Source organism: Nonomuraea dietziae (genome assembly GCF_014195505.1).
Lineage (GTDB): Bacteria > Actinomycetota > Actinomycetes > Streptosporangiales > Streptosporangiaceae > Nonomuraea > Nonomuraea roseola.
Genome location: NZ_JACIBV010000001.1, coordinates 5,042,824 through 5,100,494 on the forward strand (window position 1 = coordinate 5,042,824; position 57,671 = coordinate 5,100,494).

General features: G+C 69.8%; 49 protein-coding genes and 3 pseudogenes (1 of these 52 running past the window's edge). 19 read left to right on the forward strand and 33 right to left on the reverse strand.

The window, feature by feature from the left end; all coding sequences use genetic code 11:
* On the reverse strand, positions 1-236 hold the 5' portion of the coding sequence (locus FHR33_RS23985; protein WP_183651792.1) for a hypothetical protein. Its footprint begins 1,249 nt before the window's first position; 236 of the gene's 1,485 nt are visible here — the first part of the coding sequence; its start codon is at positions 234-236; its stop codon lies beyond the left edge, outside the window.
* Between the two features lie 74 nt (positions 237-310).
* Here FHR33_RS23985 and FHR33_RS23990 point away from each other — a divergent pair, with 74 nt between their 5' ends.
* The 4 genes from FHR33_RS23990 to FHR33_RS24005 all read left to right on the forward strand — a co-directional run bounded on the left by FHR33_RS23990 (position 311) and on the right by FHR33_RS24005 (position 3,521).
* The gene (locus FHR33_RS23990; protein ID WP_183651796.1) at positions 311-886 is read left to right on the forward strand and encodes a pyridoxamine 5'-phosphate oxidase family protein; all 576 of its coding nucleotides are present in this window, start codon (positions 311-313) and stop codon (positions 884-886) included.
* Between the two features lie 114 nt (positions 887-1,000).
* The gene (locus tag FHR33_RS23995) at positions 1,001-1,489 is read left to right on the forward strand and encodes a SigE family RNA polymerase sigma factor (protein ID WP_183651799.1); all 489 of its coding nucleotides are present in this window, start codon (positions 1,001-1,003) and stop codon (positions 1,487-1,489) included.
* Entirely contained in the window at positions 1,486-2,574 is a 1,089-nt protein-coding gene (locus FHR33_RS24000) for a hypothetical protein (RefSeq protein ID WP_183651802.1), read from the forward strand. Before FHR33_RS23995 ends, FHR33_RS24000 begins: the two co-directional genes overlap by 4 nt.
* Before the next feature lie 14 nt (positions 2,575-2,588).
* Positions 2,589-3,521, forward strand: a complete 933-nt coding sequence (locus FHR33_RS24005; RefSeq protein ID WP_183651805.1) for a hypothetical protein — start codon at positions 2,589-2,591, stop codon at positions 3,519-3,521.
* Positions 3,522-3,582: 61 nt separating this feature from the next.
* Here FHR33_RS24005 and htpX read toward each other — a convergent pair whose 3' ends face one another.
* From htpX to FHR33_RS24040, 7 genes and pseudogenes are all read right to left on the reverse strand, one after another.
* A complete protein-coding gene (htpX, locus tag FHR33_RS24010) occupies positions 3,583-4,434 on the reverse strand; it encodes a zinc metalloprotease HtpX (protein WP_183660258.1) in 852 nt (283 codons plus the stop codon).
* Positions 4,435-5,484: 1,050 nt separating this feature from the next.
* Positions 5,485-6,441, reverse strand: a pseudogene (locus FHR33_RS50520) (NADH-quinone oxidoreductase subunit N); the annotation flags it as partial.
* Positions 6,442-6,764: 323 nt separating this feature from the next.
* On the reverse strand, positions 6,765-8,390 hold the full coding sequence (locus tag FHR33_RS24020; protein WP_183651808.1) for a complex I subunit 4 family protein: 1,626 nt from the start codon (positions 8,388-8,390) through the stop codon (positions 6,765-6,767).
* Complete coding sequence (locus FHR33_RS24025; protein WP_183651812.1) at positions 8,387-10,402, reverse strand: NADH-quinone oxidoreductase subunit 5 family protein; 2,016 nt, start codon at positions 10,400-10,402, stop codon at positions 8,387-8,389. The genes FHR33_RS24020 and FHR33_RS24025 overlap by 4 nt, the downstream gene beginning before the upstream one ends.
* 164 nt (positions 10,403-10,566) lie before the next feature.
* Positions 10,567-10,869: pseudogene (nuoK, locus tag FHR33_RS52760) on the reverse strand (NADH-quinone oxidoreductase subunit NuoK); the annotation flags it as partial.
* Positions 10,869-11,435, reverse strand: coding sequence for an NADH-quinone oxidoreductase subunit J (locus FHR33_RS24035; RefSeq protein WP_183651815.1), 567 nt, complete (start codon positions 11,433-11,435; stop codon positions 10,869-10,871). The pseudogene nuoK and the gene FHR33_RS24035, both read right to left, overlap by 1 nt.
* Positions 11,435-12,532, reverse strand: a complete 1,098-nt coding sequence (locus FHR33_RS24040) for a 4Fe-4S binding protein (protein WP_246452063.1) — start codon at positions 12,530-12,532, stop codon at positions 11,435-11,437. The genes FHR33_RS24035 and FHR33_RS24040 overlap by 1 nt, the downstream gene beginning before the upstream one ends.
* 208 nt (positions 12,533-12,740) lie before the next feature.
* Here FHR33_RS24040 and FHR33_RS24045 point away from each other — a divergent pair, with 208 nt between their 5' ends.
* Complete coding sequence (locus FHR33_RS24045) at positions 12,741-14,000, forward strand: serine/threonine-protein kinase (protein ID WP_183651820.1); 1,260 nt, start codon at positions 12,741-12,743, stop codon at positions 13,998-14,000.
* A 137-nt stretch (positions 14,001-14,137) separates the two neighbouring features.
* On the opposite strand, the gene nuoH is transcribed toward FHR33_RS24045, so the two are convergent.
* From nuoH to FHR33_RS24070, 5 genes are all read right to left on the reverse strand, one after another.
* Positions 14,138-15,091: an NADH-quinone oxidoreductase subunit NuoH gene (nuoH, locus tag FHR33_RS24050; RefSeq protein WP_183651822.1), complete on the reverse strand. Its 954-nt coding sequence runs from the start codon at positions 15,089-15,091 to the stop codon at positions 14,138-14,140.
* A complete protein-coding gene (locus FHR33_RS50525) occupies positions 15,084-15,941 on the reverse strand; it encodes an NADH-quinone oxidoreductase subunit C (protein WP_312895696.1) in 858 nt (285 codons plus the stop codon). The genes nuoH and FHR33_RS50525 overlap by 8 nt, the downstream gene beginning before the upstream one ends.
* Positions 15,938-16,462 carry an NADH-quinone oxidoreductase subunit B gene (locus FHR33_RS24060; RefSeq protein WP_183651825.1) on the reverse strand — a complete coding sequence of 175 codons (525 nt, stop codon included), beginning with the start codon at positions 16,460-16,462 and terminating at the stop codon, positions 15,938-15,940. Before FHR33_RS24060 ends, FHR33_RS50525 begins: the two co-directional genes overlap by 4 nt.
* 113 nt (positions 16,463-16,575) lie before the next feature.
* A complete protein-coding gene (locus FHR33_RS53665; RefSeq protein ID WP_183651828.1) occupies positions 16,576-18,159 on the reverse strand; it encodes an alpha/beta fold hydrolase in 1,584 nt (527 codons plus the stop codon).
* Positions 18,160-18,668: 509 nt separating this feature from the next.
* Positions 18,669-19,040 (reverse strand): NADH-quinone oxidoreductase subunit A, encoded by a 372-nt coding sequence (locus FHR33_RS24070; RefSeq protein WP_183651830.1) that lies wholly within the window; start codon positions 19,038-19,040, stop codon positions 18,669-18,671.
* 87 nt (positions 19,041-19,127) lie between these two features.
* On the opposite strand from FHR33_RS24070, the gene FHR33_RS24075 reads away from it, so the two are divergent.
* The 3 genes from FHR33_RS24075 (at position 19,128) to FHR33_RS24085 (ending at position 23,675) form a co-directional block, all read left to right on the forward strand.
* Positions 19,128-20,567 carry a polysaccharide deacetylase family protein gene (locus FHR33_RS24075; protein WP_183651833.1) on the forward strand — a complete coding sequence of 480 codons (1,440 nt, stop codon included), beginning with the start codon at positions 19,128-19,130 and terminating at the stop codon, positions 20,565-20,567.
* Between the two features lie 236 nt (positions 20,568-20,803).
* Entirely contained in the window at positions 20,804-22,639 is a 1,836-nt protein-coding gene (locus FHR33_RS24080) for a 2-oxoacid:acceptor oxidoreductase subunit alpha (RefSeq protein WP_183651834.1), read from the forward strand.
* Positions 22,632-23,675 (forward strand): 2-oxoacid:ferredoxin oxidoreductase subunit beta, encoded by a 1,044-nt coding sequence (locus FHR33_RS24085; protein ID WP_183651836.1) that lies wholly within the window; start codon positions 22,632-22,634, stop codon positions 23,673-23,675. Before FHR33_RS24080 ends, FHR33_RS24085 begins: the two co-directional genes overlap by 8 nt.
* A 46-nt stretch (positions 23,676-23,721) precedes the next feature.
* Here the strand turns inward: FHR33_RS24085 and rfbC are convergent, their stop codons facing one another.
* The 4 genes from rfbC to FHR33_RS24105 form a co-directional block, all read right to left on the reverse strand.
* Positions 23,722-24,324 (reverse strand): dTDP-4-dehydrorhamnose 3,5-epimerase, encoded by a 603-nt coding sequence (gene rfbC / locus FHR33_RS24090; protein WP_183651838.1) that lies wholly within the window; start codon positions 24,322-24,324, stop codon positions 23,722-23,724.
* An 80-nt stretch (positions 24,325-24,404) separates the two neighbouring features.
* Positions 24,405-28,589 (reverse strand): LamG-like jellyroll fold domain-containing protein, encoded by a 4,185-nt coding sequence (locus FHR33_RS52765; RefSeq protein WP_221241219.1) that lies wholly within the window; start codon positions 28,587-28,589, stop codon positions 24,405-24,407.
* A gap of 205 nt (positions 28,590-28,794) precedes the next feature.
* Complete coding sequence (locus FHR33_RS24100) at positions 28,795-30,390, reverse strand: PQQ-binding-like beta-propeller repeat protein (RefSeq protein WP_183651840.1); 1,596 nt, start codon at positions 30,388-30,390, stop codon at positions 28,795-28,797.
* Positions 30,391-30,513: 123 nt separating this feature from the next.
* On the reverse strand, positions 30,514-31,728 hold the full coding sequence (locus FHR33_RS24105) for an O-antigen ligase family protein (RefSeq protein WP_183651842.1): 1,215 nt from the start codon (positions 31,726-31,728) through the stop codon (positions 30,514-30,516).
* A gap of 149 nt (positions 31,729-31,877) precedes the next feature.
* Between FHR33_RS24105 and FHR33_RS24110 the strand changes: the two genes are divergently transcribed.
* On the forward strand, positions 31,878-32,786 hold the full coding sequence (locus tag FHR33_RS24110; RefSeq protein ID WP_183651845.1) for a sulfotransferase: 909 nt from the start codon (positions 31,878-31,880) through the stop codon (positions 32,784-32,786).
* An 80-nt stretch (positions 32,787-32,866) separates the two neighbouring features.
* Here FHR33_RS24110 and FHR33_RS24115 read toward each other — a convergent pair whose 3' ends face one another.
* Together FHR33_RS24115 and FHR33_RS24120 are read right to left on the reverse strand one after the other, a co-directional pair.
* Positions 32,867-33,742: a phosphotransferase gene (locus FHR33_RS24115; RefSeq protein ID WP_183651848.1), complete on the reverse strand. Its 876-nt coding sequence runs from the start codon at positions 33,740-33,742 to the stop codon at positions 32,867-32,869.
* Positions 33,739-34,824 (reverse strand): DUF1972 domain-containing protein, encoded by a 1,086-nt coding sequence (locus FHR33_RS24120; protein WP_221241220.1) that lies wholly within the window; start codon positions 34,822-34,824, stop codon positions 33,739-33,741. Before FHR33_RS24120 ends, FHR33_RS24115 begins: the two co-directional genes overlap by 4 nt.
* A gap of 94 nt (positions 34,825-34,918) precedes the next feature.
* On the opposite strand from FHR33_RS24120, the gene FHR33_RS24125 reads away from it, so the two are divergent.
* The 6 genes from FHR33_RS24125 (at position 34,919) to FHR33_RS24150 (ending at position 42,223) form a co-directional block, all read left to right on the forward strand.
* On the forward strand, positions 34,919-36,028 hold the full coding sequence (locus FHR33_RS24125; protein WP_183651855.1) for a glycosyltransferase family 4 protein: 1,110 nt from the start codon (positions 34,919-34,921) through the stop codon (positions 36,026-36,028).
* A gap of 59 nt (positions 36,029-36,087) precedes the next feature.
* The gene (locus FHR33_RS24130) at positions 36,088-37,101 is read left to right on the forward strand and encodes a GumC domain-containing protein (RefSeq protein ID WP_183651859.1); all 1,014 of its coding nucleotides are present in this window, start codon (positions 36,088-36,090) and stop codon (positions 37,099-37,101) included.
* A 2-nt stretch (positions 37,102-37,103) separates the two neighbouring features.
* Positions 37,104-38,393, forward strand: coding sequence for an MATE family efflux transporter (locus tag FHR33_RS24135; RefSeq protein ID WP_183651862.1), 1,290 nt, complete (start codon positions 37,104-37,106; stop codon positions 38,391-38,393).
* A 149-nt stretch (positions 38,394-38,542) separates the two neighbouring features.
* Positions 38,543-39,466, forward strand: a complete 924-nt coding sequence (locus tag FHR33_RS24140) for a hypothetical protein (RefSeq protein WP_183651865.1) — start codon at positions 38,543-38,545, stop codon at positions 39,464-39,466.
* Between the two features lie 217 nt (positions 39,467-39,683).
* Complete coding sequence (locus FHR33_RS24145; protein WP_183651868.1) at positions 39,684-41,159, forward strand: outer membrane protein assembly factor BamB family protein; 1,476 nt, start codon at positions 39,684-39,686, stop codon at positions 41,157-41,159.
* Positions 41,160-41,380: 221 nt separating this feature from the next.
* On the forward strand, positions 41,381-42,223 hold the full coding sequence (locus tag FHR33_RS24150) for an FkbM family methyltransferase (RefSeq protein ID WP_183651871.1): 843 nt from the start codon (positions 41,381-41,383) through the stop codon (positions 42,221-42,223).
* A gap of 63 nt (positions 42,224-42,286) precedes the next feature.
* On the opposite strand, the gene rfbD is transcribed toward FHR33_RS24150, so the two are convergent.
* The 5 genes and pseudogenes from rfbD to FHR33_RS24175 all read right to left on the reverse strand — a co-directional run bounded on the left by rfbD (position 42,287) and on the right by FHR33_RS24175 (position 47,315).
* On the reverse strand, positions 42,287-43,144 hold the full coding sequence (gene rfbD / locus FHR33_RS24155) for a dTDP-4-dehydrorhamnose reductase (RefSeq protein WP_183651872.1): 858 nt from the start codon (positions 43,142-43,144) through the stop codon (positions 42,287-42,289).
* Positions 43,141-44,109 (reverse strand): dTDP-glucose 4,6-dehydratase, encoded by a 969-nt coding sequence (gene rfbB, locus FHR33_RS24160; protein WP_183651875.1) that lies wholly within the window; start codon positions 44,107-44,109, stop codon positions 43,141-43,143. Before rfbB ends, rfbD begins: the two co-directional genes overlap by 4 nt.
* Positions 44,106-45,173, reverse strand: a complete 1,068-nt coding sequence (locus FHR33_RS24165; RefSeq protein WP_183651878.1) for a glucose-1-phosphate thymidylyltransferase — start codon at positions 45,171-45,173, stop codon at positions 44,106-44,108. The genes rfbB and FHR33_RS24165 overlap by 4 nt, the downstream gene beginning before the upstream one ends.
* Positions 45,173-46,622, reverse strand: a pseudogene (locus tag FHR33_RS24170) (sugar transferase). Before FHR33_RS24170 ends, FHR33_RS24165 begins: the two are co-directional and overlap by 1 nt.
* A 342-nt stretch (positions 46,623-46,964) precedes the next feature.
* Positions 46,965-47,315: a hypothetical protein gene (locus FHR33_RS24175; protein WP_183651881.1), complete on the reverse strand. Its 351-nt coding sequence runs from the start codon at positions 47,313-47,315 to the stop codon at positions 46,965-46,967.
* 261 nt (positions 47,316-47,576) lie between these two features.
* Here FHR33_RS24175 and FHR33_RS24180 point away from each other — a divergent pair, with 261 nt between their 5' ends.
* Entirely contained in the window at positions 47,577-49,742 is a 2,166-nt protein-coding gene (locus FHR33_RS24180) for a right-handed parallel beta-helix repeat-containing protein (RefSeq protein WP_183651884.1), read from the forward strand.
* On the opposite strand, the gene FHR33_RS24185 is transcribed toward FHR33_RS24180, so the two are convergent.
* Positions 49,739-50,341 carry a GntR family transcriptional regulator gene (locus tag FHR33_RS24185; RefSeq protein ID WP_312895697.1) on the reverse strand — a complete coding sequence of 201 codons (603 nt, stop codon included), beginning with the start codon at positions 50,339-50,341 and terminating at the stop codon, positions 49,739-49,741. The two genes, FHR33_RS24180 and FHR33_RS24185, sit on opposite strands and share 4 nt — an antisense overlap.
* Positions 50,316-51,167: an EamA family transporter gene (locus FHR33_RS24190; RefSeq protein ID WP_183651890.1), complete on the reverse strand. Its 852-nt coding sequence runs from the start codon at positions 51,165-51,167 to the stop codon at positions 50,316-50,318. The genes FHR33_RS24185 and FHR33_RS24190 overlap by 26 nt, the downstream gene beginning before the upstream one ends.
* Before the next feature lie 63 nt (positions 51,168-51,230).
* Between FHR33_RS24190 and FHR33_RS24195 the strand changes: the two genes are divergently transcribed.
* Together FHR33_RS24195 and FHR33_RS24200 are read left to right on the forward strand one after the other, a co-directional pair.
* Positions 51,231-51,599: a guanyl-specific ribonuclease gene (locus FHR33_RS24195; RefSeq protein ID WP_312895698.1), complete on the forward strand. Its 369-nt coding sequence runs from the start codon at positions 51,231-51,233 to the stop codon at positions 51,597-51,599.
* A complete protein-coding gene (locus FHR33_RS24200; RefSeq protein WP_183651894.1) occupies positions 51,596-51,898 on the forward strand; it encodes a barstar family protein in 303 nt (100 codons plus the stop codon). The genes FHR33_RS24195 and FHR33_RS24200 overlap by 4 nt, the downstream gene beginning before the upstream one ends.
* On the opposite strand, the gene FHR33_RS24205 is transcribed toward FHR33_RS24200, so the two are convergent.
* Positions 51,868-52,164, reverse strand: a complete 297-nt coding sequence (locus FHR33_RS24205) for an SWIM zinc finger family protein (protein ID WP_183651898.1) — start codon at positions 52,162-52,164, stop codon at positions 51,868-51,870. The two genes, FHR33_RS24200 and FHR33_RS24205, sit on opposite strands and share 31 nt — an antisense overlap.
* 93 nt (positions 52,165-52,257) lie before the next feature.
* Here FHR33_RS24205 and FHR33_RS24210 point away from each other — a divergent pair, with 93 nt between their 5' ends.
* On the forward strand, positions 52,258-52,584 hold the full coding sequence (locus tag FHR33_RS24210) for a DUF742 domain-containing protein (RefSeq protein ID WP_183651901.1): 327 nt from the start codon (positions 52,258-52,260) through the stop codon (positions 52,582-52,584).
* Here the strand turns inward: FHR33_RS24210 and FHR33_RS24215 are convergent.
* From FHR33_RS24215 to FHR33_RS24240, 6 genes are all read right to left on the reverse strand, one after another.
* Positions 52,571-52,951, reverse strand: a complete 381-nt coding sequence (locus FHR33_RS24215; protein WP_183651904.1) for a hypothetical protein — start codon at positions 52,949-52,951, stop codon at positions 52,571-52,573. The genes FHR33_RS24210 and FHR33_RS24215 overlap by 14 nt on opposite strands.
* Positions 52,906-53,451 carry a GNAT family N-acetyltransferase gene (locus FHR33_RS24220; protein WP_312895699.1) on the reverse strand — a complete coding sequence of 182 codons (546 nt, stop codon included), beginning with the start codon at positions 53,449-53,451 and terminating at the stop codon, positions 52,906-52,908. Before FHR33_RS24220 ends, FHR33_RS24215 begins: the two co-directional genes overlap by 46 nt.
* Positions 53,448-54,308, reverse strand: coding sequence for a phosphotransferase (locus FHR33_RS24225; protein ID WP_183651907.1), 861 nt, complete (start codon positions 54,306-54,308; stop codon positions 53,448-53,450). The genes FHR33_RS24220 and FHR33_RS24225 overlap by 4 nt, the downstream gene beginning before the upstream one ends.
* Before the next feature lie 73 nt (positions 54,309-54,381).
* Positions 54,382-55,128, reverse strand: coding sequence for a phosphotransferase (locus FHR33_RS24230; protein WP_183660261.1), 747 nt, complete (start codon positions 55,126-55,128; stop codon positions 54,382-54,384).
* Positions 55,129-55,239: 111 nt separating this feature from the next.
* Complete coding sequence (locus tag FHR33_RS24235) at positions 55,240-55,575, reverse strand: MmcQ/YjbR family DNA-binding protein (RefSeq protein WP_183651910.1); 336 nt, start codon at positions 55,573-55,575, stop codon at positions 55,240-55,242.
* Between the two features lie 32 nt (positions 55,576-55,607).
* On the reverse strand, positions 55,608-57,662 hold the full coding sequence (locus FHR33_RS24240; protein WP_183651913.1) for an ATP-binding protein: 2,055 nt from the start codon (positions 57,660-57,662) through the stop codon (positions 55,608-55,610).
* Positions 57,663-57,671: the final 9 nt, after the last annotated feature.

A 57,671-nucleotide genomic window follows, 5' to 3' on the forward strand; every position in this document is an offset into this window, starting at 1 on the left:
GGGACCGCGCCCACGCCCGGCTCGCGCGCGCCCAGCAGGAGCGCCACGATCACCTGCGCCCTGACGGTGCGCTCGGGCCCCCACGTCGCGCCGTCGGCGGGCGCGTTCTGCCCTGGCGTACGGCCGACGCCGATCGGATTGTCCCCGAGCTGGACCAGCGTGCCCGAGTGGAAGGCCCGCCACAGGCGGCGCTCTGCCTGGGTCAGGCGCAGGCGTAATCCGTTCTGAACGACCATGGCCTGATTGTTCCGCACCGTTGCGGTCGCGAGGCGCGTCTCCCCGTCACGTCCGATCGCGGTTATCGTGACTCATGGGGAAAATCTACGAAAAGCTCACAGACCGGCTGCGCGAGTTCATTTCCGCTCAACCGGTCTATTTCGTGGCCACCGCTCCCGAATCCGGCGGGCATGTGAACGTCTCACCCAAGGGCTACGCCGACACCTTCGCCATCCTCGACGACCACACCGTCGCCTACCTCGACCTCGACGGCAGCGGTGTCGAGACCATCGCCCACCTGCGGGAGAACGGCCGCATCACGATGATGTTCTGCGCGTTCCACGGCCCTCCCACCATCGTCCGCCTGTACGGCACCGGCCGCGTCGTCACCCAGAACGACCCCGACTTCGCCGAATTGCTCACGCGCTTCGGCCCGCATCCCGGCGTGCGGTCGATCATCGTGGTCCACTGCGACCGCATCTCCGACTCATGCGGCTATGCCGTACCTTTCATGGCTTTCGAGGAGGACAGAGGGCTGCTCGACCAGTGGGCTGAGCGCAAGGACGTGCGGCAGAAGCGCGCCTACCGCGCCAAGAACAACAGGGAGAGCATCGACGGGCTGCCGGGACTGAGCGCGTCGGAGACCGACCCCGTGGCGACCCACTCCTGACCGCCCCGCTCGAGCTCGGCAGATCGACACCCCCTGCGACCTGATCGCGCGACATCGGCAGGGAAGTAGGCCACCTTTCCAACCCCGGAGCCCTGAGCGGAGTTATTAGAGGGCATGGACCGCTACGAAGGGTTCCGGGAGTTCGTCGATGCGCGGCAGCAGTCGCTGATGCGCACCGCCTATCTGCTCACCGGGGACTCCCATCTCGCCGAGGACCTTGTGCAGACGGTTCTGACCAGGGTCGCCTCCCACTGGAGCAGGCTCGCGGGGACCGGCAACCCCGAGGCCTACACCCGCAAGGCGCTGGTGAACCAGCACCTGTCGTGGCGGCGGCGGCGCTCGTTCTCCGAGATCGCGGGGCTCGAGGTGCCCGATCGGGGCGAGGCGCACGACGACGCCACGCTGCGCCGTCTGGCCCTCCGGCAGTCGCTCGCGAAGCTCTCCCCCAAACAGCGCGCCGTGATCGTCCTGCGATTCTACGAAGACCGCTCGGAGCAGGAGACCGCGCAGCTCATGGGGTGCTCGGTCGGCACGGTGAAGAGCCAGACGCGCTACGCGCTGTCCAAGCTGCGCGCGCTCGCCCCCGAGGAGGCGTACCGATGAACGCTCTGCGTGACGACCTGCACGAACTGGCGCTCGAAGCGCCTTCGGTGGATCTGGCCTCTCGGGCACTGGCAGCTGCGCGGCGACGGCGTGCCGTACGACTCACCGTCAGCGTGGCCGCCACGGTGGCCGTCGTGACGGGAGGCGTCGCCGTCGCGGTGGGGGCGCCGGAGCGGGCCACGGTGGTCACTCCGCAGGTGAGCCCGCTGCCGTCCGACGTGATCACCCAGGAGGCGCGCCCGCTGCCGGGCAACGGGGTGGGCGCGCTCCTGGAGGCCTACCAGCAGCAGGGACGCTGGTATCTGCGCACGCGTGAAGGACAGTCCTACGACGCGGGCGAGGTCATCCAGGGCGACGGCCCGCTGAGCATCACTGCCGACGGGCGGCGGATCGCCTACTTCGACAGGAAACTGCGCACCATCGTGGTGCGCGACCTGGCCAGCGGACAGATCTGGGGAGCGCCCCTGCAGCTTCCCGCCAGGACGTTCGACGCGGAGTACGCGCTCCGGCTGTCGCCCAGCGGGATGCGCATGATCGTCGCGGGCTGGGGAGCGGGCCGAGGACGCAACGTGCTCGTCGATCTCGTCAAGGGGTCGGTGAAGGAGCTCGACAGGGCCTGGTTCCCCGTCAGCGTGAGCGACACAGGAGCGGCCGTGCTGATCAGGCCCTTCGATGACCATACGAGCTTGCGAGTCCTCGGCCACGACCAGATCACCCTGCCCGACTTCGCCTACGACTTCAGCTCGCTCGCCCCCGACGGCAAGACGATCGCCAGGCTGGGGCAGACCCACGACCCCGACAGACGACCCCAGATACAGCAGGACAGGACGATCATCCTGACGGACGCGCTCGCGGGAGGCGACCGGCCCAGGGTCAAGCTGTCCGGTGTGCCCTCCGAGCTGAACCCCGCCAGGCTGGGCGCCTGGCTGAGCGCCGACGAGGTCACGCTGCTCGCGGTCCCCACATCAGCACGCGACGGCAACGCCGCCACGGTCTACGCGGTCAACGTGCGGACCGGACAGGCCAGGAAGCTGTTCGTCACGCAGGACGCGACGAGAACCACCGTCCCCGGCCTGGTCTCCTAGCTAAGGTGACAGCCATGCTCGTCCCCCTGCTGGCCGCCGGTTCTCTCCTGCTCGGCGCCGCCCTGCCCGGCGGCGCCCCGTCCCCCGCGCCTGTCCGCTATGCGGGGCTGACCTCGTGCCCCGGCGCGAACGGCAAGCGGCACATCTGCGGGCCGTGGCGGCTGTGGCTGCGCGGCGGCGGGACCGCGCAACTGAAGGACGCCCAGATCCGTTCGCTCGACGCCAGGGGCCGTGAAGAGGTCCAGCGCGCCCCCGTCGCCGTCGACCCCTACGGCCGGCACGTCGCCTACTTCGCGGCCGCCGACCGCCGCCTGGTGGTGCGGAACGTCGGCTCGGGCGGGCTCACCCGCGTCCCCGGTACGGCAGGCCGCCTGCCGTCCGGGCTGCGCATGTCGGACGTGGAGCTGCGCGTCGGCCCCGAGGGCCGCTATCTCGTGCTCGACCCCACGCGCAGCTCGACGCGGGGCGTCCTGGTGATCGAGGTGGCGACGGGGAAGACGTGGACGCTTCCGGCGTATGCGAGCGTCCAGGGGTTCAGCCCCGAAGGACGGCTGCTGCGGGTGGTCCTCGACCAGGAGGAGAGCGCCGTCTACCGTCCCGGGGGCGCGGTGCCGTCCGGAGGCGTCACGGTCGTGGGATGGGGGGCGCTGACTTCGGACGGCGCCACCGTGGCGGGGGCGGCTCGTGAGGGGTCGCGGGTGCTGGTGCGGTTCTATGCCACGTCCAACGCGATGGAGTCGCGGGCGCCCGTCCGGGTGAAGGTCCCTCGGGCGGAGGAGCCTCGCATGCTGCGCTGGGACTCCGGGTCACGGATGACGCTGCTGACGTTCGACGAGCCGCGGAGGTTCGTGGCGAGGTCGGTGGAGGTCAGAGGTGGAGGCGCGAGGGTGGTGGACAGCTTCACTGTCGGCAGGCACACCTGGGACGTCCACCTGGCAGGCGACTGACACGACGGTCCAGCCTGGTCGTGGCCTGGGGGTACGGCTGACTCCACCCGGTTCCCCCGGCTCAGCGGCGGTAGCCCGCCATGCGCTCCAACCGGGCCACGCGCTCGGCCGTGGGCGGGTGGGTGGAGAACATCCGGCCCAGCCCGCTCCCGCTGAACGGGTTGGCGATCATCATGTGGGAAGCCGACGTCAACCGGCTGTTCTCCGGCAGCGGCAACCGCCGGACGCCCATCTCGATCTTCCGCAACGCCGACGCCAGCGCGAGCGGATCACCCGTCAGCCGGGCGGCCGCCTCGTCAGCCTGGAACTCCCTCGACCGCGAGATCGCCATCTGCACCATGCCCGCCGCGACGGGACCGAGCACCATCATGAGCAGCGCCCCGAGGAAGCCCGGCCCCTCGTCGTCGTCAGAACCCCCGAAGAACACCGCCACATAGCTCAGCCAGGTGATCATCGTCGCCAGCGCTCCCGCGATCGACGAGATCAGGATGTCCCTGTTGTACACGTGCGACAGCTCGTGCCCGACCACGCCGCGCAGCTCCCGCTCGTCGAGCAGCTGGGTCAGCCCGTAGGTCACGCACACCACCGCTCGGCGGGGGTTGCGCCCGGTGGCGAAGGCGTTGGGCTGGATCGTCGGCGAGATGTAGAGGCGCGGCATCGGCTGCCTGGCCTCGGTGGAGAGCTCACGCACGATCCGGTAGAGGGTCGGCTGCTCGACCTCGCTCACGGGGCGGGCCCGCATGGCCGACAGGGCGATGCGATCGGAGAAGAAGTAGGCGACGCCGTTGCCGGCGAGAGCGAGCAGGAGCGCGATCTGAACGCCGGTGCCGCCTCCCAGCCACGCCCCCAGGGTGATGATCAGCGCGGAGAGCAGCCCCAGGAGGAGAGCGGTGCGCATGCCGTTGTGGCGCAAGGGGTCTCTCCTTCCGTGGCGTGGGCTCACCTGTACCAACGTCCATCCCCCGGCTACGCGTTCCCACATCCACCGCCGCCGCCATCCCTCCTGCTCGGATTCGGGAACGGAGGCCGAGAAGGACGACCCGCCGACCTCGAACGAAACCCGCCCAACCCCAAGCCGGAACCCTGAGCGGAACGCTGTGGCGAGCCCCCGAGACCGGCCCACCGGAACCCCGCGAACGGGACCCGAGACCGGGCCCATGCAGATGGCACCCGAGCCAGGACCACCATGCGAACGCCACCTGAAACCACGACCACACGCCCCAGACCCCCACCCGAACCAACACCCGGACGTCCGGCTCCACCGCTGAGCCCTGAGACACGGCGGGCCCGAGCACCCGGTGCGCAGGAACTTAAGAGCGACGTGGGCTCCAAGCTCCCGGTGCGCTGGAGCCGACGCCCGAGACTCGAGACGTCCAAGCAACCTGTGTGCTGCAGCCGACGCCCGAGACTCGAGACGCCCAAGCAACCTGTGCGCCGGCACCCAAGCTTGTGATTCGGTGGGTCCAAAGCCTCCGGTCCACTGCAACGGAACCACGCGGGCCCAAGCTCCCAGTGCGCCGGGACCCCAGCCCGAGAACCCCGTGAGCCCAAAACCCTGTGAGCCCGCACCCCCGACCCGCTGCAGCTGAAGCCCAACCCGAGACACGGTGGCCCGAAACCCCGATGCACTGGGATCCGAACTGGGGACATGGCGAGTCCACAGGTTCGAGCCGCCGAATTCGGAGCCCGGCATGTCGGGGCTGGGCAGAGCTCTGGTTACAAGGTGGTCATGCCGAGGACCAGTTGGGGGGGCCGCCGAGAACAGGATGGCGACCACCAGGGTGACACCCACCGCCATCCACCCGGCCGTCGCCGGTCTCCTGCCCACCCCCGGCGCTCGGGGAGCCTCCGATGGCACCGGCGCGAACAGGCGGGCCGTCCACACGACGTAGTAGTAGAGCCCGATCACCGTGTTCACGGCCATGACGATGGCCAGCCATCCCAGCCCGCCGTTCACGATCTCGCGGAAGACCACCACCTTCGCGAACAGCCCCGCGAGACCCGGCGGCAGCCCCGCCAAGCAGATCAGGCTGAAGGCCAGCGCCAGCGCCGCCACCGGGCTGCGGGAGGCCATCCCCCTGTAGTCGTCCAGCTCGTTGCGTGTGCCGCTCCTGGATACGAGCATGACCACCGCGAACGCCCCCAGGTTCATCGCCGCGTAGAACACCAGGTACGCCACGGACGCGCTCACGGCCAGACCGCGCTGGCCCGCCTCGCTGATCACCGCGAGTGGCGCGAGGATGTAGCCGGACTGCGCGACCGAGGACCAGGCCAACAGCCGTACGGCGGAGCGTTGCCGCATGGCCAGCAGGTTGCCCACCGTCATGGTGAGCGCCGAGATGATCGCGATGATGGGCGACCAGGTTGGGGCCTGGCTCGGCAGCGCGCTCATGAGCACCAGGATGAGCCCGGCGAAACCCGCCGCCTTGGAGATGACCGACAGCAGGGCGGCCACGGGGATCGGCGCGCCCTGGTAGACGTCGGCCGCCCAGGCGTGGAACGGCACAGCGGCGATCTTGAAGGCGAATCCGGCCACCACGAGCACCACGCCGACGGTCACCACGGCGGGCAGCTCGTTCAGGGGCACGCCCGAAGGAGCCGGCGAGAGCCCGCCGAGGATCTGCCCGAGCCTGGTGAGATGCACGGCGCCCGTCATGCCGTACAGCAGGGACACCCCGAACAGCATGATCGCTGTGGAGACGACCGAGACGAGGAAGAGCTTGACGGCCGCCTCGGAGGCCCTGCCGTCGTAGCGTTTGAGCGCCGTCAGCGCGAACACCGGCAGGGAGACCAGCTCGAGGGCGACCACGAGCATGATGAGGTCGCGCGAGGCGGGCAGGGAGGTCGCGCCGACGAGGGTGCAGAGCAGGAGGAAGTACCACTCGCCGACGGGGATGCCGCCCTCAGCGAGCTGCGTCATCGACAGCAGCACGACCACCACGCCCGCGACCAGCGCCAGACCTGAGAAGACGAGCGTGAAGTGGTCGACCACGAACGAGCAGGGGGCCGCGCCGCCCGAGCTGACGAGATCGGCTGGCACGCAGAACGTCTGCAGCGTGGTGCCTGCCGCGGCCTGGGCGACGACGAACGCGAGGGCCGCCAGCAGTCCCGCGAGCGACACCAGGCCGAGGGCCGTCCTGACCTTGGCGGTGTGCGGAAGGAAGGCGTCGAGCAGCAGGACCAGACCCGCCAGCAGGGCGACGATCAGCGGGGGCGCGATGGCGAAGTAGTCGATCGTCTGGATCACGACGCGCCTCCCAGCAGGATCTGTACGGCAGGCGTGGTGAGGGACAGCAGCGCCTTGGGCCACAGTCCGAACACCAGCGTCAGCACGACCAGCGGCACCCAGGCCACCAGCTCGTACCGGCGGACGTCGGCCGCCGTCGGCACCGCCTGTCCACCCTCGCGGACGGCGGTGACCCCTGTCCCCTCGGACGTCGCCCGTCCACCTTCATCGAGGGCGGCAGCGGGACTCGCCTGCCCACCCTCGTCGAGAACGGGGACACCGGCGCCCGGTCGCGGCGCCGTCCTTCGGCCGTGGGTGACGCGGGAGAGCATCGTGAGGAAGTACGCCGCTGTCAGGACCGCTCCCAGACCACCGATCACCATGAAGGCCAGGAACAGCGGGCGGGACAGCCCGGGCGCCGGCTGGAAGGCGCCGAGCAGGGCCAGCATCTCGCCCCAGAACCCCGCGAGCCCCGGCAGGCCGAGGGAGGCGATGCAGGCGAAGGTGAGCAGCGAGCCCAGATGGGGATAGCGGGTGAGCATGCCGCCGCCGATCGTCGGCATGTCCGCCGTGCCGTACCGCTCCTTGACGCCTCCCGCCAGGAAGAACAGCAGGCCGGTGATGAGGCCGTGGGCGACGTTGGCGAACAGGGCGCCGTTGACGCCGACGGGGGTCAGCGTGGCGAAGCCGAGCAGGACGAAGCCCATGTGGCCGATCGACGAGTAGGCGATCATGCGTTTGAGGTCGGTCTGGGCGAGGCAGGCCAGCGAGCCGTACACGATGCCGACCACGGCGAAGGCGCCCAGCCACGGGGCCACGGCGGCCGCGCCCTCGGGCAGGACGGGGATGGCGATTCTGGCGAAGCCGTACGTGCCCATCTTGAGCAGAACGCCCGCGAGCAGCACCGAGCCCACGGTTGGCGCCTCGGTGTGCGCGTCGGGCAGCCACGTGTGCAGGGGCCACATCGGCGTCTTGACCGCCAGGCCGAGGCCGACCGCGACGAAGGCGACGATCTGCACCGAGCGGGACAGCCCCGAGCCGTGTGCCTGTGTCAGGGCGACGATGTCGAGCGTGCCGGTCTGTGCCCAGATGAGCAGCAGTCCGAGCAGCAGCACGACCGAGCCGAGCAGCGTGTAGAGGATGAACTTGACCGCCGCGGCCCGCCGTCCCTGCCCGCCCCAGATGGCGATCACGAAGTACATGGGGATGAGCACGACCTCGAAGAACACGAAGAACAGCAGCAGGTCGAGCGCGAGGAACGTGCCGAGCATGCCGACTTCGAGGACGAGCAGCGTGAACACCAGAGCCCGTGCGCGGTCAGGCAGATGGCCGGGGCTCCAGCAGAGGTAGACGAAGCAGAGGAAGGTCAGCAGCGCGGTCAGCACGACCAGCGGGAGGGAGATGCCGTCGATCCCGAGGTGGAAGCGCAGGCCGAGCGAGGGAATCCACGGCACGTCGACGGCGAACTGGAGGCGCGCGGCCTGGCCGTACTCGAAGAACACCGCGAGCAGCACCGCCAGCGCCAGGGTGAGCCCCGACACCAGCAGGCCGATGAGCCTGAGGCGGCCCGCGGTGGCGGGCACGAGCAGCAGCGCGGCGCCGAGCAGCGGCACCGCCAGCAGCGCGACCGGCAACCAGGTCATCCGAACACCACCGCCCCAACCGCGATCAGCAGCACCCCTGCCAGCAGGCCGCTGACGTAGAGCTGCACGTTGCCGTTCTGCGCGAGGCGCAGCAGCCCCGAGGCTCCCTGGGCGGTACGCCCCGAGCCGCGCACCGCGCCGTCGACGACCGTGTCGTCAGTGCGCACCACGGCCCTGGCCAGCGCCAGCACGGGACGGACGAACAAGGCGCCGTAGACGGTGTCGACATAGAAGGCCCGCTCGCACGGGACCCTGAGCGGCCCTAGCAGCCTGGCCGGATCGGCGAGCGGATCGCCTCGCCACACCGCGTAGACGATGCCGGCGCCGAGCAGCGCGAGCGCCACACTGATCGCCGCCGTGCCCCAGCTGACGTGGTCGAGCCCAAGGACACCGAGCCCCAGAGCGGGTACGGCGAGCAGGACGACGGGCCCCAGCATCGAGGCGGGCGCCTCCCTGGTGTCGACGATGTGAGCGGTTCCTGGCTCGGGCTCAGGAAGCGCCACGACCCGCACCTGCCCGAAGAAGGTGCGCAGCCAGGCCCGTGCGGCGTAGGCGCCGGTCACGGCGACCGTCGCGAGCGCGCAGGCGTACAGCAGCAGGGCCGCGGCGTCGGTCAGGCGGCCCGCGCCCAGCGCCTGCTCGGTGGCGAGCAGGACGCCGTCCTTGCTGAAGAAGCCGCTGGCGGGCGGCAGCCCCATGAGCGCCGCGAAGCCGATCGTCATGGTCACGAACGTGACGGGAAGTTCCCTCCGCAACCCGCCCATCTGGTTCATGAGGTTGGAGCCGACATGGTGGATGACCACGCCCGCGCACAGGAACAGCAGCGCCTTGAACGCGCCGTGCGTGAGAAGATGGAAGATCGCGGCGGTGTCGGATCCCGCAGCGAGCGCTGCGGCCATGTACGCGAGCTGGCTGACGGTGGAGTAGGCGAGCACCCGTTTCAGGTCGTCCTGGGCGAGCGCGGCCAGCGCGGCGCCCAGCATGCCCAGGGCCGCGAGCACGGCCAGCACGTCGAGGGTCGGCGGGGCGGCGAGGAAGACGGGGAAGAGCCTGGCGACCAGGAAGATGCCCGCCGCGACCATCGTGGCAGCGTGGATCAGCGCGCTGATCGGGGTCGGACCCGCCATCGCGTCGGGCAGCCAGGTGTGCAGCGGTACCTGGGCGCTCTTGCCCGCGACCCCCGCGAGCAGCAGCATCGTGGCGGCGACCACGGTGGCGGTGGGCAGCTCCGGCACCTTGGCGATCACGTCGTCGATGCGGAAGCTGCCGGCGGACAGGCCGAGCACGAAGATGCCGAACAGGAAGCCGACATCACCCAGGCGCGTGACGAGGAAGGCCTTGACCGCGGCCCTGGAGTTGGCTCTGTCCTCCCACCAGTGGCCGATCAGGAGGTAGGAACACAGCCCCATGATCTCCCAGCCGACGTAGAGGACCAGGAGGTCTCCCGCGTAGACGACGAGCAGCATGGCGCTGGTGAACAGGCTGATGAAGGCGCTGTAGGAGGGGTAGCGCGGGTCGTCCTTCAGGTAGCCGATCGAGTAGATCTGCACGGCCAGCGCGACGAGCGTGACCAGGATGGCCAGGACCGAGGAGAGCTCGTCGGCCTGGAGGGTGAGGGAGATCGGGACCCCGCCCGTCTCGATCACACCGTAGGTGCTCCCCGCCCTGGCGGTGGCCGACGCGGCGGGGCCCTCCGCCGAGTAGGGCGAGAGCCGCTGGAAGAACGCGAAGCCCTGGCTCGCCGCCAGCCAGCACGCCAGGACGGCGGAGACGGCGGAGGGAAGCACCGCGAACCAGGCGGCCCTGCGGTTGGCTCGCGCGTCGGCTCCCCGTGGCGCGGTCGTGCCGTCGGCCCCCTCCGCGACGGTGTCGCCGGCGGCTCGCGGACCGGCCGTGTCGGAGGAGGGACGGAGGTGGCGCGGCCAGCGCGACAGCAGCAGACCGGCGAAGGCGGCGAGGAACGGGAGCAGGATGACGAGCAGGGGAAAGGCGTCGACGAACGTGCGGCTCACTGGACGCCTCCTCGGCTCGCACGCTTCTCCTGCCGGCCGGCCGCCGCCCCGTTGCCCGACGTCGCGGGGTCGTCCACAGGCCGCTCCCCTCCTGAGCCGCCGCCCGGCTGGTCGGCGCCCGCCTGCGGGGGCGGGAGCGTACGGCCGGCGGGCATGGGCTGGTCCTCCGACAGCTCGCGCAGCTGGTCGAGATCGACGGTCCTGCGGTTGCGATACAGGGCCAGGACGATGGCCAGCCCCACCCCGAGCTCGGCCGCGGCGATCACGATGACGAACAGCGTGAGCACCTGCCCGCCGTGCAGCCGATCGCGCAGCCAGACGTCGAAGGCGACCAGGTTGAGGTTGACCGCGTTGAGCATCAGCTCGACCGACATGAGCACCAGGATGGTGTTGCGCCTGGCGAGCACGCCGTACACGCCGATGGAGAACAGCAACGCGGCGACGACCGCCGGATAGACGATGTGCACTACTCCCCCCTGCTCTCGGGGGCCGGGGGTTCGTCGCCTGACTTGATATCGGTGCGGGACAGCACGATGGCTCCGATCAACGCGGCCAGCAGCAGGACCGATAGCGCCTCGAAGGGCAACACCCAGGTGCGGAAGACGCTCGCGCCCAGCTCCTTGGCCGCGCCGCCGCCGGGTTCGAGCGGGGTGTAGGCGGTGCGGAAGGCGTCGATGACGACCGCCACGAGGACGCCGGCCGTCGCGAGCGCGACCACGGCGGCGACCAGCCTGTTGCCGCTGTCGAGGTCGGCCGATCTGCCGATGGGCGCGCGGGTGAGCATGATGCCGAAGAGCAGGAGCACCACGACGGCGCCCACGTAGATGAGCACCTGGACCCAGGCCACGAACTCGGCCGTCAGCACGACGTAGCAGCCGGCGAGCGCGCCGAAGGAGACCACGAGCCAGAGAGCGGCGTGGACGAGCTGTCTGGTGGTCACGACGAGCAGTGCCGAGCCGACCGCCACCGCGCCCAGGAGCAGGAAGACGATCTCTTGCCCTGTGGGGGACAGATAGGAAGGCACCGCGGTCACTAGTCCTCCTCGGGCTCCGCCGGTTCGTCGCGCTTCAGCCCGCCTGGAGGACGGATGGAACGGGGATCTGTCATCCTCCGCCTGCGCGGCTCGGTTGCAGAAGTCTGCTCCTCCGGCGGAGGCTGCGGCGACGACGCGCCCGAACCTGTGGACAACTCTTCACCCGAGGGCGCGCCTGTGGATGAAGCGCCGGGCGATGGGCTCGAGGGCTCGGGAGGAAGGGCGCCTGGCGGCCTGATGCCGCGTACGTCGCCCATCCTGGTGCGGCGCTGGGGCCGTCCCCTATCACCTTCCGACGTGCCTGGAACGTCAGGCGTACGCTCGCCCGCCTGGTCACGGGCTTCGGCCCTGCCTGCCCTGCCCGGCGCGTCGGTCGATCGCGGCTCACCAGCTGCTTCAGGAGCGACTTCGGTTCCGGAAGCTTCTTGCGTTCCGGGGGCGGCGGGCATACCGGCGGTTTCAGGAGAAGTCGTGCCGGGGGTCGCCGGACCGCCGGTGGCGGTGGCCCCTCCTGCGGGGTGCGCCTCGGCTGCGGGCGGGGTCGGTTCGGTCGCGGCGGGGGTTTCGGCCCCGGACCTGCGCGCCGTCCGCGCGCCAGGAGCGGTCCTGTCCGCTGCGCCCGCCTCCTCCCGGGCGGTACGGCCCGCGGCACGTGGCGGCCGGGCGCCGGCGGCGAGCTCCTTGGGCGGCTCGGCCCCCACCTCGTGCGCGGGAGGGGGCGGGACCGTCTCCACCCAGGTGGCGAGCCTGTCCTTCTCATGCAGCAGGTTACGGATGTCCCCCTCGGCGTACTCGAACTCCGGCGACCAGAACAGCGCGTCGAACGGGCACACCTCGATGCAGATGCCGCAGTACATGCACAGCGCGAAGTCGATCGCGAACCTGTCGAGGACGTTGCGCTGCCTCGCCCTTCCGCCCTCAGGGGCGGGCAGGGTCTCCTTGTGGGAGTCGATGTAGATGCACCAGTCGGGGCACTCGCGGGCGCACAGCATGCAGGAGGTGCAGTTCTCCTCGACCAGGGCGATGACGCCGCGGCTGCGCGAGGGAAGGTCGGGGTGGACCTCGGGGTACTGCTGGGTCACGGATCGGCGCAGCATGTGGCGAAGGGTGACGGAAAGCCCCTTTACCAGTCCTACTCCCGGTATCCGCGCCATGATTCACATCATGGCGCACTATGCGTCGCAGGTGAATGCACCAGCCCGTTGTCCCCAGGTTTTCCACAGTCATCCACAGGAACCACGGACGTTATCCACAGGTGTCGTCCACAATCCCGATCCGTCTCCCCGACCGGATACTCTCTCGCCCATGTCGCACAGCCATCCCCATCGCCCCGGCGCGGGAGCCTGGACCGCCGCCGTCGCCTGGGCCGTGGTCCCGCTGCTGACGTGTGGCATGGCGACGCCCTTCACCATCGGGTTCGCCGCCTACTGGCTGCAGAGCAGGGCCCTGATCGTCGCCGCCGCGCTCTACGGCGCGTGCGCCAGCGCGTTCGTCATCGTCGCGCTCAGCTACGACGACATCGAGAAGGCGCCCGACTGGCTGTTCGCCCTGGTCGGCATCGGCCTGCTGGTGGCCTGGGCAGGGGGCGTCATCCACAGCGGCATCCTGGTTCCTCTGATGGTCAGGCGCGGAAGGCCCGCTCACCCCTACGCGGGCTCTGTCCACAGGCAGGCCGTCAACAACCGCCACCCCGGGCAGGCAGGCCCCGCGCACGGCGGCGCGAGCTCCCGCCCCACCGTTGGCCGCGACCCTGTCCACAGCAGGTCCACCATGCCCTCAGGCGCCGCGCGCCGTCCGGGCGAGCCCGAGTGGATCGGCCACTACCGGGTGCTGCGCTCCCTGGGCCGCGGCGGCCAGGGCGCGGTCTACCTCGCCGCCGCTCCCAACGGCACGCAGGTGGCCGTCAAGGTGCTCCACGACCTCGGCGACGAGGTCGCCCGCACCCGCTTCGCCCGCGAGGTCGACGCCGCGCGCAGGGTCGCCACGTTTTCCACAGCCAGGCTGCTCGATGTCAACATCAGCCAGGACCAGGCCTACATCGTGAGCGAGTACGTCGCGGGCCCCTCCCTCGAGCAGCTCGTCCGCGCCCATGGGCCGCGCGACGAGGACAGCCTCACCAGGCTCGCGCTGTCCACAGTCGGCGCGCTCGCCGCCATCCACAGGGCGGGCGTCGTCCACCGCGACTTCAAGCCCAGCAACGTCCTGATCGGCTCCGACGGCCCCCGAGTGATCGACTTCGGCATCGCGCGCTCGCTCGACAGCTCGACGATGACGGGCAAGGTCGCGGGCACGCCGCCCTACATGTCGCCCGAGCAGCTGTCAGGATCACCCGTCGGCCCGCCGTCCGACGTCTTCAGCTGGGCGGTGACGATGACCTTCGCGGCGACCGGCAGGCCCGCGTTCGGCGAGGACACGGTGCCCGCCGTCTTCAACCGGGTGCTCAACCTGCACCCCGACCTGTCGCCGCTGCCGCCCTCGTTACGCGGGATCGTGGGCGCCGCGCTGGCCAAGAACCCCTCCGACCGCCCCACCGCGTCCGAGATCATGCTCGCCATCGTCGACTGATCACCGTGTACGGCAAGCCCACCCCAGCCCACCGTGGTCACCGCCCCCGCCCGTCTTCCACGCTCCTCCAGCCGACTCCGGCTGACCGCCGTCACATCGCCCCTGAACGACGAAGCGCCGCCGTATCCCCAGGAGCGTCAGCCGACGAGGACCTTCACCACACCGGTGAGCGCGAGCTGCACCAGGGCCAAGGGGACCAGGCCGACCCACGCGAGCCGCTGCAACTGGTCCTCGCGCAGCCGGGGAAAGCTGACCCGGAACCAGATGATCACGAAGGCCAGCGCGAACACCTTGAGGAACGTCCAGACGACACCGGGCAGCAGCGGGCCGTGCCAGCCCCCGAGGAACAGGACGGTGGTGAGGAACGACAGCACCACGATGCCCACATACTCAGCCAGCATGAACAGGGCGAACCGCATGCCGGTGTACTCGGTCATCGGGCCCATGATGATCTCGGACTCGGCGATGGGCATGTCGAACGGCGGCCGCCGCAGCTCGGCGAGGCCCGCGAGGAAGAACACGACCGCGCCGATCGCCTGCCAGGGCAGCCACCACCACTGCCAGGCCTCGACGATGCCGGGCAGGGAGAGAGTGCCCGCCGCCATGGCCACCGATGAGGCGGCCAGGACCAGCGGAAGCTCGTAGGACATGAGCTGCGCGGCCGAGCGCATCCCGCCCAGCACCGAGTACTTGTTGGCCGAGGCCCACCCGGCCATGATCGAGCCGAGCACGCCGATGCCCATGACCGCGAGCACGTAGAACAGCCCGAGATCGAGATCCACCCCGACGAGGCCGGGGCCGATGGGGATGACGATCAATACGAGGAGGTACGGGACGAGGGCGACGCCCGGCGCGAGCTGGAAGACCCTGCGGTCGGCGGCGGCCGGGATGACGTCCTCTTTCTGGGCGAACTTCACGCCGTCCGCGATGAGCTGCGCCCAGCCGTGGAAGCCTCCGGCGTACATCGGGCCGAGGCGTGACTGCATGTGCGCCATGACCTTGTGCTCGGCCTGACCCACGACGAGAGGGAGGAGCAGGAACACGAGAAGGATGACGACGAACCTCAGAACGATGTCGAGGACTTCACCCATCGGGCTCCTCCAGGGGCGCACGCGATTTCGAAGACTGTGATGACGATTCCCCCGACGAAGCCGCCTCCCCCGCCCCCGCGGGAGTCGAAGGCGACGCCGCGGAAGTCGAAGGCGAGCCCGGCGCATCGAGACGCTCGGGCGATGTGGAGCCTGACGGTGGGGACTCTCCGGAACCCGCGGCGGGTGCAGGGCGCTCGGCCGCAGAACCGGCGCTTGGCGGAGCGGGCTCACCCGGACCTGCGCTGGGTTCGGGACGCTCCGCCGTAGAAGCGGGGGCGGTCTGCTCCCCGGGGATCGGGGGCGCGGCCGGTCCGGTGGAGGTGGATGGGGAGGGCCAGTCGGCGGGAACGCCGGGCGGGAGGGTCTTGCGGCGGCTCGGAGCGCCATGACCCGACTCGCCAGGCTCCTTGGCGCCGGGCCACGCCTTCGCCACCCGAGCCGCCAGCACGAAGTCCTTGCGCAGCGGATGCCCCTCGAACCCGTCAGGAAGCAGCAGCGGCACCAGATACGGGTGATCGTCGAAGATCACGCCGAACATCTCGAACGTCTCCCGCTCGTGCCAGTTCGCCCCCCGATACACCCCCACAGCGGACGGCAGGCGCGGGTCGGCGCGCGGCACCCGCGTTCGCAGCAGCAGCCGCTCGTGCGTCGAGGGGTTGTAGACGTGCGCGACGACCCCGAACGCGTCGGGCGGCTCGTCGACCCCGCTGAGCCAGTCGAAGAACTCGTACCCCGTGTCCCTGCAGAACGTCAGCAGCTCGATCCAGTCGCTCGCGGCGACGTCGACCGTCCGCTCACCCCATGACTCCGAGACCTGGACCCTGTCCCCGAACCGCTCGGCGAGGGTCACGCGTCCTCCCCGTGGGCGCGGGACCACACGTAACGGTCGCTGAGCTTCTCCTGGGCGATCTTCTCCTGCAGCTTCATGATGCCGTGCAGCAGCGCCTCGGGCCTCGGCGGGCAGCCGGGGACGTAGATGTCGACAGGGATGATCTGGTCGACGCCCTTGGTCACGCAGTAGGAGTCCCAGTACGGGCCGCCGGTGTTGGAGCAGGCGCCGAAGGAGATGACGTACTTCGGGTCGGGCATCTGCTCGTAGAGCCGCTTGACGGCGGGGGCCATCTTGTCGGTGACGGTGCCCGAGACGATCATCAGATCCGCCTGGCGGGGACCGTTGGCGAAGGGGATCACCCCGAAGCGGATGAAGTCGTGTCTGCTCATCGAGGTGGCGATGAACTCGATCGCGCAGCAGGCGAGACCGAAGTTGAACACCCAGAGGGAGTAGCGCCGTCCCCAGTTCAGCACGAAGCGCATCGGCTTGGGCGCCAGCCGGGAGACCGGCCCCACAGTCGGCATCGGAAGATCGGCCATACCGCCATTCTCCAACGCCCGCCGCTCCAGGAGTAGAGGGGCACTCCGACATCCCACATCCCGCCTCGACAAATCCACCCCTGTGGTGTGACTCCGGCCCTGGAGAGGACGTTTCAGGAGATCGCCACGCCACCCGAATCATCGGACCACCCGCTCACCATGCTTGGGTGATCGCCTCGTCGCGCTTGTTTGTGCCGACGCCGCCGTGCTCGGCGGGTGGCTCTTCGGCTGGACAGGTGGTGCCCGGCTTGGGCAGGGTCAGGTCGGTCAGGTAGGTGGTGGCATGCAGGATCGGACATTTCTTGCCTGACAGGTAGGTGACGTGTCCGGGCCCGTCGTAGGCGATGGTCACCGATCCCGGGATCATGCTGGTGAAGCTCTTGGTTAGGGGGTAGCTCCCCCATGTGGTGCCGACACCCAGCAGGGGCGGCAGGTCGCGGGTGGGCAGTGGGCGGGGCCGGGTTGGCCACCGGCAGCGGCCAGCCCGTGCATCCCAGCAAGCTGATCTCCGCTCCTGCGTACTCGGGCGCGATCTTGCGCGCTTTCCCGAGGAAGTCCTCAAGCTGGGCGTAGCTGGTGTACCCGCGCTCATCTCCGCAGCTCATCGCCAGTGCGCCGGGCGTCGCCGAGTACCGTGCGGTGAACAGCGCCACGTCGGCGAAACCCGACCCGTCTCCGCGCGCGGCCTTGTCGACGGAGGTCGCGAAGGTCAGCCAGTCGGCGTTCTGCGGCCCTGGATCGCGGGGGACCAGGGCTCCCAGCAGCCAGCCGGTCAGCTTCCCGGTGCCGTGTTGTGGCGAGGTGACCGGAATCGGATGGCGATCGGCGGCCCGCAGAAGCCTGCGCCATACCGCCTCGGCGTCTTGGCCGTGCAGCGCGCAGGCGGGGGTGTCCGCGCACCACTCGGCGAACCTGGCGATCATCCGTTGCGAGACGGGCAGGAGTTGCAGATGGTGAGCGGGCCAGCCCTTGGTCTGATTGCCCACGCTGTCGACGTACATGGCCCGGATGCGCTGCGGGAACAGCCGGGCGTACGCGGCTGCAGCTACCCCGCCCAGGGAGTGGGCCGTGAAGCTCAGCCGCTGCTCACCCAGCGCCTGGCGGATCGCCTCCACGTCCCGGGCGATCGACAGGGCGTCCAGGTGCGTGAACAGCCCCGTCGCGTCGGCCTGTTGACACGTGGTGAGCGCCTTGGTCATCGCCGCGGCCTGCGCGGTGTACTGCTTCTTGTTACGCGGGTCGTGCAGCACTGCTCCCGGCTCCTTGCATGCCTCGGGCATCTGCGTGATCCACACGGTGGTCCGGGTGTTGAAGCCGACGAGATCGAACCTGCGTCGTAGCTCCGTGAGGTTCGCCGCGCCCCGGCTCAAGTCCTCGATCCCGTAACCGCCCGAAATGCTCAGAACGCTGCCGATCCGGCCTGCCGGCTCGGTGGCCGACAGCCGGGCCAGATCCAGTGTGATCTTTCCGTCCGGTTGCGCCCAGTCCACGGGCACCTCGATCGCGGCACATTGCAGGCCCGTGGGCGTGCCCTCGCCCTCGCACGCTCGCCAGGTCAGCCCTCCATCGTCGCTGGCGGCCGATGCCGTCGGCGACATCACCGCCAGCGCCGCCACCACGGCGATGACCAGCCGCCTGCTCCTCCCGCATATGCCGCCGTGGCGCTTGCTCGACTTCATCGCGCGAATCGTGATCATGATCCGAGTGTGACGGCACGGACAAGCCCTCTCTTCCTACTCGGGAATCGTTTCTACAGAGGCGATCTGGGACCCTGGTCCTCCTCTCTGCGGTGGACCAGGGGCCGCCTTGGAGGCGACGGTTACGGTGACAGAGCCTGGGGTTGTCAGGAGTAGCGGAGGACGCGGGCAAGCGCTTCGTCGCTCTGACGCAGCTCGCCGCAGGGGCTGGGAGGACGCGGCGAGGAGGGCTGAGCCGACAAGGCACCAGGTCAGCCGGGGGGCGACCCAGACGAAGGGCCGATTCCGGCGAAGGGCTGACCCACGCGAAGAACCGACCCGCACCAAGGGCCGCCCCACACGAAGGGCCAACCCAGGCGTGGGGCTGACCCACACGAAGAGCCAACCCACACAAAAGGCCGCCCCACACGACGAGCCGACCCACACCAACGGCCGACCCAGGCGAAGAGCCGCCCCACACGGAGGGCCGATCCAGGCGGAGGGGTGGGGTGGTGAGGAGGGTGTTGGGGTCAGGTCCAGGTGAGGACGCGTTTCTTCCAGGCGTACAGGATGCCCAGCGCGATGAACCCCAGGAACACGAACATCTCGACCAGTGTCGTCATCCCGTATCCGGGTGCCGCGAACACCGTCGCCCAGGGAAACAGGAACACCGCGTCGACCGCGAACACCACATACAGGTACGTGAACACGTAGTACCTGATCTGCGACTGCGCCCACCCCTCGCCCACAGGGTCGACGCCGCACTCGTACGTGGTCAGTTTCTCCACCGTGGGCCGGGAAGGGCGGAGCAGGCGGTTGGCCGTCAGGGCTCCCGCGACGATGCCCACCCCGATGACGAGCAGCACGAGAACCAGCGCGTAGGAGCCGAAGTAGCCACCCATGTGCTGATCGTAACCCCGCCCAAAGCCTCTGTCCTCATAACCCCAAACCATGGCAAAGCGGGTTTGGACGGCCATAACCTGACCTGCATGCACAAACGGCGATTCTTCGGAGGAATCGCGCTTATCGCCGCCGCCTCCACCGGCTGCGGCATGGCCACCGCCTCCCCCGAGCGGGGACTCACCATCCCCGCCGAGCCCACAATGATCAGCTTTGTCGACCCCTCCCGCGTCGACGAGCTGACCACCAGGACACTCACCGCGGGTGACGCCGGCGACAAGGATGTGCACATCGTCTACCCCCAGCTGAAGGACGCCCCCGACCTCAACCGCAAGCTCGGCGCCCTCGCGCAGACCCAGCTCCGCCGCTTCACCGAGTCCACCGTCTCCGAGGGTCCCCGCCCTCGTCCCGAGCTCAACGTGGACTGGCAGCTGACCGCCGCCGACGACGACATCGTGGGCGTACGGCTGCGCACCGGCGAGTTCGCGGGCGCCACCTGGGCCAACTCTCTCCGCACCGTCTGGTACGACCGCTCCTCCCAGCAGGTCGTCGACTCCCCCGGCCTGGTCACGAGCCTGTACCCGCTGACCACGATCGTCCGCGAGGAGCTGAGGAAGCGCGGCTCCGAGGTCAGCTACGACGCCGTGCGGCCCAACCCCGATCTGTTCGACTCCATGGCCTTCAACCCCGCGGGCGATCTCGTGGTGGAGTTCGACGACTACCAGGTGGGTCCTGGCGCGCTGGGCAGGGTGGCGGTCGCCGTACCGGAAGAGCAGGCGGAGCCGCTGCTGACGGAGACGGGACGGCGGGCGCGCGAGGCGGCGAAGGAGGCGACTCCTTCGCCGGCCGTCAGCGGGACCCCGGTCACCAGCCCACCGGCCACGAGCAGCAGGGCGGGAGGCGTGGACTGCGAGAAGGACAAGTGCGTGGCGCTGACCTTCGACGACGGCCCTGGGCCCTTCACGGGCGAGCTGCTGGAGCAGCTGAAGAGGGCGGGCGCGCGGGCGACGTTCTTCACCGTGGGCACGAACGTGGCGGCCAATCCCGAGCTGGTGACCGACATGCGGGAGCAGGGCCACCTGGTCGCCAACCACACCTGGTCGCATCGGGACCTGACCAAGCTGTCGAGCAGTAAGATCACTGACGCCGTCGCCAGGGCGCAGAGCGTGATCAGCGCCGAGCTCGGACAGGCGCCCACGCTGCTCCGCCCGCCGTACGGGGCGGTGAACAAGCAGGTGGTCACGATCGCCCGCAGGCTCGGGCTCTCCCTGGTGAACTGGGACGTCGACACCAGGGACGGGCACGAAAGGAATCCGGCGGCGGTGGTGCGGAGGGCGGTCGCGGGCGCGCATCCTGGGGCGATCATCCTGATGCACGACGTGCACCGCACCACGGTCCAGGCGCTGCCCGCGATCCTGCGGCAGCTGGCCCAGAAGGGCTACACGTTCGTGACGGTCCCCGAGCTGTACGGCTCGGCGGGGATGCAGGCAGGACACACGTACACGTCGGGTAAGCGGCCCCTGACGTAGGTAAGCCTTGCCGGGGACATATAGTTAGGCACCGTGACCCGAACCGTCCTCTTCGCCCGCCTGCACGTTGACCTGTGCCGGCTCGCGGCAGGGCTGTGTCGCCCCTCCCGTTCTCTCGCGTCGGCCTGACTTTCACCGCGTTTACCCGTGACGGGTGTCACGGAAACGTGTGACCCCCGAGGACTTAGCATGGAATACGAGAACGTGCCACGAGCGCAGTCGAGGAGGACTTCGCTGTGACTAAGCAGGTTCAGCAACTCGACCGAGTGGTCATCCGGTTCGCCGGCGACTCCGGTGACGGCATGCAGCTCACCGGCGACCGCTTCACGGCAGGGACGGCGGAGTTCGGCAACGACCTGTCCACGCTCCCCAACTTCCCCGCCGAGATTCGCGCGCCCGCAGGAACCCTGCCCGGCGTCTCGAGTTTCCAGCTGCACTTCGCCGACCACGACATCCTGACGCCGGGCGACTCGCCGAACGTCCTGGTCGCGATGAATCCGGCGGCGCTGAAGGCCAACCTGGGCGACCTGCCCAAGGGCGCCGACATCATCGCCAACACCGACGAGTTCACCAAGCGCAACCTCCAGAAGGTCGGCTACGACGCCAATCCGCTCGAGGACGACTCGCTGCGCGAGTGGCGCGTCCACGCGGTGCCGCTGACCTCGCTGACGGTGACGGCCCTCGAGGGCTTCGACCTGTCGAAGAAGGACGCCGAGCGCTCCAAGAACATGTTCGCCCTCGGGCTGCTGAGCTGGCTCTACCACCGGCCGACCGAGCACACGATCAGCTTCCTCGAGCAGAAGTTCGCCAAGAAGCCCGAGATCGCCAAGGCCAACATCGCGGCCTTCCAGGCGGGCTGGAACTACGGCGAGACGACCGAGTCCTTCTCGGTGTCCTACGAGGTCAAGCCGGCCCAGCTGGCCCCTGGCGTCTACCGCAACATCTCGGGTAACCAGGCGCTGGCCTACGGCCTGATCGCGGCGAGCGTCCAGTCGAAGCTGCCGCTCTTCCTCGGGTCGTACCCGATCACGCCGGCCTCCGACATCCTGCACGAGCTGTCCAGGCACAAGCGGTTCGGCATCCGCACCTTCCAGGCGGAGGACGAGATCGCGGGCGTCGGCGCGGCGCTCGGCGCGGCGTTCGGCGGCGCGCTGGGCGTGACCACGACCAGCGGCCCCGGTGTGGCGCTGAAGGCCGAGACGATCGGCCTCGCCGTCATGACCGAGCTGCCGCTGATCCTGGTGGACGTGCAGCGGGCAGGCCCTTCGACCGGCATGCCGACCAAGACCGAGCAGACCGACCTGCTGATGGCGATGTTCGGCCGCAACGGCGAGTCGCCGGTGCCGATCGTGGCGCCGAGCACGCCGAGCGACTGCTTCGACGCGGCGATCGAGGCCGCGCGCATCGCGGTGAAGTACCGCACGCCGGTCTACCTGCTGTCCGACGGCTACCTCGCCAACGGCTCCGAGCCGTGGCGTCTGCCGGAGGTCTCCGACCTTCCCGACATCTCCACCGAGTTCGCGGTCAAGACCGACGAGGAGTTCCAGCCCTACGTCCGTGACCCCGAGACGCTGTCGCGGCCGTGGGCCATCCCCGGTACGGCGGGCCTCGAGCACCGCATCGGCGGCATCGAGAAGGCCAACGGCTCGGGCAACATCTCCTACGACCCGAACAACCACGACCTCATGGTCAGGCTCCGCCAGTCCAAGATCGACGGCATCGACGTGCCCGCCCTCGAGGTCGACGACCCCGAGGGCGACGCCAGGGTGCTGGTTCTGGGCTGGGGCTCGACCTACGGTCCCATCGCGGCAGCCGTACGAAGGATCAGGAAGTCGGGCGGCAAGGTCGCCCAGGCCCACCTGCGCCACCTGAACCCCCTGCCGGCCAACACCGGCGAGGTGCTCAAGAGCTACGACAAGGTGCTCCTGCCCGAGATCAACCTCGGCCAGCTGGCGCTGCTGCTGCGCGCGAAGTTCCTGGTCGACATCATCAGCTACAACCGCGTGCGCGGGCTCCCGTTCAAGGCCGAGGAGCTGGCCGGAGTCATCCAGGACGTGATCGACAGTGAGTGACACCTTGAACGGCAAGGGCCTGGCCCTCGTCCCGAAGACCGATGCCAAGCAGACCCTCAAGGACTTCAAGTCCGACCAGGAGGTCCGCTGGTGCCCCGGCTGCGGCGACTACGCCATCCTGGCCGCGGTGCAGAGCTTCCTGCCCGAGCTGGGCCTGCGTCGCGAGAACATCGTGTTCGTCTCGGGCATCGGCTGCTCCAGCCGGTTCCCTTACTACCTCGACACCTACGGCTTCCACTCCATCCACGGTCGCGCCCCCGCGATCGCGACGGGGCTGGCCTCCTCCAGGCCCGACCTGAGCGTGTGGGTGATCACGGGTGACGGCGACGCGCTGTCGATCGGCGGCAACCACCTGATCCACGCGCTGCGCCGCAACGTCAACCTCAACATCCTGCTGTTCAACAACAGGATCTACGGTCTGACCAAGGGCCAGTACTCCCCCACCTCCGAGATCGGCAAGATCACCAAGTCGACCCCGATGGGCTCGCTGGACAAGCCGTTCAACCCGATCTCGCTGGCGCTGGGTGCCGAGGCGTCCTTCGTGGCCCGCACGATCGACTCCGACCGCAAGCACCTGCAGTCGGTGCTGCGCGAGGCCACGGCGCACAGGGGCACGTCGCTGGTGGAGATCTACCAGAACTGCAACATCTTCAACGACAACGCCTTCGAGCAGCTGAAGGACCCGGAGATCCGCGACGACATCACGCTGCGCCTCGAGCACGGGCAGCCGATCGCGAGCGCGTCCAAGGCCGTGGTCAGGGCGGCGAACGGCGGGCTCGACGTGGTGCCGCTGGCCGAGGCGGGCGACCGCGTCCTGGTGCACGACGCGCACAACCCCGACCCCTCGGTGGCGTTCGCGCTGTCGCGCCTGGACGAGCCCGCCTTCGAGCACGTGCCGATCGGGATCTTCCGGCAGGTCGAGCGGCCCGCCTACGACACGCTGATGGCCGAGCAGCTCGAGGAGGCCGTGGCACAGAAGGGCCCTGGCGACCTGAGTGACCTGCTGATGGGCGGCGACACCTGGCGCATCGGCTAGAGCACGGACCTTCGGCCCGCAGAGGATCATCCTCTGCGGGCCGATTTCATGCGGAGCCGAGCTTGGCGTAGTAGGCCAGGCAGTCGTCATACGAAGGGAGCAGACCCTGCTCGGCCGCCTGGGCCAGCGAGGGCGCGGCGGCGTCTTTCGGTGAGAGCAGGGGCTCGACCCCGTCGGGCCACGCGATGCCGAGGTCGGGGTCGAGGGGGTGGATCCCGTGCTCCCGGCCGGGCGCGTACGGCTCGGAGCAGAGATACACGACGGTGGCCCGCTCGCTCAGCGCCATGAAGGCGTGTCCGAGCCCTTCGGCGAGGTAGAGCGACCGCCGGGAGCGCTCGTCGAGAGCGACCGCCTCCCAGCGGCCGAAGGTCGGCGAGCCGACGCGAACGTCCACCACCACGTCGAGCACCTCTCCCGCCACGCACGTGACGTACTTCGCCTGCCCGGGGGGCACCGCCGCGAAGTGGACGCCCCTGAGCACCCCCGCGCGGGACACCGAGCAGTTGGCCTGCGCGAGGCGCAGGTGATGACCGGCCGCGCCGCTCAGGCTGTCCGCCCTGAACCACTCCAGGAAGGCGCCTCTGTCGTCCTCGTGGACGGTCGGGGAGTGAACGTGGGCTCCCTCGATCGTGAGTTGTTCCGTGTGCACAGGACCCCTCCGGTCGCTGGGGTGCGTACGGCTCGCGACTCCGCGGGGGAGCCGCGAGCCGTACGCGTCGGATCAGATGATCAGGGAACGGTCACCGTCTGGGTGGAGACGCTGGTGCGGTCGTCCGTTCCTGTCACCGTGAGGGTGATGCGGTAGGTGCCCGCCTGGGCGTAGGAGTGCTGGGCGGTGACCCCGCTGCCGACCTGGCCGTCGGCGAAGCTCCAGGTGTAGGAGTCGATGGGCGCGGAGCCCGGGGTCGAGGCCGTGGCGTCGACCGAGCACGCCAGGGCGGTGCACGCGGCCGTGAAGGCGGCCGTGGGTCCCGATGCCGTGCTCGTGGCGGAGAAGTCGTCCACGGTCAGCAGGACCGGCGGGTTGGTGGCCGTGCCCGAGAGGTACGAGGCCAGGCCCACCCCTCCAGGCGCCTGCATGCCTGCCGTGGCGTCCGTCACCGTGGCCTGCCACCCCGCGGGCTCGGCCGCCGCCTGGTTCCAGACCTTCGCCGAGATCGTCGTGGGCGAGGTGCCGGTGACCTGCAGCCGGATCCTGAGCACATCCCCCGCCGCGTAGGACAGGCCGGGGATCAGCTGCTCGGTGGTCAGCAGGTTGTCGGTGTTCGGCGCGGTGATCCTGGTGAGCGCCAGCGCCACCCCTGTGGGCAGCAGCCGCACTCTGGCGCGGTACTCGCCCTGGCCGCTCACCCGCCTGCCGACGGCCCAGATGTAGGTGCCGTTGCCGGTTCCCGTCTTGTCCGCCGACACCTTGAACGTGAGGTCGGTGTCCGTGCTCGACACCGAGTCGAGGAAGGCGCGGGGGCCCGCGGTCGTCGCCGGAAGGTTGATCTTGGCCGCGTTGCCGTTCACGGAGAAGTTCGCGCTGCCTCCGAGGAGGCTCCAGGCTCCGCCCGTGTCGGCGTTGCCGAGCGAGCCGCTGACCGTACGGGAGAAGGCGTCCGCGGCGAGGACGGACGGCGGGTTGTCCGGCGGGCGGGGCACCGCCACCTGACTGCTCTGGCCCGTGGCGCTGTCGTCGTCGGTGACGGTCAGCGTGACCGTGTAGTCACCTGCGGCCTGGTAGGTGTGCGTCGCGTTGGCCCCTGTGCCGCTCTGCCCGTCGCCGAAGTTCCACGCGTAGCCCTCCACGGTGCCGTCGGGGTCGTCGGAGGCGGTGCCGTCGAACGCGCACTCCAGGTCTTCGCACGACACGGTGAAGGAGGCCGTGGGCGGCTGGTTGGCAGGACCCGAGCCCGAGCCCTTCTGCCAGTGTTCGGACACCTGGGCGGCGCTCAGCGTGGCGGAGTAGATCGCCACCTCGTCGAGCGTGCCCGCGAAGTCGTCGCTGGACGGCCTGGCGGGCCAGGCGTTGAGGTTGTCGCCGCCGACTCGCCAGTAACCCGTGTAGCCTTCGGCGCTGGTCTGCTGGTGGGTGCCGACAGCGGCGCCGTCGACGTACAGCGTCATGCCGCCCGAGCCCTGCGTGGCGACCACGTGGTGCCACTGGCCGTCGTTGTAGGCGGTCGGCGTGGTGATCAGGTTGAACGCGCCGGTGTAGGTGCCGAAGGTGAGCTTGCCGTCGTTGCCCATGTAGACGTGGCGGTCGTAGTTCCCGCTGGTGCCGCTGGCGGCGTTGCCGAAGCCGACGAGCTTGCCGCCGCTCGTGGTGGTCGTCTTGAACCACAGCTCGGCGGAGTAGGTGGTCGGGTTGGAGACGGGCGCGGTCGAGATCACCCTGCCGCCGTTGACCGCGATCGCGGGGTTGCCGGTTCCGGTGATCGCGCCGGGCTGCCCGTAGGTGACGCCGGTGGCGGTGTAGGTCCCGGGCGTGCCGGTCTGGCCGGAGTCGGCGGCCACCGTTCCGCTCGCCTCGCCGAGGCGCCAGTACAGGCTCGGCTCGTCGTCGTCGACCGATCTGCCGTAGTCGTCGGTGGGCCTCGGCGGAAGGGTGCTCGTCCTGCCGCTGGCGACGAAGTGCTCGTTGACCTTGGTCAGGGACAGGGCGGACGGGTAGATCGCCACCTCGTCGATGTCACCTGCCAGGTAGCGGCTGGTGGGCTGGGCCGGCCAGCCGTTCAGGTTGTCGCCGCCGACGCGCCAGTATCCGCCGTACGGCTGGGCGCCAGTCGTGCCGGCGTCCTGCGCCACCCTGCGCCCGTCGACGTACAGGGCGATGCCGCCCGAGCCCTGCGTGGCGACGATGTGGTGCCACTGCCCGTCGTTGTAGGCCGCGGAGCTGTTGACCGTGCGGACACCGCCCGGATACACGCCGAACCACACGCGTCCCGCGTTGTCCATGTAGACGTGGCGGTCGTAGTTGGAGCTGTCGCCGGTCGCCGCGTTGCCGTAGCCGACGATCTTGCCGCCGCTGGTGGAACTGGTCCTGATCCACGCTTCGATGCTGAAGCTGGTCGTCGCGTTCTCCATGGACAGGGTCCTGGTGAATCCCGTGCCCGTGCCGTTGAAGGCCGCGGAGGCGTCGGTGTCACCGTTGATCGCGCCGGGAGAGCCGTGGCCCACCCCTGCCTCGCGGGTCGAGTCGAGGAAGCCCGCATAGTCGTAGGCGAGCGCGCCGCTGCTCTCGCCCAGGCGCCAGTAGCGGGCGGCGCCGTCGCCGACGACCTTCTGCGCGTAGGCGCTCATGGAGCCGGACGACGAGATCGTCACCGGCGCCGACGTCCCGCTGCCGACCGTGTTGCCCGACGGGTCGACGGCACGGATGCGGTAGGTGTGGGTCGATCCTGGGGCCAGGCCGGTGTCGATGAAGCCGAGCGAGGGCAGCGTCCAGAAGTTCGACTTGTACTCCACCTCGCCGACCGGCGTGGAGCCGCCGTCGCGCAGGACCTGGTACTTCAGCTTCTCCTGGTCGCGGTCCCAGGTGGCCTGCCAGCTCACTCTGGCGGTGCCCGCGTTGAGCGAGACGGCGCTCGGCGTCAACGTGGGCAGGGCGAGGGGGCCTGAGTCCTTGGGCGCGCCGGCCTTGACGGCGAAGCGGGTCAGGCCCTGCTGCGGCGCGCCGTTGACCGTGGTGAACTCGCCGCCCATGACGAGGTACTGCGAGTTGCCCGTCAGCGCCCAGCCGCCCTGGTTCATGCCCGTGTAGCTGCCGGCGTTCACCGTGGGGTACCAGTGCAGGAGCGTCGGCACGGGCTGGCCGCTGTACTGGCTGTTGTTGGAGGGCGGCGCGGGGTCGTTGCCGGTGGGGTAGATCGTCGTGGCGAGCGCCCGCTGCCAGCGCGTCGGGGAGACCTCGGGGAAGCCGCCGATCGAGACGCAGTCGTGTGCGTGGCCCACGCTGTAGAGGGCCTGTCCGATGGGGAAGACCCCGTAGGAGGCTCCGTAGCAGTTGTCGAGCCAGAGCAGGTCGCCCGTGTTGGGTTCGACCGCGAAGCGGCCGTCGAACCAGTGCCATCCCTCGCCGTCGGCGGCGGCGTAGACGGTGGTCCCGTCGGTCACCAGGTCGTAGGTCATCGAGTAGTTGGTCCCCTGGCGGGCGGGGATCGGGTTGCTGCTCCACGGCAGCGAGGCGGCGGTGACAGGATCGAGCGCGCCGATGCCGACCCTGGTGACGCCGTTGAGCGACTGGAACTTGCCGCCCACGATGACCCTGCTGGAGTCGGGGGACATCAGGAGCGCGAACACCTCGTCGTCAGTAGTCGGCGCCCACGCTTGGAGCGTGCCATTCGACCGCGAGACGGCAGCGAGGCGTGACCTCGTCGAGCCGTTGACGTTGAAGAAGGCTCCGCCGATGTACACCGTGGTGTTGCTGACGGCCAGAGCTCGGACGACGTTCCCTACCGAGGGGGCGAAGGCGGTGTCCAGCGTTCCCGTGGCTACGTCGAAGGCGGCCACCCGGTTGCGGGCCTGGCCGTTCACCGTGGTGAAGTCTCCGCCGACATAGATCTTGGACTTGTCGGGCGCGACCGCGATGGTCCGCGCCTGGCCGTTGAGGGCGGGGCTGAACGGCAGCAGGTTGCCCGTGGTGATGTCGAAGGCCAGGATGTTCGACCTGGTCACCTCCTGGGCCGATCCAGGGTTCGTGCCGGGAGGACGGGCCTTGGAGAAGCTGCCGACGGCGTAGACGGTCGTGCCGACGGTGGCCATCTTCCAGACGACTCCGTTGATCTGCCAGGTGGGCAGGGCGTCGGCGCTGACGGTCTCCGGGGTCCCCTGTTCGGGATCGATGTCCGCTTGGGCCGCTGGTATGACCAGTGTCACCGCGAGAAGCGCGATGAGCGCCATCGCGGTCCTGGATAAAAGCGCTTTGATCACGATTTTTCCTACATCTCAGGGAATAACGCGCCCCCCACGGGTCACGCTGGATGCGAATCGTAATATGGCGCCACAAAGACGAGGAGACCCTATTTAGTAGAATTTTGTAACAATCCGGCGTGTTTTTCCACGTAGATGGCACCAAAGGGCAGCGTGCCGTACCGCCCGGATCGGCGATCCGACCCGGGCGGGAATGGGCCGTCTGTCAGGTGACTGTGACGTCGGGAGAGCTCGGGCTGGAAATGCGGTTATTGTGCGGGTCTATCGCGCGAACGCGATACTTGTAAACAGATCCTGGAACCCTGCCCAGGTCCGCGCATGACAGGTTCGGCAGAGTCCAGAAGACGCTGTTGGCTTCCGCGGTGCAGGCCACCTGCCCGTCGCTGCGCACCACCTCGTAGCGGACCTTGCGGTTGTCCAGATCCCAGGTCGCGCCCCAGGTGATGGTCACCTTGCCGCCACCGTTGGCCACCGCCGTGGGCGCCTGGAAGTTGGTCTGCACGGGACCGGTGACGTCGGGGCTGACGTCGTGGGTGGTGAACCTGGTCAGGCCTTCCTGGGGAACGTCGTTGACCTGGGTGAAGTCACCGCCCGCCCACAGGTGGGTGCCGTCGTTGGCCATGGTCCACGGCCCCTGGACGAACGGGTAGGTCGTCCCCGGCTGGGCGTTGGGGAACCAGTGGAGGATCCTCTGCTTCACCCCCTGGGCCGTGTCCGCGGGTTCGGCGAGGAAGCGCCTGTGCGGGCGGGTCTCGGGGAAGCCGTTGCCCTCGTAGTAGGTCTGCATGTCGCAGCGGTGGGCGTGCGAGCCGCTGTAGAGCACGCCGTCCATCACCGAGATCGACTGTGTCGCGCCGAGACAGTTGTTGATCCAGATGCGCGCGCCGGTCTCCGGGTTCACCGCGAGCCGGCCGTCGAACGTGCCGACGCCGTCGGCGCTGGCGAACACGCGGGTGCCGTCGGTGACCAGGTCGGTGACCCAGGAGCGGTTGTTGGAGTTGTTGTAGGGGATGTCGTTGCTGAGGAAGCTCGCCTTGGTGCCGTTGCTGACGTTCACGGCCGACAGCCCGTGCTGCCAGATGTTGTTGATCCTGTTGAAGTCGCCGCCCACGATGAGCCTGGTCCCGCTCGGAGACAGCACCATGGCCATGACCCGCTTGTCCGCGGTCGGCGCCCAGGGCAGCAGCGCCCCGTCCGCCCGGTTGAAGGCGGCCAGCCTGGTCCTGGTGACGTCGTTGACGGCGGTGAAATGACCCCCGGCGAAGACGGTCGTGTCCGAGACGGCCAGCGCCCTGACCCGGCTGTTGGGCGAGGGCGCGAAGTCCGGGTCCAGCGCTCCCGTCGCGGTGTCGAAGGCCGCTATGCGGTACCGCCGCTCGGTGCCGATCTTGCCGAAGTCGCCCGCCACGTAGAGCCGTGAACCGTCAGGTGAGGCCTTGATCTCCCAGACGGTGTCGCAGCGGTACTGGTTGCTGCCGAGGTTGTCGCACTCGGTCTGCACGACGTCGTCGGTGAAGATCGGGCCGGTGGCGACGGGCGCCCAGGGCAGCAGGGCTCCCGTCGCGGCGTCGAAGGCCGCGAGACCGGTACGCGCCACCTCTCCCGCGCCGCCTCGGGGCACGCCCGGCGGCCTGACGTGGTCGAAGTTGCCGCCCACGTAGGCGACGCCGTTGACGATCTCCATCGCCAGCACGACCCCGTCGGTCTGCCAGGTCGGCAGCGCGTCGGCGGTGACCGTGGCGGGCTCGCCTGGAGCGGGCGTGGTGTCGGCGCCTGCCGACATCGGTGGAACGAGCAGCATGGAGAGGCCTAAGCAGGCCATCCCCGCCGCCATGAGTCGTTTACGCATGTACCCCCCTCAGGGCTGGACCGCACGCCTTGGTCGCAGCGCGGCCATGCGGTCCTTCTATGGCGGCTGCGAGATCTAGCCCCTCGCGATCACTTGAGTCCGATCGTCACCATGACGCTTCTCCAGCCCCACTGGTTTACCGGCGATCACGCAAGTCCACGCGATGATCAGGAACAGCCAGATGGAGGCCACGTTGGCGCTCGCCGCCATCATCTCGGCGGTCAGCGCGTCCACGAGCAGAAAGGCCATGAGCCCGAGCAGCAGCGCCGCCTCCGCGCGCACCTCCTTGACCCGGGTCAGCGACAGCTGGACGACCATGACGGCGAAGCACAGCCCCGCGAACGCCACCACGCCCACGACCCCGCCTTCGACCAGGATGTTGACGAACGCGTTGTGCCCGCCGCCGAGCCCGATCTCTTCGAGGAAGAGGCCACGGGCCGAGGAGATCCCGTTGCCGAAGAGCGGCTGCTTCATGGCGGCGTCCAGCGCCAGTGTCCACAGGTCGGTACGGGAGTTCAGCGACTCCAGCTGCTCGGCGGACTCCCCTCTCGTGGCGAACGCGATGATCTCGTCGGGAAAGGCGAGCACGGCCAGCGCGCCGACGGGGATCGCGAACAGCAGCATCTCCGCCCTGCCGCGCGGGCCTCGGGAGCACAGCAGCAGCACGGCCAGGCCCACCACGCACCCCGCCGCCGCGCCACGAGTGCCTGTCGCGATCAGCGCCGCCCCTGTCACACCCACAGCGATCAGGTAGAAGCCCTTGCGCCAGCGCCGAGGAGGTCCTCCTGGCAGCAGGAAGGCGACGGCCAGCAGCAGCGCGATCCCGAGGAAGATGCCGGCCGTCACGGGATGGACGTACAGCCAGTTGAAGCGGTCCTGGGTGTTCGGCGTCCGCTGCAGAGGCATCGCCACGCCGATCCCCACCGAGACCACGACCAGGCCGATGAAGGCGTGGGCGAGCCTGTGCAGGTCTTCCCTGGTCGCCCTGGTGGCGACGACCTGGCAGACACTGGCTGTCACCAGGAGTTGAGCGGCGCGGACGACCGCGAACTGCGGATAGGGCGTCCACATCACGGACATGGCCACGTAGAGCGCGAAGATCCACGCCAGCACAAGGGCGATCGAAGCCGTGCGACGCGGCGACCTGATGCCGAACCTGCGGTAGAGATAGACCGCGACGAGGCCGTAGACGCCGATCTCGACGAGGATCTGGGTGTCCACCCCACCGCTGATCGCCTCGCCGATCCCCCTGGACCTGAGCTTGTACTCGCTCGCCAGGATGAGCGCCATCGGCGCGAGCGTCGGCCACCAGGCCGGACGCGATCGACGGTGACGCGCTGTCTCCACCTGGCACCCCGTTTTGGACCGTTCGATCGCGCTGCGTGTGTCAGCATACGACGGTAACGCCGGCGGCGAAATGTAGGGAGAGGGCCTGTTTCATGGGGATGCGAGATCTGCTGCCGGAACCGTTAATCGAGGCCGGACGCGCCGGGTTCCGCCTGTACGGCATGGCCACCGCCGGCCTCCGGCCAGACCCCGACTTCCTGCTGATCGGGGCGAAACGCGGCGGTTCGACTTCTTTCTACTATGCGCTGCTCGAACATCCTCGCGTCGTTCCGCTCTTTCCCGCGGCGGGTCTGATCCCCAAGTCGAACCACACCAAGGGCGTGCATTTCTTCGACTCGAATTACGGTCGCGGGTTGCGGTGGTACCGCTCGCACCTGCCCAGCCGGCTCACCCGCGCGAGAGCCGCCCGCAGGTCGGGAGGGCCCGTCGTCACAGGTGAGGGCTCGCCCTACTACCTGCACCATCCGCTGGCCGCCGAGCGGGTGGCGAAGGATCTGCCTGATGCGCGCATCCTGCTCATCCTGCGTGATCCCGTCGAGCGGACCTTCTCCCACTACCGGGAGCGGGTCCGCAGCGCGGCCGAGCCGCTCGACTTCGAGGCGGCGCTCGAGGCCGAGAAGCAGAGGACCGAGGGCGAGGAGGAGCGTCTCGTCACGGACCCCGCCTACTCCAGCTACGCGCACGAGCACCAGTCCTACGTCGCGCAGAGTGAGTACGCCCGCTGCCTGCGCCGCTGGTTCGAGCATGTCCCCCTCTCCCGGTTCCACATCCTGACCAGCGAGGAGTTCTACAAGGACCCGCAGAAGGCCTGCGACGGCGCCGCGGCCTTCCTCGGCCTGCCCTCCGCCCCTCTCCCCTCGGCTGGACGGGTGTGGAACCCCGCCCCCAAGTCGGACATGACAGATGCGGTGCGGGCCAGGCTGGCCGAGCACTTCGCTCCGCACAACGCCGAACTGGAACGGATGCTGGGCAGGACGTTCCCCGACTGGACCGCTCCCTGAGACCTCCGCCGCGTGAGCGGGCGCGAGCAGGCGAGGGTGGGCGAGAGCGGGCGAGGCCGGGAGAGGCCGGGAACGGCGCGCTAGCCGCCAAGCCTGTCGAGCGCCGCCAGCAGGCGGTCGGCGAGCCCCTTGTCGTCGGCCTGGCGGGCGATCACCACGGCCCGCCAGTAGTCGGCGGCCTCCAGGTGGTCCGTCGGTGTGACCGCTCCACCGAAGACCGCGGCCCTGGTGGCCAGGTAGTAGACCTCGTCGGCACCGGGCGGACCATGGCCCGCGTCCTCCCAGTCGATCAGCCACGGCACCGGGCCCCTGGTCATCCGCAGGTTCCACGGGGTCAGGTCGCCGTGCATCGGCTCCCAGTGGGCGGCGACCCCCTCGGGACGCGGCAGTCCGGCCAGCAGGCTGGTGATCTGGGCCGCCACCTCGGCCGCGGGAACGTTCCTCGCGGGCCTGCAGGGGATCGGCTCCATCGGAGACATGACCAGCCAGGCCATGCCGTCCGCCGAGCCCGTGCCCATGAGCTCCGGCACGCGGAACCCCGGCCTTCGGCCTCCCGCCAGCATCTGGAGGACCTCGGCCTCGCGCTCGACCTCCCCTGCCCGCGCGCGTGCCTTGAGGAAGCCCACCGGCCGTCCCGACCTGAGCAGCAGGAGCGCCGCTCCCTCGCGGGAGGACTGGGGCCGGTGGTAGACCGCGTAGCCGTCGAAGGGGCCGATCGCCTCCTCCGCGCTCTTGAGCACCGGCAGCCATGGCTCGGCGTCCCACCGCTCGCGGCGGCCGGGAAGGATCCACGGTCCCGCCAGGCGGGCGCCGGCGTGCAGGATCCGCTGCGCGGTCAGCGGCATCGGTTTGGAGAAGGTCAGCAGTGACAGGCCGGCGGCGCAGGAGCGCGCGTCGTCCACCGGGATCCAGACGTTGCCGCGGCCTGGTGGATAGCGGACGAACCTTCCGCTCATGCGCCCGCCTCGAGGTCATGGCAGAGCCGCTCGTAGCGCGCCGCGACGTCGTCCCATGTGTAGTGCGTCCTGGCACGTTCCCTTCCACTGTCGCCCCGCTCGCGAGCGTGGGACGGCGACGCCTCGGCCGCCTCCACCGCCGCCGCCAGATCGTCGGGGCCGGCGAAGAAGACGCCGCTGTCGCCGAGGACCTCGTGGTTGAAGACCACGTCGAACGCCACGACGGGGGCGCCCGCGCCCATGGCACGCAGGAGCGAAGGGTTGGTGCCGCCGACCGAGTGCCCGTGCAGATAGCTGGCGCATCCGGCGTACAGGGCGTCGAGCAGGTCCTGGTCCCAGACCCCGCCGACCAGCCTGACCCGCTCGTCCTTCTCGGCGAGCGCCGAGATGCGCCTGCTGTACTCCTCGGCGTAGGGCGCCGATCCCACGACCACCAGGGGCAGCTTGGCCGAACTCCTTGTGTAGCCTTCGACGATCAGATCGACGTGGTTCTCTGGCTCGAACCTCGCCACCACCAGGTGGAAGCCGCCGACCTGGTATCCCTCGCGGGCTAACAGCCCGGCGTCGCAGTCGTCCTGGATGGGCGCGCCGTACGGGATCATGACGCTCGGCGCGCCGTAGCGGTCCCTGTAGTAGTGCTGGATGGCCACCGCGTCGGCGATGATCTGGCGCGACCAGCGCACGGCCAGCCGCTCGGCCGCGAGGTAGTAGCGCCGGCCTGTACCGTTCCATTTCGCGCGCTTCCACTCCAGGCCGTCCACATGTGTGGCGACCGGGATGCGCGCCAGCTTGATGAGAGGGAGCAGGGGCGCGTTCGCCGCGTTGAAGACCAGCGCCACGTCGGTCCGCCTGAACAGCAGGTGCGCGACGGACAGGGTGGTGTGGCTGAGGGTCTCCAGCGCCTTGTGCCGTACGGCGGGCAGATGGACCAGCCGCATGCCCTTGTACTCACCCTGCGGGTTCTCCGCCCCCCGGCAGTACACCCGCACCTCATGACCTGCGGCGACCAGACGTGAGCCGATCTCCTCGATCGCGGTCTCGAACCCGCCGTACCGCGCGGGCACACCCCGGGTGCCAATCATGGCAATACGCATTGTTCCCCTTCATAAGCCGTCGAGGATGACAAAATAGGCGTGCCAGCTTAAACACTAATCAAAGGCCGGGGACATCAAGAGCATGAAACGCGTGGTGCTGGCTCATCCGTCGCCGGATCTGTACGGCTCGGACCGCATGCTGCTGGAATCCGTCCGGGCGCTCACAGGGCACGCGGAGGTCGTCGTCACGGTGCCCGCCGAGGGCCCGCTGTGCGACCGGCTCCGCGACGCGGGGGCCGAGGTGGTGGTGCTCGACGTCCCGGTCCTGCGCAAGGCCTTTCTGTCCCCGGCAGGGCTGATCAGACTGGCGGCGCTCCTGGCCACGAGGATGCCCGCGATGGTCGCCTTCCTGCGAAGGAGAAGGCCTGACGTCCTGTACGTCAACACCCTCACCCTTCCCTGGTGGGCAGCGGCGGGCAGGCTCGCGGGGCTGGCCCGCGTCGTCTGCCACGTCCATGAGGCGGAGGACCAGCTGCCTCCCCCCATGAGGCGGGCGCTGAGCCTGCCCACGCGACTGGCCCACCTCACCATCGCCAACAGCGCGAGCTGCCACGCGCGGATCGTGGCCGACGGAGCGCCGCGTGCCCGCACGGCCACCGTCCACAACGCCGTCGCCCCGCCCGCGTCCACCCCGCTCGCCAGGGCACCGCGCGGCGCGCTGGTCATGGTCGGCAGGCTGTCACCGCGCAAGGGCAGCGACGTCGCCGTGCGCGCCGCGGCCCTCCTGGCCCGGCGCGGTCGTGAGGTGTCGCTCGTGGTCGTGGGGGACGTCTTTCCCGGCTACGAATGGTTCGAGCGCGAACTGCGCGCGCAGGCGGGTCCGAACGTCACCTTCGCCGGGTTCAGCGACTGCGTCGACCAGCACCTCGCCGAGGCCGACATCGTGCTCGTGCCCTCGCACGGCGAGTCCTTCGGCCTGGTGGCGGTCGAGGGCATGATGGCGGGCCGCCCGGTGGTGGCCTGCGACGTCCAGGGACTCAACGAGATCATCGCGCACGGGGAGACAGGGCTGCTCGTGCCGCCGAAGGACGAGGCCGCCCTGGCGGACGCGGTCGAAACCCTGCTGAATGACTGGGCGCTGGCTCAGACAATAGCGACAAAAGGCCAGTCTGAGGCATTATCTCGGTACAGCCTCGCTCGCTATCAGGAGGAGGTCAGAACGGCCATTTTCGGTAACTTGCCTCGTGGTTAGAATCGCCCCTAGGCCGCTTCATTACGTGAAGATGGACGAGGGCGGGGAGAGCGGGCTTCGTGGTGACAGAGAGAAGCAACGAGGACCGCGAGGTCGGGCTCCTCGAAGCCTTATGGCGGTACAAGTGGTCTTCGCTCCTGCTCATCGTGCTGGCGGGGTTGGCCGGGGGGCTGGCCACCGTCTACGTCTTCACCAGCGTCGAGGCGACCGCGAAGTTCGCCGTGACCGACCCTCGCAGCACCACCTTCCTCCGCCAGGGCGTCTCCTCTGACAGCAGTTACATCGCCTACACCAGCCAGCGCGCCGCCTTCACCGAATCAGCCGGCGTCCTCGACAAGGCCAGGCAGCTGCTCGCGGCCGAGCAGGCCATGCAGATCGGGCTGGAGGACCTCAGGAAGGCCGTGGAGGCCAAGCCCGGCACCAACGGCGGCATCGTCGAGGTCACCGTCACCGCGAAGACCGACCGGTCCGCCGCCCAGATCGCCAACGCCGTGGTGGCCGCCTACCAGATGCTCACCGAGGCCGACGCCCAGCGCGAGCAGCAGAAGCTGCTCAAGAGCGTCCGCAGCACCCGTGCCAGGATCGAGGCCGAGCTCAAGCGCGCCCCCGCCAGGAGCACGACCGCCGTCACCCTGGGCGAGGCTCTCGTCCAGCTGCAGCTCAAGGAGGGCGACGCGGCCATCGACCTGGCGCAGTACGGGTCCGGAGTGCGCTTCGTCGACCAGGCCAACCCGCTCAGGGTCACGCCCAGCCAGGCGCCGAAGAACGCCGGCATCGGACTCGCGGTGGGCCTGCTTCTCGCCATCGTGATCGCCTTCCTGCGGGCCACCAATCCGATCGCGACCGCGCAGCGGGTGACCACGGGGACCGGCCAGCGCCAGCGCACCTCGAAGACACCTCCCACCGCCACCCCGCCCCCTGCCCCCGCCCCCTCCTTGGACGAAGAGCAGGAGGACGACGTCACCGCGGTCTACGACAGGGACAAGCTGCTCGGTTACGTCGCCAGGAGCAAGCCGGGCGAGAACGGCGTGTCCGTCGACGCGGGGACCGGCTCCTCCAGCAGTCAGCACTGACCGTGGCGTCCCCGCGCGCGGCGATGGCCCGCGTTCGCAGACTCGCCGCCTCCGCGGGCGGCTCGGTGGCCTCGCAGGCCGTGACCGCGCTCGGCAGCCTCGTCCTGCAGCTGGTCGCGGTCCGCTTCATCGGGCCCGTCGCCCTCGGCGCCTTCGCGCTGCTGTCGGCGATCCTGGTGACCGCGACGACCGTCTACACCTCGTGGGTGGGCGACTCGCTCAACGTCCTGGACCGTTTCGATCCGGCGCTTCGCTCCTCCCTCGTCGCCTCCGCGCTGTTCTTCGCGACGGCCGGCTCGGCCGTCGGGATGGCGCTCGCCCTCGTCCTGCGGCTCACGGGCCCCGCGGGCGTGGCGCTCTTCGCCGTGCTCATCACGCTGTGGCTGGCCCAGGAGACCTTCAGACGCGTGCTGCACGCCAGGCTCGAGTTCGGGGCGCTGCTGGCCAACGACCTGACGTACGTGATCACCACGCTGGTCTTCCTCGCCGGCCTTCGCCTGATCACGGGCAGGTTCGACCTGGACGGCATTCTCCTGGCCATGTGCGTGGGGTGCCTGGCCGCGCTCGCCGTCACCCTCCGGCGGCTTCCGCGACAGGAGTACGCGCTCGTGCGTCCCCGCCTCGCCGGCATGCGGGAGCTCAGCGCGTTCGCCGCCTGGCGCTCGGCCCAGTCGAGCCTGCGCCCCCTGGCCCTGCTGGTGACCCGCGTCGCCATCGACACCTTCGCCTCCAGGACGGTTCTCGCGGTCGTCGAGGCGGCCAGGCTGCTGATGACTCCCGCGCTCACTCTCATCTCCGGAGCGGGCGGTTATCTGCTTCCCACGTTCGTCAGGCAACGCGACGCCGGGATTTCGATGCGCCCCCGTAACGCGCTCGTGGGCTCGCTCGTCCTGGCGGGGGTCTCCTGCGCGTGCGGAGTGGCGGCGATCGCCACGCTCGGCTTCTTCGGTCCGCTGATCACCGGGGGCGCGTTCACCCTCGACGCCGTCAGCGTGGGGGGCTGGGCCGTCTACGCCGTGAGCTTCTCCGCCACCCTCCCGCTGGCCTCGATGGCGACCGCGTACAAGCAGTCACGGCTGGTGTTCCTGGTGCGTGGAGCCGAAACGGCGGTCGGCCTCGCGGCGGTCCTCATCCTGCTCGTCCTGCGGCCAGATCTGGCGGTGTTTGCCCCGTATTGCATCGGTCTCGGAGGTATGGTCTCGGGCTTGCTTCTATGGTGGCGACTGCGCATCATCCGCGACAGGGTGCGCGCACGTCACACCGATCCCGAAAGAGGGACCCATGCGATCTAGCCTGCCTGCGAGGTCGGCGTTAGCGGCAGTCGTCGTGGCGGCACTCACCTCCGCCCCCGCGGCCGCCGAGAGCCGCCTCGACCCTTCGCCCACCGCCGCGCCGTGGACCAAGGAGTTCGCCTACGCCGACGACCGCATCACCGAATCGAGTGGCCTGTACGCCAGCCGCCTTCACGACGGCGTCGTCTGGACCCACAACGACGGCGCGGGGGCCGCCCACGCTGTACGCGGTAGGGCCCGACGGCAGGACCAGGGCGGCGATCTCCATCAAGGGAGCCGAGGCGGTCGACACCGAGGCCATGGGCGGCGCGGTGGACGTCCGCGGCAACTCCATGCTGTACCTGGCCGACATCGGAGACAACGAGGGGAGCAGGAGCGGCGGCGTCACCGTGCTCGCCGTCCCCGAGCCGACGGTCCTCGCCGACGGCGAGGTGAGCGCCCAGCGCTACCAGCTGGTCTATCCCGACGGCGCGCACGACGCGGAGAGCATCCTGGTCCACCCGCAGACCGGGAACCTCTACCTCATCACCAAGGGCCCCTCGGGCGGTGCGATCTACGGCGCGCCGTCCGCGCTGGTGCCCGATGTGAACAACCGGCTGGAATACCTCGGCGCTCTCCCGCATGTGGTCTCCGACGGGGCGCTCAACGCCGACGGCCTGATGTTCATCCGCGGCTACAACAAGATCCGGGTGTTCGCCGACATCACCGGCAAGCTGCTTGAGACGATTCCCGCCCCGCAGCAGCCGCAGGGCGAGTCTCTGGCGATCAGCGCGGACGGCAGGTCCCTGCTCGCCGGCAGCGAGGGCAAGGGCAGCTCCGTCTTCTCCCTGCCCCTGCCGGAGAGCCTGGTCGCGACGCCCGCCAACACCCCGGGGCCCATGACGAGCGCCCCGGCGGCTCAGGAGAGTGAGCCCGGCGGGTCCGACCTGCCCCTCGCGTGGCTCGCCGGCGCGGGAGCGCTCCTGCTCGTGCTGGTCGGCGCGGGGGCGGCGACCAGCGTGATCCGCAGGCGACGGGAGCGGCACGCACCCCCCGCCGACGTCATTGCGCTTCCATCACAACGGGACAGATGAATAGCTGGCCACCGCATTTCCTCGCATAATTAACGGCAACATGCCGCGTGGGGGAATCATGCACATCCGAACATTCCTCGGGGCTCTCTTACTCGCCGCACCTGTCGTTCTGGTTTCGGCCTCGCCCGCCCGCGCGGCGGATTACTCCACTCAGCCGAGGAACAACTGGCTTCCCAACGCGAGAGTGTCCGCCATCGCGCACACCGGGGACCGGGTCGTGATCGCCGGCGATTTCACCAGCCTGCGCAACCCCGTGACCGGCGAATCCGTCGCCCGCGGCCGCATCGCGATGCTCGACGCGGCCACCGGCGACCTCGTCAGGTCGTGGGCTCCCGCGGCGAACGGATCGGTCAGGGCGCTGGCGGTGGGCGGCGGCAGGGTCTTCGCAGGCGGCGACTTCACGACGGTGGCGGGCCAGAGCCGCGCCCGCCTCGTGGCGCTCGACCAGGCCTCGGGCGCGGTGATCGGGGGCTGGAACCCCGCCGCCAACGGCTCGGTGCGCGCGCTGGCCGTCATCGGCTCCACGCTCTACGCGGGCGGGCAGTTCACCTCCGTCGCCGGTCAGGCCCGCACCCGCCTGGCCGCCATCGACACGGCCGGCGGCGCTCTGCGCGCAGGCTGGGTCTCGGCGGCCAATGCCACCGTCTACACGCTCGCCGCCCGTCCTGACGGCGGGGCGCTCCTGGTGGGCGGGTTGTTCACCACTCTCGGCGGCACCACGCGCAACTACCTCGGCAGCCTCGACGCCGCGTCCGGGGCCGTGACCGGCTGGCAGCCGCCGCCGGGGTGCATGGTCCCGAGCAACCAGTGCATCGTCACCGACCTGGCGGTCGAGGGCGACAGCGCCTACGCCTCCATCGCCGGCCCAGGGGGCAGGCTCACCGCCTACCACCTCGGCACAGGCGCCCGCCGCTGGGAGCGGCTCGCCGACGGGGACGTGGAGTCCGTGGCCGTCCGTGACGGCCGGGTCTACGCGGGGGGCCACTTCTGCCCTGACTTCTCCGGCTTCACGCGATGCGATTTCGCGGCCGTGGACGCCGCCACCGGCGCCGTCGATCCCGACTTCGCGCCCACGGCCAACGGGCAGATATTCGCCCTGGACGCGGGCGTTGACGCGCTGCGCGCAGGCGGCGCGTACTCCCAGCTCAACGGCCAGTCGAGGCCCTACTACACCGAGTTCCCCCTGCGCCCGCCGAGCCCGGACATCACGCTGATCGCCCAGGGGTCGACGTGGCGCTACGACGACAGCGGCGCCGACCTGGGCATCGCCTGGTCGCAGCCTGCGCACGACGACTCGGCGTGGCCGTCGGGCCCGGCCCAACTGGGCTTCGGCGACGGCGACGAGCGCCGCGTCCTGACCGCGGGACGAACCACCTACTACTTCCGTCACACGTTCACGGTGCCCGACCCCGGCGCGCTGCAGGCGGTCACGCTGAGTGTCCTGCGCGACGACGGGGCGGTCGTCCATCTCAACGGACGGGAGGTGATGAGAAGCAACATGCCGGCCGGGGCCATCACCTCCGCCACCCTGGCGCCCAGCACCGTCTCGGGCGAAGCGGAGAACGTCTGGCAGACGCTGTCGATCGCGCCGGCGCTGCTGTCGGCGGGTCAGAACACGCTGGCCGTGGAGGTGCACCAGGCCCAGGTCGCCTCCAGCGACGTGAGCTTCGATCTGAGGCTCACCGCACGCTGAAAATGTCCACTTCTGGACATTTGACAATGCATTCCGTGGTGTATCGTTTTATCGTTATTCGCGCCGAGCCGAGAGAAGTCATGCCCTCATCGCTCCCCCTTTCCCTGCGCATCCGCGTCAGGGCCCGAATAGCCCTGTCGCGATCCCTGCGCATAATTCCGGGAAGCGCCACACTCCGTGCCAGAAACGCCTTCGCACGGTCACACGGAACCAGCAGAGCGGTGCTCGGGCAGGTCGTCAGAGTTCTTCGCCACCGGCCGCTCGACTTTCTCACCGACTTCTCGCTGCCGGACAATCCAGAGATCCGGCTGGTCTCCGTCGAGTCGCGGCTGGTCCGCCTGCTCTTCTGGTACGGCGAGCGCGGCTACGAGGGCATGGAGACCACGTGCTGGCGGCGGTTGTGCGGCGGCGCGAGCAGCGTCCTCGAACTCGGCGCCAACATCGGCTACTACACCGTGCAGGGCGCGAGCGCGGCGCGTCCGGCCGCCTACGTGGCCGTCGAGGCCAATCCGGAGTCGGCCGCGATCGTCGAGCGCAACGTGGCGGCCAACTCCCTCGACAACGTCAAGGTCGTGCAGGCCGCCGTGGTCGACGACGACGCCCCTGACTCGCTCGAACTGGCCCTCCCCGACCAGGAGCAGTACGTGGCGCCCACCGGGGCCTACCTGGCGCAGGGCGGCGAGGGGATCACCGACAGGCCCGCCTCCCGCACGATCAGCGTGCCCACGGTCAGGATCACCGACCTGATCGGCGGCGTCGACCTGCTCAAGCTCGACATCGAGGGCTACGAGGCGAAGGTCCTGAGGGCCGCGTGGCCGCAGATCATCGCAGGGCGCCCCACGATCGTGCTCGAGGTGCTCAGGAACGTTCCCGACCTGCGCCGGGTGCTCGTCGATCTGCGCGCCCACGACTGGGAGGTGTGGGCGATCGGGGAGCACGCCCTGCACCCCGTCACCGACGAGCAACTCGCCGCCGAGGCGCCCCTTCCCCGGTACGGCTCGCGCGACGTCGTCCTGATTCCCGCCGAGCGCGCCGCCGAACTCGTGGGCCGTCTCGGCTCCTGAGGTCAGGCCACGCCACCCGCGCCGCCTCAACCCTTGAGGTCGGGCCACGCCGCGTGCGCCGCCTCAGTTCTGGAGGTCCGGCCACGCCGCGTGCAGGGCCGTCCGCCAGTCCCGTGGCGCGGGCAGCCCAGCCGCCGTCCACCGGGCGTGGCCCAGGACCCCGTAGGCGGGCCTGGGCGCCGGGCGGGGAAAGGCCGAGGTGGCCACGGGGATCACCCGGTCGGGGTCGGCGCCCAGCAGGGTGAAGACCTCGCGGGCGAGTTCGTGCCAGGTGGCCTGTCCCGCGTTCGTCCCGTGGTAGATGCCGGGGGGCGCCTGCGACCGGGCGAGCAGGAGGAGGTGCCGGGCGAGGTCGGCCGCCGAGGTCGGCTGCCCGTGTTGATCGTCGACCACCTGCACGGTCTCGCGTTCGGCGGCCAGACGCGCCATGGTCTTGACGAAGTTGGCGCCGGACCTGCCGTACAGCCAGGCCGTCCTGACGATGTAGCCGCTGTCGGGCAGCAGGTCGAGCACCGCGCGTTCGCCTGAGAGCTTGGTGCGCCCGTAGGCGTTGAGCGGCGCGGTGGGCGCGTCCTCGGGGTAGGGCGTCGTCGCCGTCCCCGAGAAGACGTAGTCGGTGGACAGGTGGACGAGGCGGGCGCCCGCCTCGCGGCACGCGAGAGCGAGCGCACGCGGGCCCGCCGCGTTGACCTGGTGGGCGCGTTCCTCCTGCGCTTCGGCGTCGTCCACCGCCGTCCACGCCGCGCAGTTGACCACCACGGACGGCTTCACCCTGGCCACCAGGTCGCGCACCGAGCCCTCGTCGCACAGGTCGAGGACGCGCCGCCCAGGGGGGACGACCCGCTCTCCCTCGGCTTCCAGCAGCGCCACGAGTTCGGCGCCCAGCTGGCCCGTGGACCCTGTCACCATCCAGGTGCTCATCCACCCGCCCTGAGCGGCTTCCACCAGGAGGGGTTGTCGGCGTACCAGCGGACCGTCTCGGCGATGCCCTCGTCGAAGCCGACGGCGGGCCGGTAGCCCATGGCGCGCAGTTTGCCGTCGTCGAGCGAGTAGCGGCGGTCGTGGCCCTTGCGGTCCTCGACGTGCTCCACCCGCTCCCAGTCCGCTCCGCAGGCACGCAGCAGACGATCGGTGAGCTCCCTGTTGGTCAGCTCGGCCGTGCCCGCGATGTGGTAGGTCTCGCCGGCCTCGCCCCGCTCGGCGACGAGCTGGATCCCCGCGCAGTGGTCGGCGACGTGGACCCAGTCGCGCACGTTCTCGCCGTCACCGTAGAGGGGGACATTCCGCCCCTCCAGCAGATTCGTCGTGAAGAGCGGGATGATCTTCTCCGGGTACTGGTAGGGGCCGTAGTTGTTGCCGCACCTGGTGACGCAGACCGGCAGCCCGTGCGTGATGGCGTAGGCGCGGGCGATCAGGTCGCCGCCCGCCTTCGAGGCGGCGTACGGCGAGCGGGGCCGTACGGGCGCCTCCTCCGTCCAGGAACCCGTCTCGATCGAGCCGTAGACCTCGTCGGTCGAGACCTGCACGAACTTCGCTGTTCCGGCGTCGAGGCAGGCCTGGAGCAGGGTCTGCGTGCCCAGCACGTTCGTGCGCACGAACTCCGCCGCCCCCTCGATCGACCGGTCCACGTGGGACTCGGCGGCGAAGTTGATCACCAGGTCGTGCCCTGGAACGGTCCGCCCGAGCAGCTCCGCGTCGCAGATGTCGCCGTGGACGAAGCGGAAGCGGCCGGCCGCCGCCTCCAGGTTGGCCAGGTTGCCCGCGTACGTGAGCCGGTCGAGAACGGTCACGTCGGCGCCCGCGAACGCGGGATAGCCGCCGGACGCCAGCGTGCGGACGTAGTGCGACCCGATGAAGCCGGCGCCGCCGGTGACGAGAATCCTCATGAACTGATCTGCACCTTGCTGTGATCGCCGAGCACGAGCCGGTGTGCTCGGGGGGTGTGAGGGGCGGGGGTGACCTCGACGTCGTGCCCGATGAGTGAGGCCTCGATCCGCCGGACCCCCGAGATCGACGCGCGAGGCAGCACGATCGAGTACTCGATCTCGCTGTCGATGATCCTGCAATCTTTCGCGATCGAGGTGAAGGGGCCGATGTAGGAGGCGCTCACCTCGGTGCCCGCGCCGATGATGGCGGGGCCCACGATGCGCGACCCTCGCACCACCGCCCCCTTCTCGACCACCACCCGCCCGATCAGCTGGCTGGCCCTGTCGACGCTTCCCGACACCTCCGGCTCGAGCGACTCCAGGACCAGGCGGTTGACTTCGAGCATGTCGGTGACGTTACCCGTGTCCTTCCAATATCCGGAGATGACCGTGGACTCGATCCGGTACTCCTCGTCGATCAGCCACTGGATGGCGTCGGTGATCTCCAGCTCGCCACGCCACGACGGCTTCAGCTCGGTCACCGCTGTGTGGATCGCCGGGGTGAACAGGTAGACCCCGACCAGCGCCAGATCGCTCTTCGGCCTGGAGGGCTTCTCCTCGAGAGCGACGACCCGCCCGCCGTCGTCGAGTTCGGCCACCCCGAACTCCTGCGGGTTGGCCACCTGGGTGAGAAGGATCTGCGCAGCGGGACGCTCGGCCCTGAACGTGGACACCAGGTCGTTGATGCCGCCGACGATGAAGTTGTCGCCGAGGTACATGACGAAGTCGTCGTCCCCGAGGTAGTCCCGTGCGATGAGCACCGCGTGCGCGAGGCCGAGCGGCGCGGCCTGACGGAGATAGGTCACCGACAGGTGGAATCGGGTGCCGTCGCCGACCGCCGCCTCGATCTCGGCCTGCGTGTCGCCCACCACGATCCCGACCTCGGTGATGCCGGCGTCGGCGATCGCCTCCAGCGCGTAGTGGAGCACCGGCTTGTTGGCCACGGGGACCAGCTGCTTGGCGGACGTGTGCGTGATCGGGCGTAACCGGGTGCCCGATCCTCCTGCGAGGACGAGTGCCTTCATCAGTACGCCCCCTCACCGCGGGTGACCGCGGGCCAGGTCTTCCACAGGATCTGGAGATCCAGGATCAGCGACCAGTTCTCCACGTAGCGCAGGTCGAGCCTGACCGACTCCTCCCAGCTGAGGTCTGATCGACCGTTCACCTGCCACAGACCGGTGATCCCGGGCTTGACGAGCAGCCTGCGGCGTACGTCGTCGCCGTACTTGGCCACCTCCTCGGGTAAGGGAGGACGCGGCCCCACCAGGGACATGTCGCCGCGCATGACGTTGAACAGCTGAGGGAGCTCGTCGACGGAGCGACGCCGCAGCCAGGCCCCCACGGAGGTGATCCTTGGATCGTTCCTAATCTTGAAGAGCACGCCGTCACTCTCGTTGAGCTCACGCAGGTTGGTCTTGATCTGTTCGGCGTCGCTCACCATCGTCCTGAACTTGTAGACGGTGAACTCCTTGCCGTCCTTGCCGACCCTGGTCTGGCGGAACAGCGCGGGCCCCGAGCTGTCCACCCTGATCACGGAGGCGACGAGCACGAAGACCGGCAGCAGGAGGAGAAGGGCCGAGGCGGCGAGCACCTTGTCGAAGACGCTCTTGACGATCTGACGGCCGCCCTTGAGGTAGGGGTGGTCGACGTGCAGCAACGGCAGGCCGGCGACAGGGCGGATGTTGATGCGCGGCCCTGCCACCTCCATGAGGGCCGAGGCCACGTAGAGGTCGGTGTCACGTTCCTCCAGCCGCCATGCCAGCTGGCGCAGGGCGATGCCGTCGAACTCCGGGCAGGAGAGCACCGCGACCGTGTCCGCGCCCACCTCGGTCACCACGTCGGCGACGCGGGTGAAGTCACCCAGTACGGGGAAGCCGTCGAACTGGTGCGGCACATCGGGGTCGAGCGGGGAAGGCACGCAGGCGCCCACGATCCGCATGCCGTGGTAGCGCTCCCTGCTCAGCTGACGGTGGAGCTCGATGACGGCCGTCCAGTGACCGACGACCAGGACTCTGCGCATGCACTCGCCCTCGTAGCGGCGCTGGTGCAGCCGCTTGCGCAGCCGGTAGCGGAAGAACAGGTCGGCCAGGGCGGCCAGGGGGAGGCCCGCCATGACGTAGCCCCTGGCGATCGGGGTCTGCGTGCCGTACGCGATGATCGCCACGAGTGAGGCGAGAGCGGCGGCGGCCCTGGAAGACCCTTCGGTACTCGTCGGGCGCGTCACCCAGGTAGCGCTCGTCGTACCCGCCTGCCGCCGCGATCACCACCGGCCAGCTCGCCACGAGCACTCCGGCCAGGCCTATCTCGATGGGTGTGAGCTGGCCCGTGAAGCTTCTGATCACCACCACCGTCGTCAGACCGGCGAGGACGCAGGCGAGGTCGCCCGCGATCGCGGTGCGGACGTAGCGCCTGAACCATAACCTCCCCTCCTTCTGATCGGACGATAAAGCTGCTCTCTGTACGGCTGTATCCATTGCCCCTCGCTGCACTAACCCGCCCCATGCACAACAGACGTGCCATTCGCCCCACTGGTTGACAGCCAAAAGCCCCCAAATCCGGATCATCCTTAGAATCCAAGACGCCTGCCGTGCATCGGAAGTCAACTTGGATGTCCAGATCCGGCCACGCGGATTGATAGGAGTCGGTCTTGACAGGACGCCGCCTCAGGTGCCACGGCCATGACCGGAACCTCGACGGCGCATCACCAGCACCACCGTGATCATCGGTATCGGCATTCGGGACTTAATTGCCGATCAACGCCTATGGCAAAGATCGCCCTTGACAGAAGGCCCGCGATCCAGATCAGCCGAGACGCGCTAGTCGTACTCCAGATCCTGCAGCGCGGCGGGGGGCTCGGGGCTGCGCCACACCACGACGATCCGGTCAGCGATCGCCTCCGAGGCGGCACGCAGCCGCTCGAGGTCGAAGTCGGGCAGGTAGCGCAGCCGCGCCAGGAAGGTGGCGTCCGTGGCGGACCGCGGCACGACGCAGCCTTCCCCATCGCGGTCGAGGAGAATGTAGAGAAGCTCGGATGCCGACTCGGTGACGACTCGCACCTCGACGACGTCTTCCCACGCCATCGCCTCGACGCTCCCGTCGGAGTAGTGGCGGGTCACGCCCTCTTCGGTGACGTACACGTAGGAGTCCGGCACTGCGTTGCCGTGCATGGGCGCGATTCTTGCGAGTTCAGGGTGTTTCCCGCAAGGGACCTACACCGCAGAATGGCGGAAAGTACGGTGACATGCCCGGCGTCGCTCGAGATCCAGAACGGTTGAGCACTTTCATAGGCAGCAAACCACCTATATCGGTATGAAGGTGACATGAAGCTTCGCTTTGGCAGCGTGGCCTTGAGCTTGCTCGTCATATTGACGCCGTCGGGATTCTCCGGCACGTCAGCGGCGACGCTCTCTCCTGGGATTCAGCTCTTCGTGTCCGCTGCGGACGGAGACGACGGGAACGCGGGAACGGCCGAGAGCCCCCTGCGCACCGCGGCCGCCGCGGTCGGCCGTGCCAAGGCCGACGCGATGACGACGATCGTGCTCCGCGGAGGCGACTACCGCGAATCGCTCGGCGGCATCGCCAAGCCGGTGACGATCGAGGCGTACCCCGGTGAGGAGGTGTGGTTCAAGGGCAGCACGCTGGTCGAGCCCGGCACGTTCGTGGCCGACGGCTCCGCCTGGCGGCTGGACGGCTGGAACCCTGACATCTGCAGGCCCGGCGCGGACGGCAGGGCCTGCGTCTTCCCGCCCGACATCGTCCAGGGCAACGAGCTGGCGGGCGACCCCGCGATGGTCTTCTACAACGGCGCGCCGCTTCGCCAGGTGGCAGCCCACGACCGGCTCGGCAAGGACACCTTCTACTGGGACAGCGCCCGCGGCAGGCTGTACGTCGGCAACGACCCCACCGGGCAGGTGGTCGAGGTCTCGAGCAGGCGCTACGCGCTGCAGTTCCTGGCCGGAGCCGAGAACTCTGTCGTGCGCGGGATCGGCTTCGCGCAGTACGCCACGAGCCAGGACTACCGCAAGCACCCGGCCGTGGTCATCAGCCAGGCGGACGGGGTGGTTCTCGAGGACAACACCATCACGCTGAACGCCGCCGCCGGAGTGGTGGCCAACGCCTCGGACATGCGGATCACCGGTAACGAGATCTCCTTCAACGGCTCCAACGGCGTGCTCTCCTACAGGGCGGTGGGCCTGCGCTTCGAGAGCAACAAGATCGTGGGCAACAACCAGGAGCGAACGGGGCTGGAGTCGTCACGCAGCCTGGCGGGCGCCGGGATGAAGGCCACCTACCTGCGCAAGGCGATCATCAAGGACAACGTCTTCGAGGGCAACATCGGCACGGGTTTCTGGTGCGACCTGTCCTGCGAGGATGTCACGATCGTCGGCAACCTCGCCAAGGGCAACGCCAAACACGGCCTGTACTACGAGGTCTCCGCCCGCGGGCTCATCGCCTCCAACCTCATGACGGGCAACGGCCAGTCCGGCCTCAAGATCAGCGGCTCCAACCACGTGCGCGTGTACAACAACACCCTCGCCGACAACGCGCAGACGCTCCTTGTCGCCGAGGATCCCAGGCCGAACACCGATCGCTGCGACGCCGACAACTGCCCCAGCGAGGAGGCCCTGGCCAGGGGCGTGACCTGGGACACCTCGGACGTGACGCTGATGAACAACGTCTTCGCCGCCAGGGCGCAGGGTGCCGCCGTCATCGAGACCGTCGACGCCAACGGGCAGGCGTCGGGCAGGCGGGTGGGCGCGAAGGGCATGATTCCCGGCACCCAGATGGACCACAACGCCTACCACAGGGCCGGGCCCGGCAGCCCTCCTCACGTGGTCACGTGGGCGCAGCCGAGCGGCGGCGAGGTCGGCTACCCCACTCTCGCGGCCTTCAAGGCGACGGGGCACGAGAGGCACGGCCGCTATCTGGAGGGCGCCCAGCCGCTCTTCGCCGGCGCCGACGACTACCGCGTCCTCCAGGACAGCCAGGCGGCGGAGAAGGGAGCCCCCCTGCCCGCCGACATCGCGGCCGCGCTCGAGGTGGAAGAGGGCACCCGGCCCCCGCTCGGCGCGCTTCGCTGGCCCGACTCGGACTCCGGCGGCTCCGAACCCACGGCCACCGCCTCTCCCTCCCCCTCCCCCACGCCTGCGGACAGGCAGGGGGTGCTCCGCAGGCCGGTCCACTTTCTGGTGCATGCGTCTACCGGTCACGTCCTGATGACACTGGACAGGCGAGAGGCCGAGCGGGCCGCGTCCCGTGGCTACGACAGCCGAGGGGTGGGCTTCCTCGCCTCCTCGGGCCGGGCGCGGGCGCTGGCTCCCGTCCACCGTCTCCTCCACCCGGTGACGGGCGACAGGCTCCTGCTCACGAGCGCGGCCGAGCGGGACACCGCGGTGACGCGATGGGGTTACACCGTCGAGGGCGTGGCCTTCTACGCCTCCGTGTCACCGACGGCGGGCCTCGTGGACATCCATCGCCTGCAGAAGGGCGCCTACCACCGGTACGTGATCGGCCCGGCCGCCAGGGACGCGGCGATCGCCGAGGGCTGGCGCTACGAGCACGTCGCCTTCTACGCCAGGCCGCCCGCCTACTAGTCGCCGGCCGTCGAGCCCCAGGAATGTGCGAGATGTTCGTGGACGGCGGCCTGGGCGTCTCCCGCGGCTATCGCGTCGAGCAGGGCGCGGTGCTCGGCGACCAGTTGGTCGCGGTCCTCGTAGACCCTGCGCAGCCGTACCAGGCCGAGTCTCGTCTCGGCTGCCAGCGCCCCGTACAGCCGCAGCAGCCTGGGGCTTCCCACCGCCTCCACCAGCGCCTGGTGCAGCGCCATGTGCTCGGCCACCACGTCCGACCAGGGGGCGTCGTCGGGCAGCGCGGCCATCCGCTCCAGCGCCGCGTCGGCCTCCCGCACCCGCCGTCCGGCCAGCGACCTGGCCATCAACTGCTCCAGCGGCCTGCGGACGAACATGAGGTCGTCGAGGTCCGCCGTCGTCACCTCGGGGACGTACGCGCTGCGGTTGCGCTCGCGCCTGAGGAGACCCTCGTGCACGAGGACGGCCAGCGCCTCCCTGACCGTCGGCCGCGCGACGCCGTAGGCGGCGGCGATCTCCTGCTCGGGAAGCGACGTGCCCGGATCTATCTCGCCCGACAGCACCCGCTGCCGCAGCGCGTCAGCGAGCGCGCTGACCGTCGACACCGGCCTCAACACTGATCTTCTTCCTCTCCGGTACGGCCACCGCCACGAGGCTGACCCCGAGCAGCACCAGCCCGCCGAACGACACAGGGGTCAGCGTCTCACGCAGGACGAGGAGTCCGAGCAGCGCGGCGACCGCCGGTTCGGCCAGGGCGAGGGTGGCGGCGGTGGCGACGGGGGTGGTGCGCAGGCCCCTGCCGTACAGGAAGTAGGCCAGGGCGGTGGTGCCGGCGCCCAGGTAGAGGGCGGCGAGCAGGCCGCGCGGCTCGGCCAGCCAGCCGGGGCCTGTGAGGATCAGGACGGGGAGCATGATGACCGCGGCGCCGCCGAACATGATGCCCATGACGGCGTCGGAGGGGGCTCCGCCGTTGATCGCCTTCGCCGCGGTGACGGCGTAGAAGGCGTAGATGAGCCCGCCGAGCAGCGCCAGGAGCACGCCCACCAGCACCTCGTCACCCGCCTGCGCCTCGCCGCCGACGATCAGCGCGGCGCATCCCGCGATGGCCGCGGCCGTGGCGGCGGCCCATCTGGCGGAGAACTGCCTGGAGAGCAGTCCGGTGAAGATCGGGCCGCTGCCGATCGCCACCACCGTGCCGATGGCCACCCCCGTACGGCTGACCGCGGCGAAGAAGCAGAGCTGGTAGGCGGCGACAGCGACCGCGCCGAGCAGCAGGGCGGGCGTGACGCGGGCGCCCCTGGCCAGCAGAGCCAGCAGGAGGCCGCCGATGACCAGGCGGGCGGCGGCCACGGAGACCGGATCGGCGGTGATCAGCAGGCCGGCCGTGCCCGCCGTTCCCCAGAGGACGGCGGCGACGAGGACGTTCTTCATTCGGACATTGTCTGACAACTAGACAAGGTTCGTCCAGTGAAATGTCCGGGTAAGTCGAATGAGGTGAATTTCAGGGGCATCGCAGCGGTCCTGTTGGCACTCGTCACGTTCATCGGAGGCTGTGGAGCCGCCGTCGTCCCGACGGCCATGCCCGTCAAGGCGCTCTCGTCGCTCCCGCCCGAAGCGGCCAGGACCTGGAAGCTCATCCAGAACGACGGCCCCTTCCCCTACAGGAGGGACGGCGTGGTGTTCCAGAACCGGGAGCGGCTGCTGCCGCAGCAGAAGCGCGGCTACTACCACGAGTACACGGTGCCGACCCCTGGCTCGCGCGACAGGGGCGCGCGGCGCCTGGTCACGGGGGCCAGGGCGAACGAGCTCTACTACACCGCCGACCACTACCGCTCCTTCGTCTCCGTGGACGTGAAGCGATGAGGTTCGAGCACGAGATCGGCGGCGACACGCTCGACACTTCTGACGCGGTGATGGCGGCGATCGCCTCCGCGCTGGAGTTCCCCTCCTACTTCGGGCACAACCTCGACGCGCTCTACGACTGCCTCACGGACCTGTCCTGGCTGCCCGCGGGCGAGCACGTGCTGATCTGGTCGAACCCCGCGCCGCTGCGCGCGGCCGATGCCACGGCCTACGACGCGATCGCGGCCGTGCTGACCGAGGCGGTCGCCGACGGCGCCGGCGGCGACGCCTACCTGTCGGTTCTCCTGCAGGCCGACTGAACCAGCAGCCTTCGCCTTGCCAGTGTGGTGGCCACGCAGTGCGCGCAGAACACGCCCCTGCGGCCCTCGCCGCAGGTGCAGAACCACGCCAGTGAGCCGTCGACCACACGCAGTTCCACGTGCGCCGCGCCGCCCGCCACCTCGGCGGTCACGACCGTCGGCGCGTAGCGCACGACCTGCACCGATTCCTCGAGTTCTTCCCCTTGCTCGACCACCTGTGGGGCGGCGAGCCACACCTGTGTCTCGGCAAGCTCCCCGATGAGCATTCTCACTCCCTTCTCGACGTAGGGAGTGCCCGCAGATACTGTCACCGACGGGTCAGAGGTTGCTACTGTTGGCCGCTTCCCGGAGGCGACGAGATGAGTGAAGACTGGTTAGTCCGGCCGTACATGATGACGCGCGGCCGTACTCGCCCGACGGGCGAGGATTTCGACCTGATCGCCATCGTGGCGGCGACCGGGGTGCCCTCACCCAGCGCCGGTCTCACCCCTGAGTACCTCAGGGTGCTCGCCGCCTGCCGCAACCCCATATCCGTCGCCGAGGTCGCCTCCGCCACGGGGCTGTCGCTCGGCGTGGTCCGCGTGCTGCTCGGCGACCTGCGCGAAAGGCAGCTGGTCACCGTACGGCACGCGGCCGAGGACGTGGGCGTGCTGCGCGAGGTGCTGCACGGCCTCAGATCTCTGTGATCTCCTCGAGCAGCTGGTCGAGCAGCCGGCGGGCGGGCGAGACGACCTCGCCGACGTGCCCTTCGAGCAGCGCCAGCGCCTCGTGGATGCTGCCCGTGCTCTTGGTCGGTAACTCCACCAGCGCCCGTTCCTCGACCAGCGCCTCGCCGCTGACGTGGAAGAACGCCTCAGAGTGGGCGAAGGACACCGAGAAGCGCACCGTCCGCCCGTCGGGCAGCGTGAACAGCACGCCCGTCGTCCACCCCGCGGGCTGGAAGTAGGTCAGCTGCTCGCGCCTGACGAACGGATGGCGCAGCTCGTCGAACATGGCCGCCGCCCTGCTCATGGCCGCCAGCAGCCCGGCCGCCGCGCGGCTCTCGCTGTCCACAGCCCGAGAGTAAAGGAGCGTGTCAGTCGGTGGCCAGCCGCGCGTGCCGTTCGACGTCGTAGCGGACGCCGTCGTAGACGAGCTTGCCCCTCTCGATCCCCTCGGCCACGAACCCCGCTCTGACCGCGACCCTGCAGGAGGCGGGGTTGTTGGTGCGGTGGCCGAGCTCCAGCCGGAAGAGCCCCCGCTCGGCGAAGGCCCACTCGGCCAGCAGGGCCCGCGGCCCGCGCCGCCACCCCCCTGCCGCGCGCCTGCGCGGTGGTCCAGTAGGAGACCCAGCCGTTGCCGTGCCTGTCGATGCCGGTGACCGCGACGTTGCCCACGACGAGCCCGTCGAGCTCGACCGCGAAGGCATGCCCTCTGTCCTTCCAGCCCTCGATCCAGCGCACGGCGTCGTCGAGCGTGCGGATCGGCTCGCCGCTCTGCGCGCGCATGTCCTCGGATTTGAAGGCCTCGAGCACCCTGTCCGCGTCGCCGGCCGTCCACTCGCGCAGCCTCACAGCGCGTACCTCCCGAGATCGAGGGCCAGCAGGTCGGTGAGGAAGCGCGCGTGCCTGTCAAGATGCCACTCGCCGTTGATCACCGTCCAGACGCCCCATTCCAGCATCATGTACAGCAGGGCCGTCGGCCACAGCTCCCGCTCCCTCTCGGTGAGCTCGACGTGCCGCAGGTAGCCGTCGCGGAAGCTCGCCCATTCGGCGGCGGTGAACACCCGCGCGGGCTCGCCGTCCAGGTCGTTGTGGAACAGCAGCGCCGCCAGCGCGAGGTCGAGCAGGCGGGGCGCGCGCTCGCCGTTGTCCGGATCGACCAGCACGGGCCCTTCGCCCGTGTAGACGAGGTTGACCGCCTTGTAGTCCATGCTGACCTCGGCCACCGGCAGCCCGGCGTCGCGGATCGCGGGCAGCGTCGTGGTCATGAACGCCCGCAGCGGCTCGTCGAACCTGCTCGTGTACGGCGCGAGCCCGTCGACGTCCTCCTGCACGGAGGCCTCGTCGTGGTCGGGCCACCCGAAGTCCCCGAGCCCCTCCTTGGTGCCCGCCGCGTGCAGGCGGCCGAGCAGCTCACCCGCTGCGGCGACGTCCCGCTCCGACCCGTCGTAGGCGCGGCCCTCCACCCAGGGGTAGGCCACCCAGTGATCGTCGCCGATCTCGTACGGCCCCGCCAGCGGCGTGACCACGGGAAGGCCCAGCTCCTTCAGCCTGCGCACCCACCGGCCCATCGCCTCGGCGTCATGGGTCCGTTTCACCGCCACGCGCACGCCGTCGATCAACCCGGTGAAGACCGGCGCGTACGGGTAGATCGACTCCTGCGAGGGGATGCCGAACCGCTCGAACACCTCGGTGTGGTCAGCTGTCACGCCGCCCGACCCTAGCGGCCCGTTGTGTCCTTGAGCATCCGCTTTTGCGCCCGCCCGCACCCGGCAGGCCGGCTCACGGGGTGAGGCGGTCCCGCACGCCCTCCAGGCCGGAGACGACGGTCGAGGGGTCGTCGGTATCCAGGCCGTAGAGGACCTCGTGCCACGGCCCCAGCCGATGCCACAGCAGGGCGCGCCCGCGCTCCTCGCCTGTCACGGCGTAGGCCTCGGCCAGCGCCTCGGCGAACGGCGGCGGCGTGCCGTACAGCAGCCAGGACAGATCGATCGCCCGGTCACCGACATGGGCGTCGGAGAAGTCGATCACCCCGGTGAGCTCGCCGTCCACGGCCAGCAGATGCTCGGGCCCGAGATCGGCATGGACCACGGTGTCGGCGGGCAGCGCCTCGACCGCGTCGAGCAACGCCTCCGCCTCCGCGCGCTCGGGGACCATGGGCACGACCACCTCCCTGAACCGCCCGAGAAAGGCCCGCCGCTCCTGGAGGGCGGCCTCGGCGCCCCGCAGCCCGTGCTCGACCGCTCCTGCGACGTCCGCCCCGTGGAGCGCCTGGAGAAAGGCGCCCAGCTGCCTGCCGTGGACGGCCGTCAACTCCGTGACAGGCCGACCGGGAACGGCCTCATGCCTGACGACCAGCGGCTCGCCGTCCATCACGCGCGGGACGGGGACCTTGAGGGGAAGCTGGGGAGCCAACCAGGGCATCACCCGGGTCTCCATGATCAGCAGATCGGCCACCTCGGGGCGGCGCGGGCGCCTGTCGATCCATCGCCCGTCCACCAGCGTCGCCACGCTGTCCCACCCCTGCATCACATCCACGGCCCTCAGTAGATCACGCTGCCCGGCGGAGGAAGCAGGACGGTATGCCGCGAGACGGCCCGAGCGCCACGCGCGGAGCGCACCGAGCGAGGGCCCATGCCGTCAGAGGGTGGACTCGATGAGGCGCTTGGGCGCCGACAGGGACCATGCCTCGGTGACCATCTCGGCGAGCTCGTCGGCCTCGATGCCCGCCAGCCTCACCACCACCCACCCGAACCTGCCCGCCGTGAACTGGACCTCGAAGACCTCGGGCCGCTCGGCCACCAAGGCGAGCTGCTCCTCGACCGTGGCCTTCAGGCCGACGGTCTCGGTCTCCTCCCACAGGTAGCCGAAGCCCTTGCCGCGCACCTTGAACCCGACATAGCCGGCGCTCTCGTGCTGCGACACCTCAGGCAACCGCAGGACGATCGCCATGAACTCCTCGACGCTCACACCCATGCCGCACATGTAACCAGACGGCGCCGACAGTCCTAGGCGACGGCCCTGGCGATCACCTCGTCCAGGTCGAAGGCCGCACCCTTGTCCGCGATCTCCTGGAAGGCGCCTTCGCCCAGCACCGCGACCGCTCGCCTGACCGCCTCCTCGCTCTGGTCCATGAACGGCGGGGACCCGAACAGCCGCTCCAGCCCGAAGCGCCGCCATCCCGCCTCGGCGGCGCCGAGCAGGAGCGCGGCCTGCTCGGCGGAGGCGGCGTCGGGTGAGCCGTCCGTGAGCAGCCATGCCAGGGTCTCCATGACCAGCAGTGAGCCGATGACGTCGTGGAACTCCCGCTTGCTGCGCAGCGCCCGCTGCGCGGAGGTGATCGCCCTGGAGGTACGGCCGAGCGCCCTGTGGACGTCGGCGAGCGCCCAGTACGCGTAGGAGCGCACCCACCGCTCGCCGTTCGCCTCGCACAGGTCGAGGCACTCGCTGAGCAGCTGCTCGGCGTTCTCCGGCTGGCCCTGCGCGCCCAGGCACTGCGCCAGCTCGACGATCGCGGGCAGCAGCCCAGGGTTGAGCCCGCTCTCCGCCCTGAACGACTTGACCGCCAGCTCGAGGTAGGCGGTCGCCCTGGGGAAGTCGCCGCGCAGGTAGGCGCACAGGCCGGTCATCTTGGAGGCGTAGGTCATGGCCTCGGAGTCGCCCAGGAGCGCGGCCTCCTCGGCGCAGCGCCGGGCGAGCCGTTCGGCCCCTTCGATGTCGCCCTGGCCGGAGGCGACGAAGGCCCGCACCCACAGCGCCTTGCACCGTTCCCTGCTGGGTCTCCTGCTGGCCTTCAGCGCCCGGTCGAGGTAGTGGGCGCCCTCGCCGGTGAACCCGCAGGCGTGCCAGAGGAACCACAGCGAGGCTGCCAGGTCGAGCCCGCGCTCGATCTCGTGCGGCGTGGCGAGGCAGTGCTCCATGCTGGCCATGACGTTGGGGTGCTCGACCACCATCCGCAGGTACCAGTAGACCTGCCTGGACCCCTTCGACCAGCTGCGCTCGGCCTGCCTGGCCAGGTCGAGGTAGTAGTCGCGGTGCCTGCTGCACAGCCACGCCGTCTCGTCGAGCTCCTCCAGGCGCTCGGCCCCGTAGGCGCGGATGGTGTCGAGCAGGCGGTATCGCCCCGAGGAGGACGTCCTGGTCACGATGGACTTGTCCACCAGCCCGCTCAGCGCGCCGGCCACCTCGGCCTCGGGCAGCTCGTCGCTGGCGCAGACGTACTTGGCGGCGGCCAGGTCGAAGGAGCCCGCGAAGACCGCGAGCCTGGCCCAGAGCAGCCGCTCGTCGGCCTCGCACAGCTCGTGGCTCCAGCCCATCGTGGCGCGCAGCGCGTGGTGGCGGGTGGGCCCGACGCCGTGCGCCTCCCTGCGCAGGAGCCTGAACCTGTCGTTCAGCAGGGAGAGGAGCTGTTCGGCCGAGAGCGCCGACAGCCGTCCGGCGGCCAGCTCGATGGCCAGCGGCATGCGGTCGAGGTGCCGGCAGATCTGCGCGACGGTCTGCCTGTCGGGCGCCAGGTCGGGCTGGACGAGCGAGGCCCTGTCCAGGAACAGCTCGACGGCGTCGGCCTCGTCGAGCGGCGGGAGCGGCAGGCGCTGTTCGATGTCGAGGCCGAGTGGCTGCCTGCTGGTGACGAGCACGCGCACGCCGTAGCCGCCCAGCAGCCGTTCGACCAGCTCGGAGCATTCGGCCACGAGGTGCTCGCAGGTGTCGAGCACGAGCAGCAGCTCCTTGTCGTGCAGGAAGTCGACGAGGAAGTCGACCCTGTCGCGTGTGGAGCGGTCCTGTAACTCGAGCGCGGCGATCAGCGCGTGGGGCACCATCTCGGGGTCGCGGACCTGCGAGAGGTCGGCCATCCACACACCGTCGGGGAAGCGGCCGTGCTGGGAGCCGGCCGCCCGTACGGCGAGCCTGGTCTTGCCCACCCCTCCTGGGCCTGTCACCGTGACCAGGCGCGAGGCAGCCAGCATCTCGGTGAGCCTCCGCAGATGCTCACCGCGGCCGATGAAGGAGGCGAGCTCGGCGGGGAGATTCCCACCGCGGCGCCAGCCAGGTGGTGCGTCCATGCGACCCTC

Coding starts and splice junctions, on each gene's coding strand:
- FHR33_RS24175 (WP_183651881.1), bottom strand. CDS start 47,315: ATGCACGGCAACGCAGTGCCGGACTCCTACGTGTACGTCACCGAAGAG.
- FHR33_RS24205 (WP_183651898.1), bottom strand. CDS start 52,164: ATGCTCATCGGGGAGCTTGCCGAGACACAGGTGTGGCTCGCCGCCCCA.
- FHR33_RS24070 (WP_183651830.1), bottom strand. CDS start 19,040: ATGGGTGGCTACTTCGGCTCCTACGCGCTGGTTCTCGTGCTGCTCGTC.
- FHR33_RS24105 (WP_183651842.1), bottom strand. CDS start 31,728: ATGGCGCTCATCCTGGCGAGCGAGTACAAGCTCAGGTCCAGGGGGATC.
- FHR33_RS24040 (WP_246452063.1), bottom strand. CDS start 12,532: ATGCTGCGCCGATCCGTGACCCAGCAGTACCCCGAGGTCCACCCCGAC.
- FHR33_RS24235 (WP_183651910.1), bottom strand. CDS start 55,575: ATGGGTGTGAGCGTCGAGGAGTTCATGGCGATCGTCCTGCGGTTGCCT.
- rfbB (WP_183651875.1), bottom strand. CDS start 44,109: ATGAGGATTCTCGTCACCGGCGGCGCCGGCTTCATCGGGTCGCACTAC.
- FHR33_RS24210 (WP_183651901.1), top strand. CDS start 52,258: ATGAGTGAAGACTGGTTAGTCCGGCCGTACATGATGACGCGCGGCCGT.
- FHR33_RS23995 (WP_183651799.1), top strand. CDS start 1,001: ATGGACCGCTACGAAGGGTTCCGGGAGTTCGTCGATGCGCGGCAGCAG.
- FHR33_RS24045 (WP_183651820.1), top strand. CDS start 12,741: ATGTCGCACAGCCATCCCCATCGCCCCGGCGCGGGAGCCTGGACCGCC.
- FHR33_RS53665 (WP_183651828.1), bottom strand. CDS start 18,159: ATGATCACGATTCGCGCGATGAAGTCGAGCAAGCGCCACGGCGGCATA.
- FHR33_RS24000 (WP_183651802.1), top strand. CDS start 1,486: ATGAACGCTCTGCGTGACGACCTGCACGAACTGGCGCTCGAAGCGCCT.
- FHR33_RS24165 (WP_183651878.1), bottom strand. CDS start 45,173: ATGAAGGCACTCGTCCTCGCAGGAGGATCGGGCACCCGGTTACGCCCG.
- FHR33_RS24190 (WP_183651890.1), bottom strand. CDS start 51,167: ATGAAGAACGTCCTCGTCGCCGCCGTCCTCTGGGGAACGGCGGGCACG.
- nuoH (WP_183651822.1), bottom strand. CDS start 15,091: ATGGGTGAAGTCCTCGACATCGTTCTGAGGTTCGTCGTCATCCTTCTC.
- rfbD (WP_183651872.1), bottom strand. CDS start 43,144: ATGAGCACCTGGATGGTGACAGGGTCCACGGGCCAGCTGGGCGCCGAA.
- FHR33_RS24240 (WP_183651913.1), bottom strand. CDS start 57,662: ATGGACGCACCACCTGGCTGGCGCCGCGGTGGGAATCTCCCCGCCGAG.
- FHR33_RS24125 (WP_183651855.1), top strand. CDS start 34,919: ATGAAACGCGTGGTGCTGGCTCATCCGTCGCCGGATCTGTACGGCTCG.
- FHR33_RS24075 (WP_183651833.1), top strand. CDS start 19,128: ATGCACAAACGGCGATTCTTCGGAGGAATCGCGCTTATCGCCGCCGCC.
- FHR33_RS24200 (WP_183651894.1), top strand. CDS start 51,596: ATGAGGTTCGAGCACGAGATCGGCGGCGACACGCTCGACACTTCTGAC.
- FHR33_RS24115 (WP_183651848.1), bottom strand. CDS start 33,742: ATGAGCGGAAGGTTCGTCCGCTATCCACCAGGCCGCGGCAACGTCTGG.
- FHR33_RS24100 (WP_183651840.1), bottom strand. CDS start 30,390: ATGCTGCTCGTTCCACCGATGTCGGCAGGCGCCGACACCACGCCCGCT.
- FHR33_RS23990 (WP_183651796.1), top strand. CDS start 311: ATGGGGAAAATCTACGAAAAGCTCACAGACCGGCTGCGCGAGTTCATT.
- FHR33_RS24110 (WP_183651845.1), top strand. CDS start 31,878: ATGGGGATGCGAGATCTGCTGCCGGAACCGTTAATCGAGGCCGGACGC.
- FHR33_RS24060 (WP_183651825.1), bottom strand. CDS start 16,462: ATGGCCGATCTTCCGATGCCGACTGTGGGGCCGGTCTCCCGGCTGGCG.
- FHR33_RS24120 (WP_221241220.1), bottom strand. CDS start 34,824: ATGATTGGCACCCGGGGTGTGCCCGCGCGGTACGGCGGGTTCGAGACC.
- FHR33_RS24230 (WP_183660261.1), bottom strand. CDS start 55,128: ATGCAGGGGTGGGACAGCGTGGCGACGCTGGTGGACGGGCGATGGATC.
- FHR33_RS24005 (WP_183651805.1), top strand. CDS start 2,589: ATGCTCGTCCCCCTGCTGGCCGCCGGTTCTCTCCTGCTCGGCGCCGCC.
- FHR33_RS24020 (WP_183651808.1), bottom strand. CDS start 8,390: ATGACCTGGTTGCCGGTCGCGCTGCTGGCGGTGCCGCTGCTCGGCGCC.